The organism is Stenotrophomonas sp. SKA14 (assembly GCF_000158575.1).
In the GTDB taxonomy this organism is placed as follows: domain Bacteria; phylum Pseudomonadota; class Gammaproteobacteria; order Xanthomonadales; family Xanthomonadaceae; genus Stenotrophomonas; species Stenotrophomonas forensis.
Window position 1 is genome coordinate 52,907 of record NZ_DS999412.1, and the last position, 53,505, is coordinate 106,411.

General features: G+C 67.3%; 58 protein-coding genes and 1 tRNA gene (2 of these 59 only partly in view). 28 read left to right on the forward strand and 31 right to left on the reverse strand.

What is annotated here, in order from left to right; translation table 11 throughout:
* Positions 1 to 719, forward strand: partial view of an MFS transporter gene (locus SSKA14_RS00330; RefSeq protein ID WP_050413322.1) — the 3' portion only. The gene continues 523 nt to the left of window position 1, outside the view; 719 of the gene's 1,242 nt are visible here — the last part of the coding sequence; the start codon falls outside the window, past its left edge; the stop codon is at positions 717 to 719.
* Here the strand turns inward: SSKA14_RS00330 and SSKA14_RS00335 are convergent.
* Positions 716 to 1,414, reverse strand: a complete 699-nt coding sequence (locus SSKA14_RS00335; protein ID WP_008268222.1) for a TorF family putative porin — start codon at positions 1,412 to 1,414, stop codon at positions 716 to 718. The two genes, SSKA14_RS00330 and SSKA14_RS00335, sit on opposite strands and share 4 nt — an antisense overlap.
* 179 nt (positions 1,415 to 1,593) lie before the next feature.
* On the opposite strand from SSKA14_RS00335, the gene SSKA14_RS00340 reads away from it, so the two are divergent.
* Complete coding sequence (locus tag SSKA14_RS00340; protein ID WP_008267220.1) at positions 1,594 to 1,983, forward strand: DUF6165 family protein; 390 nt, start codon at positions 1,594 to 1,596, stop codon at positions 1,981 to 1,983.
* 6 nt (positions 1,984 to 1,989) lie between these two features.
* Here SSKA14_RS00340 and SSKA14_RS00345 read toward each other — a convergent pair whose 3' ends face one another.
* Both SSKA14_RS00345 and SSKA14_RS00350 read right to left on the reverse strand, forming a co-directional pair.
* On the reverse strand, positions 1,990 to 2,667 hold the full coding sequence (locus tag SSKA14_RS00345) for a response regulator transcription factor (RefSeq protein ID WP_040006605.1): 678 nt from the start codon (positions 2,665 to 2,667) through the stop codon (positions 1,990 to 1,992).
* A gap of 197 nt (positions 2,668 to 2,864) precedes the next feature.
* Positions 2,865 to 3,437, reverse strand: a complete 573-nt coding sequence (locus SSKA14_RS00350) for an Ax21 family protein (protein ID WP_008268412.1) — start codon at positions 3,435 to 3,437, stop codon at positions 2,865 to 2,867.
* A gap of 237 nt (positions 3,438 to 3,674) precedes the next feature.
* Here SSKA14_RS00350 and SSKA14_RS00355 point away from each other — a divergent pair, with 237 nt between their 5' ends.
* Together SSKA14_RS00355 and SSKA14_RS00360 are read left to right on the forward strand one after the other, a co-directional pair.
* Positions 3,675 to 6,050, forward strand: coding sequence for a prolyl oligopeptidase family serine peptidase (locus SSKA14_RS00355; protein ID WP_008266433.1), 2,376 nt, complete (start codon positions 3,675 to 3,677; stop codon positions 6,048 to 6,050).
* Positions 6,051 to 6,141: 91 nt separating this feature from the next.
* Complete coding sequence (locus tag SSKA14_RS00360) at positions 6,142 to 6,501, forward strand: DUF1428 domain-containing protein (protein WP_008267337.1); 360 nt, start codon at positions 6,142 to 6,144, stop codon at positions 6,499 to 6,501.
* Positions 6,502 to 6,516: 15 nt separating this feature from the next.
* On the opposite strand, the gene SSKA14_RS00365 is transcribed toward SSKA14_RS00360, so the two are convergent.
* Together SSKA14_RS00365 and SSKA14_RS00370 are read right to left on the reverse strand one after the other, a co-directional pair.
* A complete protein-coding gene (locus tag SSKA14_RS00365; protein WP_040006607.1) occupies positions 6,517 to 7,197 on the reverse strand; it encodes a hypothetical protein in 681 nt (226 codons plus the stop codon).
* Positions 7,198 to 7,304: 107 nt separating this feature from the next.
* Positions 7,305 to 8,192: a hypothetical protein gene (locus tag SSKA14_RS00370; protein WP_040006608.1), complete on the reverse strand. Its 888-nt coding sequence runs from the start codon at positions 8,190 to 8,192 to the stop codon at positions 7,305 to 7,307.
* 490 nt (positions 8,193 to 8,682) lie between these two features.
* Between SSKA14_RS00370 and SSKA14_RS00375 the strand changes: the two genes are divergently transcribed.
* The 9 genes from SSKA14_RS00375 to SSKA14_RS00415 all read left to right on the forward strand — a co-directional run bounded on the left by SSKA14_RS00375 (position 8,683) and on the right by SSKA14_RS00415 (position 16,583).
* On the forward strand, positions 8,683 to 10,116 hold the full coding sequence (locus SSKA14_RS00375; RefSeq protein ID WP_008265882.1) for a Do family serine endopeptidase: 1,434 nt from the start codon (positions 8,683 to 8,685) through the stop codon (positions 10,114 to 10,116).
* 101 nt (positions 10,117 to 10,217) lie between these two features.
* Positions 10,218 to 10,580 (forward strand): hypothetical protein, encoded by a 363-nt coding sequence (locus SSKA14_RS00380; RefSeq protein WP_008268406.1) that lies wholly within the window; start codon positions 10,218 to 10,220, stop codon positions 10,578 to 10,580.
* An 8-nt stretch (positions 10,581 to 10,588) separates the two neighbouring features.
* Positions 10,589 to 11,059 (forward strand): phage holin family protein, encoded by a 471-nt coding sequence (locus SSKA14_RS00385; protein ID WP_008267318.1) that lies wholly within the window; start codon positions 10,589 to 10,591, stop codon positions 11,057 to 11,059.
* Complete coding sequence (locus tag SSKA14_RS00390) at positions 11,056 to 11,511, forward strand: hypothetical protein (protein ID WP_008267243.1); 456 nt, start codon at positions 11,056 to 11,058, stop codon at positions 11,509 to 11,511. Before SSKA14_RS00385 ends, SSKA14_RS00390 begins: the two co-directional genes overlap by 4 nt.
* A 67-nt stretch (positions 11,512 to 11,578) precedes the next feature.
* Positions 11,579 to 12,688, forward strand: a complete 1,110-nt coding sequence (locus tag SSKA14_RS00395; protein WP_040006610.1) for an AI-2E family transporter — start codon at positions 11,579 to 11,581, stop codon at positions 12,686 to 12,688.
* Positions 12,689 to 12,719: 31 nt separating this feature from the next.
* Positions 12,720 to 13,439 (forward strand): HAD-IA family hydrolase, encoded by a 720-nt coding sequence (locus tag SSKA14_RS00400; RefSeq protein WP_008265546.1) that lies wholly within the window; start codon positions 12,720 to 12,722, stop codon positions 13,437 to 13,439.
* A 3-nt stretch (positions 13,440 to 13,442) separates the two neighbouring features.
* A complete protein-coding gene (locus SSKA14_RS00405) occupies positions 13,443 to 14,810 on the forward strand; it encodes a M17 family metallopeptidase (RefSeq protein ID WP_008266105.1) in 1,368 nt (455 codons plus the stop codon).
* 136 nt (positions 14,811 to 14,946) lie between these two features.
* Positions 14,947 to 16,050: a catalase family peroxidase gene (locus tag SSKA14_RS00410; RefSeq protein WP_008266857.1), complete on the forward strand. Its 1,104-nt coding sequence runs from the start codon at positions 14,947 to 14,949 to the stop codon at positions 16,048 to 16,050.
* Positions 16,047 to 16,583 (forward strand): cytochrome b, encoded by a 537-nt coding sequence (locus SSKA14_RS00415; protein ID WP_008266747.1) that lies wholly within the window; start codon positions 16,047 to 16,049, stop codon positions 16,581 to 16,583. Before SSKA14_RS00410 ends, SSKA14_RS00415 begins: the two co-directional genes overlap by 4 nt.
* A gap of 569 nt (positions 16,584 to 17,152) precedes the next feature.
* Here the strand turns inward: SSKA14_RS00415 and SSKA14_RS00420 are convergent.
* From SSKA14_RS00420 to SSKA14_RS00435, 4 genes are read right to left on the reverse strand one after another with little or no spacing between them, the layout of a single operon-like run.
* Positions 17,153 to 17,755 carry a response regulator gene (locus SSKA14_RS00420; RefSeq protein WP_008268231.1) on the reverse strand — a complete coding sequence of 201 codons (603 nt, stop codon included), beginning with the start codon at positions 17,753 to 17,755 and terminating at the stop codon, positions 17,153 to 17,155.
* On the reverse strand, positions 17,752 to 18,966 hold the full coding sequence (locus SSKA14_RS00425) for a sensor histidine kinase (RefSeq protein WP_008268060.1): 1,215 nt from the start codon (positions 18,964 to 18,966) through the stop codon (positions 17,752 to 17,754). Before SSKA14_RS00425 ends, SSKA14_RS00420 begins: the two co-directional genes overlap by 4 nt.
* Before the next feature lie 6 nt (positions 18,967 to 18,972).
* On the reverse strand, positions 18,973 to 19,749 hold the full coding sequence (locus tag SSKA14_RS00430) for an ABC transporter permease (RefSeq protein ID WP_008268351.1): 777 nt from the start codon (positions 19,747 to 19,749) through the stop codon (positions 18,973 to 18,975).
* Positions 19,746 to 20,642, reverse strand: coding sequence for an ABC transporter ATP-binding protein (locus SSKA14_RS00435; RefSeq protein WP_008268078.1), 897 nt, complete (start codon positions 20,640 to 20,642; stop codon positions 19,746 to 19,748). Before SSKA14_RS00435 ends, SSKA14_RS00430 begins: the two co-directional genes overlap by 4 nt.
* Before the next feature lie 202 nt (positions 20,643 to 20,844).
* On the opposite strand from SSKA14_RS00435, the gene SSKA14_RS00440 reads away from it, so the two are divergent.
* From SSKA14_RS00440 to SSKA14_RS00455, 4 genes are all read left to right on the forward strand, one after another.
* Positions 20,845 to 22,092, forward strand: coding sequence for an efflux RND transporter periplasmic adaptor subunit (locus SSKA14_RS00440; RefSeq protein WP_008267726.1), 1,248 nt, complete (start codon positions 20,845 to 20,847; stop codon positions 22,090 to 22,092).
* Positions 22,093 to 22,194: 102 nt separating this feature from the next.
* Positions 22,195 to 22,884, forward strand: coding sequence for an ABC transporter ATP-binding protein (locus SSKA14_RS00445; RefSeq protein ID WP_004153799.1), 690 nt, complete (start codon positions 22,195 to 22,197; stop codon positions 22,882 to 22,884).
* A gap of 14 nt (positions 22,885 to 22,898) precedes the next feature.
* The gene (locus SSKA14_RS00450) at positions 22,899 to 24,056 is read left to right on the forward strand and encodes an ABC transporter permease (protein WP_040006613.1); all 1,158 of its coding nucleotides are present in this window, start codon (positions 22,899 to 22,901) and stop codon (positions 24,054 to 24,056) included.
* A gap of 13 nt (positions 24,057 to 24,069) precedes the next feature.
* Complete coding sequence (locus SSKA14_RS00455; RefSeq protein WP_008265036.1) at positions 24,070 to 25,392, forward strand: ABC transporter permease; 1,323 nt, start codon at positions 24,070 to 24,072, stop codon at positions 25,390 to 25,392.
* 75 nt (positions 25,393 to 25,467) lie between these two features.
* On the opposite strand, the gene SSKA14_RS00460 is transcribed toward SSKA14_RS00455, so the two are convergent.
* Positions 25,468 to 25,767 (reverse strand): YrhB domain-containing protein, encoded by a 300-nt coding sequence (locus SSKA14_RS00460; RefSeq protein WP_008268499.1) that lies wholly within the window; start codon positions 25,765 to 25,767, stop codon positions 25,468 to 25,470.
* A 358-nt stretch (positions 25,768 to 26,125) separates the two neighbouring features.
* On the opposite strand from SSKA14_RS00460, the gene SSKA14_RS00465 reads away from it, so the two are divergent.
* Positions 26,126 to 28,951, forward strand: a complete 2,826-nt coding sequence (locus SSKA14_RS00465; RefSeq protein ID WP_040006614.1) for a TonB-dependent receptor — start codon at positions 26,126 to 26,128, stop codon at positions 28,949 to 28,951.
* A 121-nt stretch (positions 28,952 to 29,072) separates the two neighbouring features.
* Here SSKA14_RS00465 and rarD read toward each other — a convergent pair whose 3' ends face one another.
* Entirely contained in the window at positions 29,073 to 29,972 is a 900-nt protein-coding gene (rarD, locus tag SSKA14_RS00470; protein ID WP_004153791.1) for an EamA family transporter RarD, read from the reverse strand.
* Entirely contained in the window at positions 29,969 to 30,874 is a 906-nt protein-coding gene (yedA, locus tag SSKA14_RS00475; protein WP_040006616.1) for a drug/metabolite exporter YedA, read from the reverse strand. Before yedA ends, rarD begins: the two co-directional genes overlap by 4 nt.
* A gap of 223 nt (positions 30,875 to 31,097) precedes the next feature.
* Between yedA and SSKA14_RS00480 the strand changes: the two genes are divergently transcribed.
* Together SSKA14_RS00480 and SSKA14_RS00485 are read left to right on the forward strand one after the other, a co-directional pair.
* A complete protein-coding gene (locus tag SSKA14_RS00480) occupies positions 31,098 to 32,432 on the forward strand; it encodes an MFS transporter (RefSeq protein WP_008265793.1) in 1,335 nt (444 codons plus the stop codon).
* A gap of 67 nt (positions 32,433 to 32,499) precedes the next feature.
* A complete protein-coding gene (locus SSKA14_RS00485) occupies positions 32,500 to 32,799 on the forward strand; it encodes a hypothetical protein (protein WP_040009194.1) in 300 nt (99 codons plus the stop codon).
* A 74-nt stretch (positions 32,800 to 32,873) separates the two neighbouring features.
* Here SSKA14_RS00485 and SSKA14_RS00490 read toward each other — a convergent pair whose 3' ends face one another.
* The 4 genes from SSKA14_RS00490 to SSKA14_RS00505 form a co-directional block, all read right to left on the reverse strand.
* A complete protein-coding gene (locus SSKA14_RS00490; RefSeq protein ID WP_008267107.1) occupies positions 32,874 to 34,526 on the reverse strand; it encodes a M28 family metallopeptidase in 1,653 nt (550 codons plus the stop codon).
* Positions 34,527 to 34,631: 105 nt separating this feature from the next.
* Complete coding sequence (locus tag SSKA14_RS00495; protein ID WP_008266006.1) at positions 34,632 to 35,564, reverse strand: MBL fold metallo-hydrolase; 933 nt, start codon at positions 35,562 to 35,564, stop codon at positions 34,632 to 34,634.
* 156 nt (positions 35,565 to 35,720) lie between these two features.
* A complete protein-coding gene (locus tag SSKA14_RS00500; RefSeq protein WP_008268518.1) occupies positions 35,721 to 36,023 on the reverse strand; it encodes a hypothetical protein in 303 nt (100 codons plus the stop codon).
* 166 nt (positions 36,024 to 36,189) lie between these two features.
* Positions 36,190 to 37,482, reverse strand: a complete 1,293-nt coding sequence (locus SSKA14_RS00505) for a tryptophan--tRNA ligase (RefSeq protein WP_008265040.1) — start codon at positions 37,480 to 37,482, stop codon at positions 36,190 to 36,192.
* A gap of 108 nt (positions 37,483 to 37,590) precedes the next feature.
* On the opposite strand from SSKA14_RS00505, the gene SSKA14_RS00510 reads away from it, so the two are divergent.
* Positions 37,591 to 38,385, forward strand: a complete 795-nt coding sequence (locus SSKA14_RS00510; protein WP_008266389.1) for a hypothetical protein — start codon at positions 37,591 to 37,593, stop codon at positions 38,383 to 38,385.
* Between the two features lie 79 nt (positions 38,386 to 38,464).
* Here the strand turns inward: SSKA14_RS00510 and SSKA14_RS00515 are convergent, their stop codons facing one another.
* The 3 genes from SSKA14_RS00515 to rocF form a co-directional block, all read right to left on the reverse strand.
* Positions 38,465 to 38,686, reverse strand: a complete 222-nt coding sequence (locus SSKA14_RS00515) for a CsbD family protein (RefSeq protein ID WP_004137109.1) — start codon at positions 38,684 to 38,686, stop codon at positions 38,465 to 38,467.
* Between the two features lie 206 nt (positions 38,687 to 38,892).
* A complete protein-coding gene (locus SSKA14_RS00520; protein WP_008266021.1) occupies positions 38,893 to 39,030 on the reverse strand; it encodes an entericidin A/B family lipoprotein in 138 nt (45 codons plus the stop codon).
* Positions 39,031 to 39,192: 162 nt separating this feature from the next.
* Positions 39,193 to 40,113, reverse strand: coding sequence for an arginase (rocF, locus tag SSKA14_RS00525; RefSeq protein ID WP_008268266.1), 921 nt, complete (start codon positions 40,111 to 40,113; stop codon positions 39,193 to 39,195).
* A gap of 130 nt (positions 40,114 to 40,243) precedes the next feature.
* Here rocF and SSKA14_RS00530 point away from each other — a divergent pair, with 130 nt between their 5' ends.
* The gene (locus tag SSKA14_RS00530; protein WP_008266881.1) at positions 40,244 to 40,591 is read left to right on the forward strand and encodes a hypothetical protein; all 348 of its coding nucleotides are present in this window, start codon (positions 40,244 to 40,246) and stop codon (positions 40,589 to 40,591) included.
* A gap of 24 nt (positions 40,592 to 40,615) precedes the next feature.
* Here the strand turns inward: SSKA14_RS00530 and SSKA14_RS00535 are convergent, their stop codons facing one another.
* Entirely contained in the window at positions 40,616 to 41,386 is a 771-nt protein-coding gene (locus SSKA14_RS00535) for a DUF3011 domain-containing protein (protein ID WP_040006622.1), read from the reverse strand.
* A gap of 584 nt (positions 41,387 to 41,970) precedes the next feature.
* Here SSKA14_RS00535 and SSKA14_RS00540 point away from each other — a divergent pair.
* Positions 41,971 to 42,372, forward strand: a complete 402-nt coding sequence (locus tag SSKA14_RS00540) for a hypothetical protein (protein WP_008264783.1) — start codon at positions 41,971 to 41,973, stop codon at positions 42,370 to 42,372.
* Between the two features lie 169 nt (positions 42,373 to 42,541).
* On the opposite strand, the gene SSKA14_RS00545 is transcribed toward SSKA14_RS00540, so the two are convergent.
* Positions 42,542 to 42,844 carry an addiction module antidote protein gene (locus SSKA14_RS00545; RefSeq protein WP_004136950.1) on the reverse strand — a complete coding sequence of 101 codons (303 nt, stop codon included), beginning with the start codon at positions 42,842 to 42,844 and terminating at the stop codon, positions 42,542 to 42,544.
* 58 nt (positions 42,845 to 42,902) lie between these two features.
* A complete protein-coding gene (locus tag SSKA14_RS00550) occupies positions 42,903 to 43,190 on the reverse strand; it encodes a type II toxin-antitoxin system RelE/ParE family toxin (RefSeq protein WP_008264822.1) in 288 nt (95 codons plus the stop codon).
* A gap of 519 nt (positions 43,191 to 43,709) precedes the next feature.
* Between SSKA14_RS00550 and SSKA14_RS00555 the strand changes: the two genes are divergently transcribed.
* On the forward strand, positions 43,710 to 44,009 hold the full coding sequence (locus tag SSKA14_RS00555; protein ID WP_040006624.1) for a hypothetical protein: 300 nt from the start codon (positions 43,710 to 43,712) through the stop codon (positions 44,007 to 44,009).
* Between the two features lie 85 nt (positions 44,010 to 44,094).
* Positions 44,095 to 44,355, forward strand: coding sequence for a hypothetical protein (locus tag SSKA14_RS00560; protein ID WP_157635895.1), 261 nt, complete (start codon positions 44,095 to 44,097; stop codon positions 44,353 to 44,355).
* Positions 44,356 to 44,676: 321 nt separating this feature from the next.
* Here SSKA14_RS00560 and SSKA14_RS00565 read toward each other — a convergent pair.
* From SSKA14_RS00565 to birA, 4 genes are all read right to left on the reverse strand, one after another.
* Positions 44,677 to 44,752, reverse strand: a tRNA-Thr gene (locus SSKA14_RS00565).
* Positions 44,753 to 44,793: 41 nt separating this feature from the next.
* A complete protein-coding gene (locus SSKA14_RS00570) occupies positions 44,794 to 45,648 on the reverse strand; it encodes an SPOR domain-containing protein (RefSeq protein WP_008265944.1) in 855 nt (284 codons plus the stop codon).
* A 9-nt stretch (positions 45,649 to 45,657) separates the two neighbouring features.
* The gene (locus SSKA14_RS00575) at positions 45,658 to 46,389 is read right to left on the reverse strand and encodes a type III pantothenate kinase (RefSeq protein ID WP_008267847.1); all 732 of its coding nucleotides are present in this window, start codon (positions 46,387 to 46,389) and stop codon (positions 45,658 to 45,660) included.
* Positions 46,386 to 47,354: a bifunctional biotin--[acetyl-CoA-carboxylase] ligase/biotin operon repressor BirA gene (gene birA / locus SSKA14_RS00580; RefSeq protein WP_040006628.1), complete on the reverse strand. Its 969-nt coding sequence runs from the start codon at positions 47,352 to 47,354 to the stop codon at positions 46,386 to 46,388. Before birA ends, SSKA14_RS00575 begins: the two co-directional genes overlap by 4 nt.
* A gap of 144 nt (positions 47,355 to 47,498) precedes the next feature.
* On the opposite strand from birA, the gene SSKA14_RS00585 reads away from it, so the two are divergent.
* Both SSKA14_RS00585 and SSKA14_RS00590 read left to right on the forward strand, forming a co-directional pair.
* Positions 47,499 to 47,777 carry a hypothetical protein gene (locus SSKA14_RS00585; protein WP_008264959.1) on the forward strand — a complete coding sequence of 93 codons (279 nt, stop codon included), beginning with the start codon at positions 47,499 to 47,501 and terminating at the stop codon, positions 47,775 to 47,777.
* Positions 47,744 to 48,535: a M90 family metallopeptidase gene (locus SSKA14_RS00590; RefSeq protein ID WP_157635896.1), complete on the forward strand. Its 792-nt coding sequence runs from the start codon at positions 47,744 to 47,746 to the stop codon at positions 48,533 to 48,535. The genes SSKA14_RS00585 and SSKA14_RS00590 overlap by 34 nt, the downstream gene beginning before the upstream one ends.
* A gap of 85 nt (positions 48,536 to 48,620) precedes the next feature.
* Here the strand turns inward: SSKA14_RS00590 and SSKA14_RS00595 are convergent, their stop codons facing one another.
* From SSKA14_RS00595 to dusA, 4 genes are all read right to left on the reverse strand, one after another.
* Positions 48,621 to 50,045, reverse strand: a complete 1,425-nt coding sequence (locus tag SSKA14_RS00595) for a sensor histidine kinase (protein ID WP_008268038.1) — start codon at positions 50,043 to 50,045, stop codon at positions 48,621 to 48,623.
* 25 nt (positions 50,046 to 50,070) lie between these two features.
* Entirely contained in the window at positions 50,071 to 50,754 is a 684-nt protein-coding gene (locus SSKA14_RS00600; protein ID WP_004136763.1) for a response regulator transcription factor, read from the reverse strand.
* Positions 50,755 to 50,827: 73 nt separating this feature from the next.
* Positions 50,828 to 51,202, reverse strand: a complete 375-nt coding sequence (locus SSKA14_RS00605) for a hypothetical protein (protein WP_008265425.1) — start codon at positions 51,200 to 51,202, stop codon at positions 50,828 to 50,830.
* 213 nt (positions 51,203 to 51,415) lie between these two features.
* The gene (gene dusA / locus SSKA14_RS00610) at positions 51,416 to 52,447 is read right to left on the reverse strand and encodes a tRNA dihydrouridine(20/20a) synthase DusA (RefSeq protein WP_040006643.1); all 1,032 of its coding nucleotides are present in this window, start codon (positions 52,445 to 52,447) and stop codon (positions 51,416 to 51,418) included.
* Positions 52,448 to 52,644: 197 nt separating this feature from the next.
* Between dusA and SSKA14_RS00615 the strand changes: the two genes are divergently transcribed.
* A complete protein-coding gene (locus SSKA14_RS00615) occupies positions 52,645 to 52,953 on the forward strand; it encodes an addiction module antidote protein (RefSeq protein ID WP_008266004.1) in 309 nt (102 codons plus the stop codon).
* Positions 52,954 to 53,009: 56 nt separating this feature from the next.
* On the opposite strand, the gene SSKA14_RS00620 is transcribed toward SSKA14_RS00615, so the two are convergent.
* Positions 53,010 to 53,505, reverse strand: the final stretch of a protein-coding gene (locus tag SSKA14_RS00620; protein WP_008268424.1) for a SulP family inorganic anion transporter. The gene runs 959 nt beyond the window's last position; 496 of the gene's 1,455 nt are visible here — the last part of the coding sequence; its start codon lies off the right edge, out of view; it ends in the stop codon at positions 53,010 to 53,012.

The following is a 53,505-nucleotide window of genomic DNA, read 5'->3' on the forward strand; positions in this document are numbered from 1 at the left end:
GCCTGGGTGACTGGCGCCTGGTGTATGCGATTGCCGCCGGCACGCTGGTGCTGACCGCGCTGGCGCTGCAGCGCGGGCTGCCGCGTTTCCATCACAGCGCCGGCCTGGGCTACTTCGCGCTGCTGCGCTCGATCGGCATGCTGTTCGTACAGGAGCCAGTGCTGCGCCAGCGCACCCTGCTCGGTGCCTGCAGCTTCGCCATGTTCGCGATCTTCTGGACCCCGCTCGCCTTCCTGCTGGCACAACCGCCGTATGAGTACAGCGATGCCACCATCGGCCTGTTTGGACTGGTCGGTGCCGCCGGTACGCTGGCCGCGGGCCTGGCCGGGCGCATGTCCGACCGCGGGCAGACCGGCCGCGCCACCGCCATCGCACTGGTGCTGTTGCTGCTGTCATGGCTGCCGCTGGGGCTGTCTGCACACTCGCTGCTGGCACTGCTGGTCGGCGTGGTGGTGCTGGACCTGGCCGCGCAGCTGCTGCACGTCAGCAACCAGAACCTGATCTATGCATTGCAGCCTGCCGCACGCAACCGGCTCAATGCCGGCTACATGACCGGCTACTTCATCGGCGGTTCGCTGGGCTCGCTGCTGTCGGCGCAGGTCTACCAGCGCTTCGGCTGGACCGGCGTGTGCGTGGCCGGTGCTGCGGTGGCGGTGCTGGCCCTGCTGCTGTGGCTGCCCGGCGCGCTGCGCGCGCGCCAGGCTGCGGCGTCGAACTAGAAGCTGCCCTGCAACGCCAGCTCCCAGCGTCCACCGGCATTGCCCGGGAACAGGCGCTTGGCCGCGCTGTCGGTGTCGTGCACGGTGGCGCGCAGCTCCCAGGCGGGCGTCAACGTGGCAATCGCACTGAGCTGGCCATGCAGGTAATCCGGCCCCTGCGCGGAGGCCAGCCAGTACTGGCCTACCGCCGCTTCCAGGCGGACCCGCTCGTGCAGCGGCACCCGTACGCCCAGCTGGGCATAGGTACCGCGGTGCCCCCCAGCCAGCGCGTCGTTGGAGTGCGCGAGCTGCAGCCAGGCGCGCTGCTTCCAGGTCAGCGTGGTGTTGAGTTCGGTCCAGTCCAGCGCGCGACCGGTGCCCGGGTACACATAGCGGGTCAGGTTGGCATCCAGCGCCCAATCCGGCGCGAGCGTGCCGGACCAGCCCGCCACCAGGTCGAACTCGCTGCGCGCGCCATTGTCCGGCCTGAACGAAACGTTCGAGCCCCACACGCTGGCGTACCAGCCCGATGGGATGGCTGCTTTCGCACCCGCCTGCACCGCCGGGTCACCATCGCTCTGCGAGCTGCCACGCCACACGTAGTCGCTGGTCAACGCCGCGCTGCCACTGACCTTTACCTGGGCCTGCGCGCTGCCGATTCCGAGCAGCCCTGCCAGGGCGGCCACCACGGCCGCCATCATCCCCTTGCTGTTCACTGCACTGTTTTCCTCGTCGAAGGCGGTCGTGCCGCCGGGACGGCAGTGTCGAGGGCCGGGCCGTAACGGATCGAGGGTGTTGCCCGGCCCGCAGCGCAAATTCGGCGTAAATCCCGTGGATCAGCGGCGCTTCGATACGGGCGCGTTATCATGGTGGCCTGTTTCCAGGAACCAACCGCGTGGACGCCATCCTGACCCCGGTATCGATCGGCGAGCTGATCGACAAGATCACCATTCTCGAGATCAAGGCCGAGCGCATCGACGATGCCGCCAAGCTGGCGAATGTGCACACCGAGCTGGATGGCCTCCTGCCACTGCTGCAGCAGCAGCTGCAGGCACAGCCGGCGCTGGACGCGCTGAGGCAGCAGCTGAAGGTGATCAACGAGCGCATGTGGGATATCCAGGACCAGCTGCGCGACAAGGAAGCGGCCCAGGTGTTCGACGAGGCGTTCATCCAGCTGGCGCGCGGCGTCTATGGCACCAACGGCGAGCGCGTGCAGGTGAAGAACGAGATCAACCGCGTGGCCGGTTCGGCGCTGGTGGAAGAGAAGCAGTACCAGGGCGAGTAAGCCCCCTCATCCGCAATCGAGCAGGTGGCGGAAGCGGAACAGGTCGCCGTCGCCGCGGATGCCGAGCTTGCGGTAGGCCGAGGTCTTCTGCGAGCTGATCGTGCTGGCCGAGCGCCCCGATCGCAGCGCCATTTCGCTGGTGCTGACCCCTTTCAGCACCAGGCCAAGCACTTCGCGCTCGCGGCGGCTCAACGGCGCCAGCGCCGGCGCCGGCGCGCTGCGCGCCCGCGATGCGTTCAGTTCCGCACGCAGCTCCGGTGGCACGAAGCATCCTCCGCGGGCCACCACGTCGATCGCATGCAGCAACACATCCGGCGCGGTCGACTTGGACAGGAAGCCACGCGCGCCGGCACGCATGCTGCTGGTCACCGTGCTGGCGTTGCAGTGTGCCGACAACACCAGCACCGGCAGCGCCGGCCAGCGTTGCGACAGGCGGCGCAGCAGGGCCAATCCATCGCCCAGGTCGCCCATCGGCAGCGCATCGATCAGCAGCAGGTCCACACAGGTCGGGCTGCGCTCCAGCAGCTGCAGCAGATGCGCCTCGCTGGAAAGGCTCACCCGCACCTGCACGCCACTCTGCTGCCGCAACAGCACTTCCACGCCCAATCGCAGGACCGGATGCGGGTCCAGCAATGCCAGGCGTTGGGGCCGGTCAGGAAGCAGGGGCGGAAGTGCGGGGGGCATGGGGGCATGTCCAGCAACACGGGACATCCACGGTAGAACGGAGCCGGCAGCGGCGGAATCCAATTCCTTGCAATGCCCGGCCTGCGCGCCTCATCAGTCAGATGGCATTCCGTTTTGCGCCATCGCAAACGCAACAGGCCCGGCAGAAGCCGGGCCTGTCGAAGCGTTTCCAGCGCGCGATCGCGCCGGGGCAGCAATTACCAGCTGAAGCGCGGGCCGACGGTGTATTCCTTGTCGCCGTGACGGTTCATCTTCAGCTCGCCGTTCAGGCCCCAGTTCTGGTTCAGCTTGACCTGACCACCCAGGCGGCCGTACCACTGGCCATCCGGATTGACGCCGTGCTTCTTGGCGTAGTCTTCGTAGCCGACCAGGCCATAGACTTCGGCGTGGGCGCCGAAGGCAGTGCGGACACCGGCTTCAGCGCTGTAGCCGTTGAAGTCCAGACCGTGCTTCTGGTCGAGCTTCTGGTAGGCAACGCGGGCAACGAAGTCGGTCGACGGAGCGATTTCAACGTTGTAGCCGGCACCGATCTTCCACTGGTCCAGCTTGATGTTGGTGTGGTCGAATTCCTGGCGGCTGTACTCACCGAAGGCATGGAAGTTCGGCAGGAAGCCGTAGGAACCCTTCACGCCCCAACCGTCGGACTTGAACGCATCGTTGTCGGTCTTGGCGTAGTTGGCTTCGGCGTAGTTGTAGGACAGGTTCTCAGCGGCCGAAGCGGTGAACGGCAGGGCAGCGGCCAGGGCCAGAGCAATCAGCGAATTCTTCATGGGGGTACACCTTTACTTTCTTATGGTGTGCAGCAGCGCCAGGGCGCCATCGCATCGGGAATGTAAATTCTCCGTTATTCGCCACAACGCTCCCTGAAAACAGCGGTCTTCGCATTGCTGAATTTTTTGCCTTGATTCAGGCTCTCTCTGGCATACGCGCGCGCCGCGCGTGCATTTGTGATCCCTCGACGATTGCAACAGGAGGTTGCCTTGCGCCTGCCCGACCCGCTTCAGAGGATGGTTCGCGCGACCGTGCTGGCCAGCGCTGCGCTGTTTTCCCCCACGCCTGCACATGCGCTGCAGGCCAGCGACTACCAACGCGCCGAACGCGTGCACGACAGTCATCTGCGCGGTGCACTGCGCAACGCGTCGGTCCTGCCGAACTGGCTGCCCGACGGGCGCTTCTGGTACGAGCGCGAAGACGCGCAGGGCCGGCGCCAGGCCGTGCTGGTCGATCCGGCAACGGCCCGTCGCCAGATCCTGTTCGAGCCCACCGCGCTGGACACAGCGGTGGCCCCCTTCGCTGCCAGCGGGCCACGCCTGCGCCTGGCCAGCGTGCAGGCGGTGGACGCTGGCCTGCGCCTGCGTTTCAGCGGCGAGGTGCCGATCGATTGCCAGTGGCCACGCTGGCAATGCGCGCGCGCGCAGGATCTGATGCCGCCGGCCGACGCACTGCCTTCGCCCGTTGGCGATGCATGGCTGCAGGTGCGCGACCACGATCTATGGCTGCACTCGCCTGGAACCGTGGCACGCGCACTGACGGCCGGCGGTGAACCCGGCCATGGCTATGGCGTGCTGCCGGACTTCGCCCTGCGTGGCATTCCGCGCCGGCAGGGCCGGATGCCGATGCGGCCGTTCGCGGTCGGCTGGTCACCGGATGGCCGCTACGTGGCCGGCATCCGCTACGACGAGCGTGCCCTGCTGGACTATCCCTATCTGGAAAGCACGCCCGCCGACAGCGCGCGCCCGCACGTGCATGCGGTGAAGCTGGGCGTGCTGGGTGATGCGCAGCAGGTACGCGACAGCCTGTTCGTGGTGGATACCCGCAGCGGTCAACAGCACGACATCGCGCTGCCCGAGGGCTGGAACACGCTCAGCGAAGCCGGCGTGCTGGGCTGGGAGGGGGGCCGGTTGTACGCGGTGATCGCGCACTTCGGGACGCCACGGCGCCTGCGCCTGGTGGAGATCGAAGCCGACAGCGGTGCAGTGCGCACTGTACTGGAGGAAGCCAGCGACACCCGCCTGCAGCTCAACGTGTATTCGTACAACCGACCGGCCGTGGCGATCCTGCCCGGGCAGGACACCGCCGTGTGGTTCTCGCAGCGCGACGGCCGCGGCCACCTGTACCGGGTGCGGCTGTCCGACGGCAAAGTGCTGCGCCAGCTGACCCGTGGCCCCTGGGTGGTACGCGACCTGCTGGGCGTGGACGGCGCAGGCGGTTGGGCCTACTTCAGTGCCGGCGGCGTGGACGGTGGCGACCCTTATGTGCGTGGCCTGTACCGGGTATCGCTGCAGGGCGGGCCGATCCAGCGCCTGGCCGCCGATGGCAACGACCACCTGGCCGATGCCGGCACCGGCGCGCTGTTCGGCGGGCGCGCGCCGCAGGCGCTGTCGCCTGGCGCTGGCTATCTGGTGGATACCGTCTCCGGTCTCGACCAACCACCACGCACCGTGCTGCGGGCCAGCGATGACGGCCGTGAAGTGATGGTGCTGGAAACAGCCGATGACAGCGCGATCGTTGCGGCAGGCTGGCGCGCACCACGGCGCGAGCGGCTGCTGGCCGCCGATGGGCGCACGCCGATCTTCGCCACCGTCTACCTGCCCCGTGACTATCGCGATGATGGCAGCTTCCCGGTGATCGACGCGATGTACGGTGGATCCTTCATCAGCAACGCACCGGTCAGCTACGCCGAGGCGGTGTCTGCCTTGAACCCGGTGTCACGCGCCAGCCTGGCCGAACTCGGCTTCGTGGTGGTCAGCATCGATGCGCGCGGTACCGGCGGCCGCGACAAGGCATTCCATGACGTCAGCTTCCTGCGCGCCGCCGATGTGCAGCTGGATGACCATGTGGCGGCGCTGCGCCAGCTGGGCGAACGCTACCCGGGCATCGACCTGCAGCGGGTCGGCATCTATGGGCATTCGTTCGGTGGCTACAGCGCGGCGCGCGCCCTGCTGCGCTACCCGGCGTTCTACAAGGTGGGCGTGGCCTCGGCCGGCAGCCACAATTTCCAGGGCATGTATGGTGGCGCCCTGCACGGCATGGACCGGCTGTTCGGCGGCGTGCTGCCGGCTACGGCCATGGCCGATGGCGTGCCGGCGCCGTTTGCCGGACTCGACAATGCCGCGCTGGCCGGCAACCTGCGCGGGCATCTGCTGCTGGTCTATGGCGAACTGGACGAGAACGCGCCACCGGCACTGACCCTGCAGCTGGCCGCCGCCCTGAACAAGGCCCAGCGCGAGTATGACCTGCTGTACCTGGCCCGCCAGGACCATGAGTTGTTCCGCAACGACGCTACCTACACGCACCGCATGTGGGACTACTTCGTGCGCCACCTGGCCGGCCGGCAACCGCCGGATACGATGCTGGCGCCGCTGCCCGGTGGCCCGGGCTGAACAGGCATCGCCAGGGTGTCGATCCACGCCGCCCTGGTTCGTCGGGTACTTGAAGGCCGTGCATGCGGCACGGTCCATCCGGAGGCAGGCAATGAGCTACATCGATGGTTTCGTCATGGCGGTACCCACCGCCAACAAGGAGAAGTTCCTCGCCCACGCGCGCAGCGGCGACGTGGTGTTCATCGAATACGGTGCCCTGCGCGTGGTCGAGTGCTGGGGTGACGACGTGCCACGCGGCAAGACCACCGACTTCTTCGGCGCAGTGAAGGCCACGCCGGATGAGACGGTGGTGTTTTCCTGGATCGAATGGCCGGACAAGGCAACCCGCGACGCCGGCATGCAGAAGATGATGGAAGATCCGCGGCTGGATCCGGCGAAGAATCCGATGCCGTTCGACGGCGCGCGGATGATCTTCGGCGGCTTCGTGCCGATCTACGAACTTACGCCCTGAAGCGTGCGGGCGCGCTCAGCGCGCGTCCGTGTCATCGCTGGCAGCGGCATGGCCGGCGCCCAGTGCGGCGCCGGCACCCAGGCCCATGCCGGCCCCCATTCCGCCGCCACCGCCACCGCCGCCTCCACCGGAACGACCGCCCTTGGCCTCGCCGTCATTGCGGCCCTTGCCGCTGGCGCCGGGCCGGGTCGGCCCCTGCGGCGGAATCTGTAGGCCGGCCGGGATCGGCGCCAGGTCCAGCGCTTCGCGCACGAAGTCACGCAGCGAGATCACCAAGTCGTGGGTGTGCACCGGCCGCCCCTGTGCCAGTTCGTTGGCGGCGCGCGCGGCCAGGCGCACCTGTTCGTCGGTGCCCAGCAGCAGGATGTCCGACAGTGCCGCCTCGACCGCATCGCGGATGCGGCGGGCGCGGTCCGAACGCGGTTCGGCGATGCCTTCGGCATCTTCGCGCTGGCGCAGGTCGCGGCGATGGCTGGGGTCCACCCCCAGTTCGCCGGTGAACGAACCGCCCAGGGTCTTGTAGGCGGCCATCAGCGTGCGCAGCCGCTCATTGATCTGCCGGTTCTCGCGCTCGCGACGCTGCTGCAGGGTCTGCATCACCAGCAGGCGGATGCCCACGCCGAGCAGGGTGATCAGGACCAGGCCGGCCAAGGTGGACAGCACGCCCTGCCAGGAACTGAAGTCGATACCGCGCATGCTCGGCACTCCGGCGGGAAGAGCCTGCATCTTGCCCCAGGCCATGTCCCAGAAACGCGAAAGGCCCCACCACCCGGAGGGTGGCAGGGCCTTCGGTCACGGCGCGATTACTTGCGCTTGGCGACCTTGCGCACGGCCTTCTTGGCCGGAGCCTTCTTGGCGGCGACCTTCTTCAGCGGTGCAGCCTTCTTGGCGACCGTCTTGCGGGTGGCGGCAACTTTCTTGCCAACCGCCTTCTTGGCGACGGCGGTCTTCTTGCCGACGACCTTCTTGGCCGCAGCGGTCTTCTTGCCGACGGCCTTCTTGGCAACGGCCGCCTTCTTGCCGACAACCTTCTTGGCCGCAGCGGTCTTCTTGGTGGCGACCTTCTTGGTGGCGGCAACCTTCTTGCCGACAACCTTCTTCGCAGCCACGGCCTTCTTGCCGGCGACCTTCTTGGCGGCGACGGTCTTCTTGGCCACAGCCTTCTTGGCGGTGGCGACCTTCTTGCCGACCACCTTCTTGGCGGCCGCGGCCTTCTTGGCAACAGTCTTCTTGGCCACGGCAGCCTTCTTGGTGGCGGACTTCTTCACGGTGGCGACCTTCTTGCCGGCAGCCTTGGTGGTCTTCTTGGCAGCAGCGGCCTTCTTGGTCACCGCCTTGCCCGCAGCGGCCTTCTTCTTGGCCACTTCCTTCTTCAGGGCAGCGGCTTCGGCCTTGGCGTTCTTCTTGGCCGCTTCCAGCTTCTGCTTGGCCTTGGCAACGGTCTTGCCGACCGACTTGGCAGCCTTCTCGGCCTTCTTGGCAACGGTCTTCTCGACCTTGGCCACGGCCTTCTTGGCCTTGGCAACGCGGGTACCGGCAGCCTTGGTGGCGCGCTTGACGGTCTTCTTGACCGACTTCACGGCGTCTTCGGCGGCGTGGGCGATGGTCTCGCCAACATTGGTGGCGGCTTCTTTGACGTTCTCGACGGCGTCGGTCACGACCGACACACCATTACCATTACCGTTGCTCATGTTGCCCTCCTGGGGGCCTTTAGTATCAAAACGGGGCGATGCTATACCGACATTGACGATCGTGGAACGGGGCACACGCCGACAATCGCATCTGCTGCGACGGCAATGGTGTAGCCAGGCACGGTCGCCAGCACGACTGCTTTGCAGCAAACCCCTTTTTTTAAGGACTGCGCCACACGCGCCACACGCAGGATGGGCAGCACCGCAGTGGCCGGCACCGATGCGCTGATCCGCGCAGGTTGTGGCGCATTGCGGCACTCGGTTGCGCGGAACTGCGCAGGTATCCGTCTGTGTCCAGCTCGCGGTCGGCCACCTTCGGCAGTGCACGCATCGCTGCCATGACGGTCGCTTTGGCCTCGCCGCCGGCATTCGGATCCGCCTGCCGGGCACGCGGTTTTCATGGCGCATTTATCCAGATCGCGACACACTCATTCAGCTTGTTTTACCGTAGGGCCGAACCGCCCCCACCCACGCCTGCGAACCGACGCCCATGCGACCGCTCCCCACCCTGCTCACGCTCGCAATCGCCGCTGCCTTCGGTGGCTTCGTTGCCACCGGGCTCAATGCCCACCTGGACAACCGCGCCGATGCCGCACCGCTGCCGGCGGTGTTGCCGACCACCGCCGCATTGCCGGCCTCGGTCGCCGGACAGGCGGTGCCGTCGCTGGCGCCGATGCTGGAGAAGGCGATGCCGGCGGTGGTCAGCGTCAACACCAAGCAGGTGGTGCGCGTGCGCAACCCCTTCTTCAACGACCCGTTCTTCCGCCGCCTGTTCCCGGACATCCCGCAGGAACGCATCAATGAATCGCTGGGCTCGGGTGTGATCATCGACGCCAAGGAAGGCCTGGTGCTGACCAACCACCATGTCATCGACAATGCCGATGACGTGCAGGTGACGCTGGCCGACGGGCGCACGGTCAAGGCCGAATTCCTTGGTTCGGACCGCGATACCGACATCGCGCTGATCCGCATTCCGGCGCAGAACCTGACCGACATCAAGCTGGGCAACAGCGACCAGCTGCGGGTGGGCGACTTCGTGGTGGCCATCGGCAATCCGTTCGGCTTCAGCCAGACGGTCACCTCCGGCATCGTCTCGGCCGTGGGCCGCAGCGGCATCCGCGGCCTGGGCTACCAGAACTTCATCCAGACCGATGCGTCGATCAATCCGGGCAACTCCGGCGGCGCGCTGGTCGACCTGCAGGGCCAGCTGGTCGGCATCAATACCGCCAGCTTCAATCCGCAGGGCAGCATGGCCGGCAACATCGGCCTGGGCCTGGCGATTCCCTCCAACCTGGCGCGCAGCGTGGTCGACCAGCTGGTCAAGCATGGCGTGGTGGTGCGCGGCACGCTGGGCGTGGAGAGCCAGAACCTGACCGCGCAGATCGCGCAGGGCCTGGGCCTGGGCGAAAGCCGCGGCGCGCTGATCACCCGCGTGCTGGCCGGTTCGGCCGCCGCGACCGCTGGCCTGAAGCCAGGCGACGTGGTGGTGTCGGCCAATGGGCAGCGCGTGGACAGCGCCGAGGCGCTGCACAACGTGGAAGGCCTGGCCGCGGTCGGCAGCCCGCTGACGCTGGAGGTGCGCCGCGAAGGCAAGCCGTTGCAGATCAAGGCGACGCTGAAGGAGCAGGCACGTGCAGTGACCGGCGACAGCCTGGACCCGCGCCTGGGCGGCGCCACCTTCGTCGACCTGCCCGAATCGCTGCGCCAGTCGGGCGTTGGCGGCGTACTGGTCAGCGAGGTCAAGCGCGGCAGTCGCGCGGCCAGCAACGGCCTGCAGCAGGGCGACATCATCACCGACGCCACGGTGGGTGAATTCGCCGACCTGGCCAGCTGGCGTGCCAACTTCCAGCAGCGCCCGCCGACCCTGGTGCTGCGCGTGCTGCGCAACAACGGCCAGCAGCAGGGCCAGCTCGTGATGCGCTGATCGCCCCGCCGTAACACCCCCTATACCCCGGCAATGCTATTGCTGTCAGTCCAGGTCGGCACCGCCGACACCCGTTCCCCCATCGCAACAGGAGTGATTCGATGAGCCCCACCAATACCGAGAACCTGAAGGAACACCTGGGTGAAGCCGGTTCCCACCTGAAGCAGGCCGCCACGGCCGCCGGCGGTGCGATCAAGGGCGCAACCGGTGCTGCGACCGATGAACTGCGCATCGGCAAGGCCAACGTCAAGGCCGAACTGTCCGACAGCGCGCTGTCCGGCCTGGCCGCCGCCGAGTTCGGTGGTGCCGCCGCCAAGGAACAGGTCGATGCACTGATGGACAAGGGCAAGGATCTGATCGACAGCGCCGCTGAGCTGATCCGCGAACGTCCGCTGGCCTCGTTCGGCGTCGCCTTCGCCGCCGGCTGGATCATTGCCAAGCTGGCCCGCGGCAGCGACAAGTAAGCCGCAGCGTGAGCGAAGACAACGCGCAAGCGCCTGATCCGGCGGCCACCCCGCCGCTGGATGAGAGCATCCGCCAGGTCGGTGCAGCCGGCCGTGCCGCTGCCGATTCGGCCAAGCATTCGCTGCGCTCGCTGCGCCGGTTGGCCTCGGCCGACTTCGCGCTGGCACGCAGTGCGTTCGGCCGTGCGCTGGCCTGGGCCGGCGTGGCGATCGTGTTCGGTGCGTCGGCCTGGCTGCTGATGGCGGCCACCCTCATCGCCCTGCTGCAGAGCTGGGGCCTGAGCTGGCTGCAGGCCCTGTTGATCACCTCGCTGCTGAGCCTGGCCGTGACCGGCTATGCGATCTGGCGGGTGTCCTACTTCTTCCACCACACCGGCATGCATGCTACCCGGCGCCAGCTGTCGCGCCTGGGCCTGTTCGACGAGCCCAGCGAGGACGATCCTGATGCCGAGGTGCAGCTGCCGGAGGGCAAGCCATGAAGTTCGGTGCGCTGCAGCGGCGGGTGAAACGCTGCGAACAGGTGGTGACGGTGCGACTGGTCGAGACCCAGGACCACTGGTCCACGCTCAGCCAGGTCTGGCGCCAGGGCTGGTCGCCGCTGCGCATCGTGGTGGTCGGCCTGGCCGGCGGTTTCATCGCCGGCAAGCTGGAAGTGCCGGGCAAGGTCAACGGTGCGCGGTGGCTGCAGATGGTGGGCTCGGTCTCGAACCTGTTCGCCAGCGCGCAGGCCGCGTTCGCTACGGCCATGGCGGCGCAGGCCGCAGCCACCGCCGACGATGCCGCCGAAGAAGCCGACGATGCCAGCGAGCAGGCACAGGCGGCCGCATCGGCATCCGCCGCACGCCCGGCACCGGCAGCACAGCCGGCAGCGGAACCGGAACTGCGCGAGCCGCGTCCGGCCGAAGCGGCCACTGAACTGTCCGAACGTTGATGGATGGAATCCGCCGCGCCGATCGCGGCCGGCGGATAATGCGCTTCCCTTCCCGGTTGATGCGTCGATGAGCGAGCCCCTCCTGTCCCCGTCAGCGGCCGGCCCCGAACTACCCGAGGCACCGCTGCCGCCACCGTCGCGCCCGCGCGGCCCGATGTCGCTGGTGGTGCTGGCCACGCTGGCGGTGGGCTACACCCTGTGGGCCGCACAGGACATCATCCTGCCGGTGCTGCTGGCGATGTTCTTCGCGCTGGTCGGCAACCCGATCCTGCGCTTGCTGCAGAAGCTGTGGATTCCACGTGCGCTGGGCGCACTGCTGGTGCTCGGCGCCGGTCTCGGCGTGACCGGTGCGCTGGCGGTGCAGCTGATCGGCCCGGCGATGGAGTGGGCACAGGAGGCCCCGCAGCAGCTGCGCAAGGTCGCGCGCCAGGTGCAGGACCTGACCAAGCCGGTGCAGCAGGCCAACCAGGCCGCGGAGAACTTCGCGCGTGTCGCCGGCGGTGACAGCAACCGCAAGGTGCAGGTGATCCGCACCCAGCTCGACGACCCGTACCGCATGCTGACCCGTGCACCACGGCTGGCTGCCTCGGTGCTGGCGGTGGTGCTGCTGACCCTGTTCTTCATGATCTACGGGCAGAACCTGCAGCGCGCGGCGATCGCGCTGTTCCCGAACCGCCAGCAACAGCGCTTCACCAGCGACATCCTGCGTTCGATCGAGCGCGAGGTCTCGCGCTACGTGCTGACCATCAGCGTGATCAATACCCTGGTCGGGCTGGTGTTCGCCGGTGTCCTGATGCTGTTCGGCATCAGCCTGCAGGACGCACTGCTGTGGGGCACGGTGGCGGCGCTGCTGAATTTCGCGCCCTACGTGGGCCCACTGATCGGCGTGGCGCTGATGCTGCTGATGGGCTTCGTGGAATTCAGCGACCCGCTGCAGGCGCTGCTGCCGGCGGCGGCCTACCTGGCCCTGCATACCGTGGAGGGCCAGGTGGTGACCCCGATCGTGCTGGGGCGGCGCATGAAGCTGTCGCCACTGGTGCTGATCCTGGCACTGATGGTGTTCGGCTGGGCCTGGGGCATGATCGGGCTGCTGCTGGCAGTGCCGCTGCTGGTGTGCATCAAGCTGGTGCTGGCACGGCTGGACGGCATGCAGGGCTGGGCGCGCCTGCTGGAATGAAAGCCCGCGCGGGCAGGCGTAGAATGGCGGGGTGAATTTCCCCGTCCAAGCCATCACCCTCGACCTTGACGACACGCTGTGGCCGTTCGCTCCGATCGGCGCCCGCATCGACCTGGTCCTGCACGAGTGGATGCGTGAACACAGCCCCGCCACCGCCGCGATGTATCCGGTGGCAGCGATGCGCGAACTGCGCGAGCGCCTGTACCACGCCCATCCGCACCTCCATCACGACCTGAGCGCACTGCGCCGGCTGACCCTGCACGAAGCCCTGCACGGCAGCGGCGCCAGCCTCGACCTGCTGGAGCCAGCGTATGAAGTGTTCTACGCCGCGCGCAACCAGGTCGAGTGCTACCCCGATGCGATCGAGGCACTGGCGCGGATTGCCGCGCGGGTGCCGGTGGCGGCGCTGAGCAATGGCAACGCCGATCTGGAACGGATTGGCCTGGCCCATCATTTCGCCTTCCAGCTGGGCGCACGCGAACACGGCGCGGCCAAGCCCGAGGCAAGCATCTTCCACGCCGCCTGCGCCCGCCTGGGTGTGGCGCCGGCACAGGTGCTGCATGTCGGCGACCATGCCGAGATGGACGTGGCCGGGGCGATCGCCGCAGGCCTGCGCGGATGCTGGATCAACCGTGAAGCCGCCACCTGGACCCATCCGCAGCTGCAGCCGGACCTGCAGTTCGACACCCTCACCGGCCTGGCCGACTGGTTGGATGCCAACCTCGACGCTGCCGCACCCCGGAGTATCTGACGCATGAGCGAGATCACTGGTTTCACCACCGACGCCACCGCGGCGCTGCCGCTGTACGTGCTGGACCGCGAGCAGTTCGCGGCCTGGAAGGAGGGCCAGCCGGCCGCGACCCAGGCCTGGCTGGCATCGCAGGGCTTTACTGCCGGCGCCTTCAGCACCGCGCTGCTGCCCGGTGCCGACGGCCTGGCCGGTGCGGTGATCGGCGTCGGTGATCGCGCCGACGCCTACAGCTACTCGCACGCTCCGCACGCCCTGCCGGAAGGCAGCGTGTGGCAGCTGGCCAGCGAACTGCCGGCCGCCGAACAGGCGCTGATGCAGCTCGGCTGGGGCCTGGGCAGCTACCGCTTCGACCGCTACCGCAAGCGCCATCGTGCGCCGGCGCAGCTGGTGGCCGCCCCCACCGGCGAAGCGGCCGACCTGATCACCGCCAGCCTGCGCGTGCGTGACTGGGTCAACACCCCGACCGAGGACATGGGGCCGCAGCAGCTGGAAGACGCCGCACGTGCGCTGGCCGACGCGCATGGCGCCGAGGTCGAGGCGATCACCGGCGATGCGCTGCTGAAGCAGAACTTCCCGGCCATCCACGCCGTGGGCCGCGCCTCGCACCGCGCTCCGCGCCTGGTCGTGCTGCGCTGGGGCAAGGACACCGATCCGGCACTGGTGCTGGTCGGCAAGGGCGTGTGCTTCGACACCGGTGGCTTGGACATCAAGCCGGCCGACGGCATGCGCAACATGAAGAAGGACATGGGCGGCGCCGCGCACGCGCTGGCCCTGGCCGGCCTGGTGATGGCCCGTGGGCTGCCGGTGCGGCTGACCCTGCTGGTGCCGGCGGTGGAAAACGCGATCGGCCCGGATGCCTTCCGCCCGGGCGAAGTCATCGCCACGCGCAAGGGCCTGAGCGTGGAGATCGACAACACCGACGCCGAAGGCCGCGTGATCCTGTGCGACGCGCTGACCTTCGCCAGCGAGCAGAAACCCGACCTGGTGCTGGACTTCGCCACCCTCACCGGTGCTGCACGCATCGCGCTGGGCCCGGACCTGCCGGCGCTGTTCAGCAACGATGACAGCGTGGCCCAGCAGTGGCTGCAGGCCGGCGACGCGACCCGCGACCCGGTCTGGCGCATGCCGCTGTGGCGCCCCTACCTGCGCTACCTGACCAGTGGCATCGCCGACCTGGCCAACGCCGGTTCGCGCATGGCCGGCTCGGTCACCGCCGCGCTGTACCTGGAACGTTTCCTGGAAGACGGCCAGCGCTGGGCGCATCTGGACGTCTATGCCTGGAACGACGGCGAACGTCCGGGCCGTCCGGCCGGTGGCGAAGCGCTGGCGCTGCGCTCGGCGTGGGCGATGCTGAAGGCGCGCTACGGCTGATCCGGCAGGTGCCCACCCCAGGTGGGCACTGCTTCCCCGGCAAACTTGACGAAAATTTGAATACCGGGCCTGGAAGGGTTCTGCGAGGATGTGCGGGTCGACCACCCACACGCTCCGTGAAGGCAGGAACCCGACCATGTCGCTCTTCCGCTATACCCGCGCCGGCCAGGCGCCAGGCGCACCGCGCAGGCATTCACCGCTGCTCTGGATCGCCCTGATCGCGCTCATCCTGGGTGCCGTCGCACTGACCTTCGCCTGGCTGGCCGGCTGGATCGGCAACCGCCTGACCGCGCAGCGCTTCACCGACACCATCGAAGCCACCGGCCCGGCACATCCGGGCTTCCGCCGTGCGCACAGCAAGGGCGTCTGCGTGAGCGGCTGGTTCGAACCGAGCGCACAGGCGCCGACGCTGTCCAGCGCACGGGTGTTCTCGCAACCGCGCGTGCCGGTGATGGGGCGGCTGTCGATCGGCGGCGGCGATCCCTACGGCGCCGACAACACCGCACGCGTGCGCAGCCTGGCGGTGCAGATGGTCAGCGATGACGGGCAGGAGTGGCGGATGGCGATGAACAGCTTCCCGTTCTTCGCCGTTCCCGATGCCGAGGCGTTCTTCGAGCAGACCCGCGCCTCCATTCCCGACCCGGCCACCGGCAAGCCCGACCCGCAGAAGATGGCGGCCGTGCTGGCGAAGTACCCCAGTGCACAGGCCTTCCAGCAATGGGCCAAGACCGCGCCATGGACCAGCAGCTGGGCCGACACCACCTTCAACAGCGTCAACAGCTTCTGGTTCACCAACGCGCAGGGCCAGAAGCGCGCGGTGCGCTGGCGCTGGCAGCCGCAGGCGCCGGTGGTGGAAATGGACGCCGAAACGCGCAAGCAGGCCAGCGTCGATTTCCTCAGCCAGGAACTGCAGCAGCGCCTGGCCAGCGGTCCGGTGCGCTGGAACCTGGTCGTCAGCATCGCCGAACCCGGCGACGCCATCGATGACCCGTCGGTCGCGTGGCCCGAGTCGCGTGAACAGGTGGTGGCCGGCGTGCTCAGCCTGGATCGCATGCAGTCGCAGGAAGAAGGCGCCTGCGGACAGATCAACTTCGATCCGCTGATCCTGCCCAGCGGCGTGCGCGGCAGCGACGATCCGATCCTGGCCGCACGCTCGGCCGTGTACTCGCAGTCGTTCAACCGCCGCGAACGCGAGCGCGCCAGTGGCAACGTGGAGCAACCGAAGGAGGCCGCACGATGAGCACCGGCAATGGCCACTTCAACCTGCTGGCGCGGGTGCTGCACTGGTCCATGGCGCTGATGATCATCGCCATGCTGTTCATCGGCGTGACCATGGTCGCCTCGCTGCATCTGCGCCCCGTGCTGATCGACCTGCACCGTCCACTGGGCATCGCGATCCTGCTGCTGGTGCTGCTGCGCCTGTACAACCGGCTGCGCCATCGCCCCCCGCCGCTGCCGGCCGATCTGCCGGTGTGGCAGGTGATGGCGGCCAAGGCGTCGCATTGGATGCTGTACGCGCTGATGCTGTCGATGCCGCTGATCGGCTGGGCGATGCTGTCGGCCGGGGGTTACCCGATCGTGCTGTGGGGTGGCCTGCATCTGCCGCCGATCGTGCCGCACACCCCGGCGCTGTATGCCGCGCTGCGCAACGCGCACAGCCTGCTGGCCTACGTGTTGTTCGCTACGGTGCTGATGCATGTGGGGGCGGCGCTGTTCCACCTGTGGGTGCGGCGTGACGGGGTGTTCCAGGCGATGGCGCGCGGGAAGGATTGAGCGGGTTCGCCGGGAGTTCCCGGCGGATCGTTTCCGTGCCTGCGGGGAGGTGTCACTTTCTTTGCTCGTGCAAAGAAAGTAACCAAAGAAACACGCCGCCAGGTCGCGAGCCGGTGCTACGCACCGGTGCCCTGTGCTTCTCGGTGAATCAGGGGACGGCGCCGAACTCGCTGCGCTCAAACACCGGCGCCTCTTCGCCCCTGATTCCCCTGCGATGCTCGGCTCGCTATAAGGCGGACCCAACGTCAAAGGCCACAGCTGCACCCAGTAGATCCACGCCATGCGTGGTTGCCGTTGCCGTTGCCGTTGCCGTTGATCTTGACCTTCCAGTCCGCCTTCAAGCGAGCCGAGCACCGCAGGTCCGGCGAGGGCGAAGAGGTGCGGGTGTCTGAGCGCAGCGAGTTCCCGCACCGCCCCTCGACGGGCCGAGGAGCACAGGGCACCGGCGTGCGAAGCGCGCCGGCTCGCGGCCGGCGGCGTGTTTCTTTGGTTACTTTCTTTGCACGAGCAAAGAAAGTGACACCCCCCCGCGGTCGCGGAAATGACATCACCGGGATGGGCAGGGCGCCCTACAACCACCCCTTCTGCCGCGCCAGCCGATACGCCTCGATGCGATTGGCCACGCCCAGCTTGCCGATGCACTCGGACAGGTAATTGCGCACCGTGCCGTGCGACAACCCCAGCTGCTCGGCGATCTCGCTGGCCGTGCGGCCCTCGCCCGCCAGCCGCAGCACCCGGCGCTCGCGGTCGGTCAGCGGGTCGGCCTGCGACCACGCATCCAGCGCCAGCTGCGGATCGATCGCGCGGATGCCCTGGTTCACCTTGCGCAGCGCATCGGCCAGGTTCTCGGCCGGTGCGTCCTTCAACAGGTAGCCCAGCACGCCTGCTTCCAACGCGCGACGCAGGAAGCCGGCACGGGCGAAGGTGGTCACGATCACCACCTTGATCGGCAGCTCATGGCGGGCGATGCGCTGCGCCAGTTCCAGCCCGGACAGACCAGGCATCTCGATGTCGGTCACCAGGATGTCCGGCTTCAGCTGCTGCAGCATCCGCCATGCGGCTTCACCGTCGGCGGCGCTGCCCAGTACCTCGATATCAGGCTCCAGGCCCAGCAGCGCCGACAACGCACCCCGTACCATCGCCTGGTCTTCGGCCAGCAGGATGCGGATCATGCCGCACCGCCCGGTGCCAATGACGCCGGCGGCAACGGCGTGCTGGCGGCCACCAGCGGCACGCGCACGGTCAGCACCGTGCCATCTCCGCGCGGCGACTGCAGCGTCAACTGGCCACCCAGCGCCGCCGCCCGTTCGCGCATGCCACACAGTCCATTGCCCTCGGCCTGCACGCCACCGCGCCCGTCATCGCGTATCTGCATCGCCAACTGTCGTTCCTCAAGCATGAAATCCACCTGCACCCGGGTCGCCTGCGCATGGCGCACGATATTGGTTGCCGCTTCGCGCAGCACCAGCGCCAGTCCACGCTCCACGTCCACCGGCATCGGCGGCGGCGGCGTGTACTGCAGGTGCACCTGCTGGCATTCCAGCAGCAGGCGTGCCGAAGCCAGCTCGCCGGCCAGGTCACTGGCGCGGATGCCGGTCACCGCACTGCGGACCTGTGCCAGCGCTTCGCGGGCGATCGCCTCGGCCTCGCCGATCTCCTGCCGCGCGCGCGCGTCGCCACGGTCGTGCAGCTTGCGCGCCAGCTCCAGCTTCAACGTGATCAGCGACAGGGTGTGGCCGAGCAGGTCATGCAGGTCGCGGCCGATGCGCTCGCGCTCGGCGGTGGTCGCCAGCCGCCGTACTTCGTCCTGCGACAGCTGCAGGGCAACATCGCGCTGCTGGCTCAGGGCCTCCACGTTCACCACCAGCCCGACAATGAACGACACCGCCGGCATCCACACCATGGCCTGCCACGGATAGCCGAAGTACAGCGCGGTGCTGCAGAACAGCAGATTCAGCCCGGTCAGCTGCAGCAGGTACGCCCACCAGCTGCTGCGCCCGCTCATGCGGATCATCACGCAGCCGAACACGAAGTAGCTCAGCCCCGAGGGGTACCAGGGCAGCAGTACCAGCGCCAGCACGATCATGCCCAGCGCATAGCGCCACCCATGGTGCCGTGGCGCCAGCATCACCCTGGCGTAGAGCAGCAGGAACAGCGGATAGCTGACCAGGGTCAGCAGCAGCCAGCGCAGCGTGAAGCCATTGCCCAGCACCGGGGTGAGGAAGATCCATACCGACCACAGCAGGTGGATCGCGCCGCTCCAGGGCGACTTGCCACGTCGCAGCAGTTCGGCCACGGCCGAATCCGGCGCAGGGCGCAGCAGGGACGCAAGCCAGCTCGACGACACGGGAGGATCCAGGCGGGGACGAACGTTGCCGATCATGCCAGTTCAGCCGATCCGGCGCAGGCGGCGGCGTGCCAGCAGCAACGCCACCACGGTCACCGCCAGCAGCACCAGCAGATGGCCGCCGATGCTGCCCGCCGACGGCAGCCCGACCACCGGCAGCGCCAGCTGCGCCAGATGCCAGGTCGGCCACAGCGGTGCCATCGTCGAGAACAGCGCAGGCAGTGCCGACAGCGGCAGCCACAGCCCCGACAGCAGGGCCAGCGGCAGATAGACCAGGTTGACCATCGCCGGCGCCGCACTGGCGCTGACATGGCTGCCGATCAGCAGGCCGATCGCTCCCAGCGGCAGCGCGGCCAGGCCGGCCACCGCCAGCAGCTGCAGCATCTGCGCGGGTTGCAGGTGCACGCCCCCCAGCATGCGCGCCACGCCGATCAACAACGCGGCCACCAGCAGCGCGAACATCACTGCCATCGCCAGCCGTGCCAGCAGTGGTGCCGCCGCCGGCATCGGCAGCGCGCGCTTGAGGGTCAGCAGGCCGCCTTCGCGGTCCAGCGCGAGCTGCACGCCGAAGCCGAACAGGGCCGGCGCCATCGCGCCGAACACGCAGTAGGTGGCCAGCAGGTACAGCGGCGCATGACCCCGCCCCAGCAGCACGCCGAACAGCAGGTAGAACAACACCGGGAACAGCAGCGACGGCACCGCGAACGCGGGCGTGCGCCAGGCGCGGCGCAGCTCGGCCTGCAGTTCGGCGGCGTAGGGGCGCAGGGCGCGGCGCCATCCCGGGCGCGCGGCTGCAGGCGTACGGATCACGGTGTTCATGCGGCCTCCCGGGTCATGTCGAGGAAAGCGTCGGCCAGTGCCGCGCCCTGTACTTCCAGCTCGCACAGCTGCGCGTCGGCGGCCAGCAGCCGCGCCACCACCGGTTCGGCCGGGCTGGCCAGCAGCTGCAGGTGCTCGCCCTCGCGCTGCACCTGCTGTACACCGGGCCACTGCCGCAGCACATCGACGGCCAGCGCACTGCGGCAGCGGATGCGGCGCGGCCGGTCGGCCAGGCACAGTTCGGCCAACGGCGCGTCGGCCAGCACTCGGCCCTGCTCCAGCACCACCACCTGCTGCGCCAGCGCTTCGGCCTCCTCCAGGTAATGGGTGGTCAGCAGCACGCCGCAGCCCTCGGCCACGTGCTGCCGGATCGCCTGCCACATCACCTGCCGCGCCTGGATGTCCAGGCCGGTGGTCGGCTCGTCCAGGAACAGCAAGCGCGGGCGGCCGCAGATCGCGATGGCGAACTGCACGGCACGCTGCTGGCCACCGGACAGCTGGCCGTAACGGCGCCGCGCCAGCGCCTGCAGGCCGGCGCGCTGCAGCACCTCCGGCAAGGGCATGGGGTCGGGATAGCAGGCGCTGGCCTGCGCCACCAGCTCGTCCACCTGCAGCATCGGCGGCAGGCTGGTGCTCTGCAGCATCACGCCCAGGCCCAGTCGGCTGGCGCGTTGCTGCGGGTCGCCGCCGAGCAGCTCGACTTCGCCGGCATCGGCCCGGCGCAGGCCCAACAACACGCTGATCGCGGTACTCTTGCCAGCACCGTTGCGGCCCAGCAATGCCAGCACCTGGCCAGCGCGGACCTGCAGGTCGATGCCATGCAGGGCGGTATGGTCGCGATAGCGCACCTGCACCTGCTGCAGGCGGGCCAGCGACGGGGCGATCGGATCCATGGGCGGTACCGGTAGCGGGGACGTTGCCATCCTGTGCCTCCGTGGTCACGTTTCGCAGTTGCCGCCGTCAGTGTCATCGGATGACAGCTGTCACTGCCATCATCGCCGTACCTGCCTTCATGCTGTGCCGCACGCTCCCTCGCCGGAACCGCCGCCGTCCGCTCTTCCGGCCACACCCGCCCGAACGCCTGTGATGGAACGAATGAACGCTTCTGCCGAGCTGTTGAAGGAACTCCGTATCGACCGCAAATCGCCGCCGACTGCCTCCGGTGGCAGTGGCGGTGGCCGCCGCTGGCTGTGGATCGCGATCATCGTGGTGGTGTTGCTGATTGCCGCCGCCGTCGCCTTCCTGTTCGGCCGCACGCCGGCTGTGGAAGTCGAAACCGCGCCTGCCGTGGCCATCCAGCAGGGCAGCGCCAGCAGTTCGGTGCTCGACGCCAGTGGCTACGTGGTTGCCCGGCGCATGGCTACGGTGTCGGCCAAGATCACCGGCAAGGTGCGCGAGGTGATGATCGAGGAAGGCATGCGCGTGGAGCAGGGCCAGATCATGGCCACGCTGGATCCGATCGATGCCGACGCGCAGCGCAGCCTGTATGCCTCGCAGCTGCAGGCCGCGCGCAGCCAGGTGGCCGGGCTGGAGGCGCAGCAGAAGCAGGCCGCGGCCGAAGCCAGCCGCCTGCAGGCGCTGGTCGGCCAGCAGCTGGTGTCGCGCTCGCAGTACGACCAGGCCGTGGCCCAGCGTGACAGCCTGCGCGCCCAGCTCGACACCGCCCAGCGCAACGTCAAGGTCGCCCACGACCAGCTGGCCATCGCCGACCTCGGCGTGGACAACAACGTGGTGCGCGCGCCGTTCTCCGGCGTGGTTACCGCCAAGGCGGCGCAGCCCGGTGAAATCGTCTCTCCGTTGTCGGCCGGTGGTGGCTTCACCCGTACCGGCATCGGCACCATCGTCGACATGGACTCGCTGGAGATCGAGGTCGAGGTCGGCGAGGCCTTCATCGGCCGCGTGCAGCCGAAGATGCCGGTGGAGGCCACGCTCAACGCCTACCCGGAGTGGAAGATTCCGGGCGAGGTGATCGCCATCATTCCCACCGCCGACCGCGGCAAGGCCACGGTGAAGGTGCGCGTGGCACTGAAGGTTAAGGACCCGCGCATCGTGCCGGAGATGGGCGTGCGGGTCAGCTTCCTGGAGCAGGCACAGCCGCAGGCCGCCAGCAAGCCGCAGGGCGTGCGCGTACCGGCCGGCGCGGTGGTGCAGCGTGAAAGCAGCACGGTCGCCTTCGTGCTGGGCGATGACAGCCGCGTGCAGCAGCGCACGGTCGAGGCCGGCCAGGCGATGGGCAAGGACCGCCAGATCCTCAAGGGCGTCAGCGCGGGCGAGTCGGTGGTGGTCAATCCACCGGACACCCTGCGCGATGGCGCCAAGGTGCAACAGAAACAAGCGCAGTAACGGCCTGGCGCCCCCGCGCGCCGCCGGCAGCACCGCTCGACGCACGCCCGCGGCCACCGCGGGCGCAGTGCCCCGTTTCCCGCCTTCCGTGGAGAACCACCCATGTCGACCCTGGTTTCACTGCGCAACATCACCAAGACCTACCAGCGTGGCCCCGAGAAAGTGCAGGTACTGCACGGCATCGACCTGGACATCGCGCGCGGCGACTTCGTCGCGCTGATGGGCCCATCCGGTTCGGGCAAGACCACCCTGCTCAACCTGATCGGCGGCCTGGACAACCCCAGTGGCGGCGAGATCAGCATCGAAGGCGAGCGCATCGACCAGATGAGCGGCGGCCAGCTGTCGACCTGGCGCAGCCACCACGTCGGCTTCGTGTTCCAGTTCTACAACCTGATGCCGATGCTGACCGCGCAGAAGAACGTCGAGCTGCCGCTGCTGCTGACCCACCTCAGCGCCGCGCAGCGCAAGCGCAATGCGGAGATCGCGCTGACCCTGGTCGGCCTGGCCGACCGCCGCAGCCACCGCCCGAATGAACTGTCCGGCGGCCAGCAGCAGCGCGTGGCGATTGCCCGCGCGATCGTCTCCGACCCCACCTTCCTGATCTGCGACGAACCCACCGGCGACCTCGACCGCCAGTCCGCCGAAGAGATCCTGGGCCTGCTGCAGCAGCTCAACCGCGAGCACGGCAAGACCATCATCATGGTCACCCATGACCCGAAGGCCGCCGAGTACGCCACGCACACCGTGCACCTGGACAAGGGCGAGCTGGCCGACGCGCCGCTGGCCCACTGACGGAGGCCACCGCGATGAAATACTTTTCATTGGTGTGGGCGCAGCTGTTCCGCAGCCGCACACGTACCTTGCTGACCCTGCTCTCGGTAGTGGCCGCGTTCCTGTTGTTCGGCATGCTCGATTCGGTGCGCGTGGCCTTCAATTCCGGCGGCAGCGTGGAAGGGGCCAACCGGCTGGTGGTGGCCTCGCGGCTGTCGATCACCCAGTCGCTGCCGATCCGCCTGGAGACCCAGATCCGCCAGGTGGCCGGCGTGCGTGATGTGGCCTACGGCATGTGGTTCGGCGGCATCTACCAGGACCCGAAGAACTTCTTCCCGAACTTCTCGGTGTCGCCCAACTATTTCGACGTGTACCGCGAACTGCAGATCGACCCAACGCAGCTGGAAGACTGGAAGCAGACCCGCACCGGCGCCATCGTCGGCGAAACCCTGGCCAAGCAGTTCGGCTGGAAGATCGGTGACACCATCCCGCTGCAGGCCACGATCTTCCCGCGCGGCGGCAGCAACGACTGGCCGCTGGAACTGAAGGGCATCTACCGCTCCAAGGACCGCGCATTGGCCGCCAACGAAGAACGCCAGTTGATGATGAACTGGAAGTACTTCGATGAATCCAACGACTACATCAAGAACCAGGTGAGCTGGTACACGGTGACGCTGGACAATCCCGACCACTCTTCGCGGGTGGCGCAGGCCATCGATGCGATCTCGGCCAACTCCGACCACGAGACCAAGACCCAGACCGAATCGGCGTTCCAGCAGGCCTTCGTCAAGCAGTTCGCCGACATCGGCATGATCGTCACCTCGATCATGGGTGCGGTGTTCTTCACCCTGCTGCTGCTGACCGGCAACACCATGGCGCAGGCGGTGCGCGAGCGTGTGCCGGAACTGGCCACGCTGAAGACGCTTGGCTTCAGGGACAGCACCGTGCTGACCCTGGTAATGGTGGAGTCGGTGCTGCTGATCGGCCTTGGTGGCCTGATCGGCATGGGCCTGGCCGCACTGGTGCTGCCCGCGATCAGCCCGAAGAGCATGGGCATGCTGCCACCGCACGTGCCGACGCCGACCTGGCTGATGGGGCTGGGCCTGATCGTGGTGATCGGCATCATCGTCGGGCTGTTGCCGGCGCTGCGTGCCAAGCGCCTGAAGATCGTCGACGCACTGGCCGGCCGCTGAGGAGGACACCGACATGTTCAAGAGCAAACTCAAGAAGTGGCTGGGCAACGCGCTGACCGTGCTGCTGCTGGTGATCGGCCTGGTGCTGTGGATCAGCCTTCCGTGGATCGGCGTACTGGCCGTGGCGGTACTGGTGGCGCTGTGGCTGCTGCTCACCCGCGGCGGACGGCTGGCGCTGGCCGCCACCCGCATCGGTGTGGCCAGCCTGCCGCAGCGCTGGGGCGCCTCCTCGGTGATCGTGGTCGGCATCGCCGGCGTGGTCGGCGTGCTGGTGGCGATGCTGGCGATGGGCGAAGGGTTCCAGGCCACGCTCAACAACACCGGCGACGACACCACCGCCATCGTGCTGCGCGGCGGTTCGCAGGCCGAGACCAACTCGGTGATCACCCGCGAGCAGGTACCCACACTGTCTACCCTGCCTGGCATCAGCCGCGATGCGCAGGGCCGGCCACTGCTGTCGCCGGAGCTGTCGCAGGTGGTCAACCTGGTGTCGAAGGCCGATGGCACCGACGTCAACGCGCAGTTCCGAGGCGTCGGCCCGCAGGCGTGGGCCGTGCATGACAAGGTCAAGATCATCGAAGGGCGCCGGTTCGCCGCCGGCCTGCGCGAGATCGTGGTCGGCCAGGGCGCGCGCGGCCAGTTCCGCGATATGGATGTCGGCAAGACGCTGACGCTGGGCAACCAGACCTGGACCGTGGTCGGCGTGTTCGCCACCGGCGATGCGCATGATTCGGAACTGTGGACCGATGCCGATACGCTGGCCACCACCTATCAACGCAGTGCCTGGCAGTCGATCAGCGTGCGTACCGATGGCAAGGCCGGCTTCGAGCAGTTCAAGGCCGCCGTCGCCGCCGACCCGCGGCTGAAGCTGGACGTGGAAACCACCCGCGTCTACTACAGCAAGCAGGGCGGCGGGCTGACCAAGCTGATCGACATCCTCGGCAAGGTGATCGGCACGATCATGGCGGTGGGCGCTGTGTTCGGTGCACTCAACACCATGTATGCCGCCGTGGCCACGCGTGCCCGCGAGATCGCCACCATGCGTGCGATCGGGTTTCGCGGCCTGCCGGTGGTGACCGCGGTGATGCTGGAGACGATGCTGCTGGCGCTGCTCGGCGGGCTGCTCGGATGCGCGGTGGCGTGGCTGCTGTTCAATGGCTACAGCGTGTCCACCATCGGCAGCAATTTCAGCGCGGTGGTGTTCAAGTTCCATGTGTCGCCGGAACTGCTGTGGACGGGCCTGAAATGGGCATTGGGCATCGGCCTGGTCGGCGGCCTGTTCCCGGCGCTGCGCGCGGCACGATTGCCGATCACCACGGCACTGCGCGAAACCTGAGCATCACGCAGCGACGGAATGCGCATCGCGCAGAGGGACGGAGCGAAGGCTCCGTCCTTTTTTCGTTTGCCGAACTCAGAAATCTGCCGCTGCGGCATCAGACGGCAGGGCGCGCGAGGCCAGATGCTGGCGAAGGGCGTCCTCCGGCGGATACGCCGTGCCCAGCGCGTGCTGCTCGCCCGTATGCCGGTCGACGAAGATCGGTCCATTGCCGGCCAACGCATCCGAGATTTCGCCGGATTGCAGGTAGCGCAGCGACTGGAAGCAGAACAGCCAGCCTTCGACCACTTCAAGCTCATGCGTGATGGCAACCGGCTCTTCGTCGCTGGCAAGTACAGCCTCGACGCGACGGCGAGCTTCTTCGAGCTGGATCATTCCTTCATCTCCCACTTTCGACGACAACGCGAAGAGCATTTCATGCAGGTTGATGCATCGCAACGGATGCGCGCCTGCGTACAAGCGCGCGCTGCGGCGTGTTGTCGCAACCCCTCAAGCGTGCCGGGTTCGTGCCGCTATCGATGCCTCTGCCCATTGCAAACGCAGCGCACGTGACGTTGCGCACAGTGCATCTGTGGATTGTTGGTTGCGATTCATCTTCGCACGCATGCAGCAGCGCAGAGGCAAACAGTTACCGATGGAAACACTCTAGAATCCGGCCCCCCACGTTGGTTTGCAGCACCCCACGCGCCCACAGAACGGGCGCTTGTTTTTCCTGAAACACGAGATGTCACGGATGTCCCTGAAAACCACTCCGCTGCGCAACGCGATCGTGATCGCGCTGGCCGCCAGCTGCACCACCCCCGCCTTTGCGCAGAGCGCCGGCGATACCACCACCAACCTCGACCGCATCGAAATCACCGGCTCGCGCATCCGCCAGGCCAGTGTCGAAACCGCACAGCCGGTGATCGCGCTCAGCCGCGCCGAGATCGACAAGAAGGGCTACGTCAACGTCGCCGACATCCTGCAGGACATTCCTGCAGCGGGCGCGCCCAGCATGAGCCGCGCCTCGTCGCTGACCTCCTCGCGCGACTTCGGCGGCATGTACGTCAGCCTGCGCAACCTGGGCCCGGAACGCAGCCTGGTGCTGATCGACGGCCGCCGCATGGGCGTCAGTGCCGGCGGTTATTCCGACCTGGCCTCGATCCCGTCGGCGATTGTCGAGCGCGTTGAAGTGCTGACCGACGGTGCCTCCGCACTGTACGGCTCCGATGCCATCGCCGGCGTGGTCAACATCATCACCCGCAGGAACTTCGATGGCGGCCAGGCCAGTGCCTACGTCGGCCAGTACGGCGAAGGCGACGGCCAGAAGCGCTCCTACAGCGCCACCTTCGGCAAGACCTTCGACCGCGGCTGGTTCAGCGTCGGCGCCGAGCGCACCAAGGAAGACGAGGTGCTGGGCAAGGATCGCGAGTTCAGCCGTTACCCGAACGGCCCGCGCCACCCCAATGATGGCCTGAACGGCAACACGCCGTGGGGCTACGTCACCGTGGGTGGCAAGAACCTGACCGTGGGCCCGGGCGGCGACCCCAGCAAGGCGGGCAACTTCCACGCGCCGGACCCGGCCGACGGTGCCAACACCAAGTCGAACATGAGCCTGCAGACCGGCCTGGAGCGCACCTCGGTGTTCGCCAACGGCGGCTTCTCGATCACCGACGACCTGCGCATCGTCGCCGACGCGCTGTACAGCAAGCGCGAGTCGATCAAGCACCTGGCCGGTTACCCGTACTCGGTGAGCGCCGCGCAGGCACGCAGCGGCAGCCGCGCCGCGCTGTCCAAGGACAGCGCATTCAACCTGTGGGGCCAGGATGTGCTGTTCGCACACCGCACCGAGGAACTGCCGCGCGGCACCGAGAACAACCTGGAAACCAAGCGCGCCAGCATCGGCCTGGAAGGCAGCTTCGAAACCGGTTCGCGGTACTGGGACTGGAACGTCAGCTACATGTACAACCGCAATGAAGGCGAGCGCATCGGTACCGGCAGCATGTACCAGCCGCACGTCAACCTGGCCGTCGGCCCGTCCTTCATGGATGGCGATGTGGCCCGTTGCGGTACGCCGGGCGCGGTGATCGCCGGCTGCGTGCCGTGGAACCCGGCAGCGCCGATGGGCTACACCGGCCCGGGCTCGCTGAGCAACCAGGACGTGCAGGACTACCTGTTCACCCGCTTCGTCGACAAGATGCAGAGCACCACCAAGGTCGCCAGCGGCAACATCTCCGGCTCGCTGTTCACCCTGCCGGCCGGCGACATCCTGGCCGCGCTGGGCGTCGAACACCGCAGCGAGGAAGCCAGCTATACCCCGGATGCGAAGGTACAAAAGGGTGAGATCGCCGGTACCAGTGGCCAGCCGACCCGTGGCAACTACTCGCTCAACGAGGTCTACCTGGAGCTGCAGGTGCCGCTGCTGGCCGACCTGCCGTTCGCGCGTGAACTGTCGCTGGACGTGGCTGGTCGCTACTCGGATTACAACAACTTCGGTTCGACCACCAACAGCAAGTTCGGGCTGAAGTGGAAGCCGATCGACAGCCTGCTGGTGCGCGCCACCTACGGCACCGGCTTCCGTGCGCCCACCGTGGACGACCTGTACGGCGGCACCGTCAGCAGCCGTGACGCGTTCACCGATCCGTGCGATACCTCCTTCGGTACCGCCGCCACCAGCGCCGCCGTCGCCGCCCGCTGCCAGGCGCTGAAGGTGCCGGCCAACTTCCGCCAGCTCAACAGCGATGGCAGCGTGGCCACCAAGCCCGGCCAGCAGGCCACCACCGATTTCAGCTCCGGTTCCAACCCGGAACTGAAGCCGGAAACCGCCAAGACCTGGACCGTCGGCCTGGTGTACAGCCCGGACTTCGTGCCAGGCCTGGACGTCAGCCTGGACTGGTGGAAGATCCGCATCAACAACGCCATCGTCGGCGAGTCGGCCACCAACCTGTTGGAACAGTGCTACGTGCAGGGTTCGGACGCCGCCTGCGGCCGCTTCACCCGCGGCAGCAACGGCCAGGTCAACAGCCTGGACCGCTCGCTGGTCAACGCCGGTTTCCGCGAGACCGCCGGCTATGACATCAACCTGCGCTACCGCCTGCCGGACACCACGTTCGGCAAGTTCGCCGTCAACTGGAACACCACCTACACCGACTACCTGGAGCAGCGCAACGACAACGCCGTCACCACTCCGGTGGAACAGCGTACCGGCTGGGGCGGCGACTTCCGCGTGCGCTCCACCTTCAACCTGGATTGGCAGTACGGCGACTTCGGCATCGGCTGGACCGCACGCTACTACTCCAGCATGAAGGAGAAGTGCTCGTACATGGACGAGTGCAACCTGCCGGACTTCAACTCGCCGTACACCAGCACCTCGCCGACCAACAAGGTGGGCTCCAACACCTTCCACGACCTGCAGGTGCGTTACAGCCTGCCGTGGGATGGCACCGTGTCGCTGGGCGTGAACAACGTGTTCAACCACCAGGGTCCGACCATGTACAGCCAGCCGAACAGCAGCTTCACCTACTACGGTGGCTTCGACATCGGCCGCTTCATGTACATGAAGTACCAGCAGCGCTTCTAAGCCTGCAACCGCGTTCCCGCCACCGCCATCTCTCTCTCCTGGCGGTGGATGGAAGCAGAACGGCGCCCTTCGGGGCGCCGTTCTTTTTTCCTGCATCGTGTTCGCCGGGCCTGGCCCGGCGTTATCGTTTCGCAGCGCGCATCGTGCGGATGTTGTCACCGACAAACAGCACCAGGCCGGCCCAGATCGCCGCAAAGCCGATCGCCTTGCCGGTATCGAATCCTTCGTGGAAGAAGAACACGCCCAGCAGCAGCTGCAGGCTCGGCGCGATGTACTGCAGGATGCCGACCAGTGACAGCGGGATGCGCTTCACGCCGTAGGCAAAGCCGATCAGCGGTACCGCAGTGACCGCGCCGCCGAAGATCAGCAGCAGGTCGTTGCGCCAGCCCCAGCCATGGAAGAAGGCACCGCCGTGGCCGTTCTCGGCCCAGATCGCGAACGCCAGCGCCGGCAGGAACAGGTACAGGCTCTCCACGCCCAGGCCGGCCACCGGATCGACCGAGACCAGCTTGCGCAGCAGCCCGTACAGGCCGAACGAACAGGCCAGGCCCAGCGCGATCCACGGCGGCGTGCCGGCATCGATGGTCAGCCAGGCCACGCCCACTGCTGCCATCGCCACCGCCACCCACTGCAGGCGGCGCAGGCGTTCCTTCAGCACCAGCACGCCCAGCAGCACGTTCACCAGCGGATTGATGAAGTAGCCCAGGCTGGTCTCGATCACATGCCCGGCATTGACCGCCCAGATGTACAGGCCCCAGTTGAAGGCAATGGTCAGGCTCGATACCAGCAGGATCGGCAGCGCGCGTGGCTGCGCCGCAATCTTCTTCCACCAGCCCAGGCGCGAGCTGATCAGCAGCCAGCCCAGCACCATCACCGTGCTCCAGATGATGCGGTGGGCAATGATCTGGAACGACGGCACTTCATTGAGCAGGTGCCAGTACACCGGCACCAGCCCCCAGATCACGAAGGTGGACGCGGTGACCAGCAGGCCCCGGCGTTGTTCTTTCTCGTCCATGCTCATTGCTTTCGCGTCCTTGCCATCGTCAACACCACCACGCCCAGAAGAATCACCGCCATGGCCAGCAGGTCACGCCAGCCGAACCGTTCACCGTTGAGCAGCGCGCCCAGCAGCACCGCGATCACCGGATTGACGTACGCGTAGCTGCCGGCCAGCGCCGGGCGCACGTTCTGCAGCAGCCATACGTAGGCGGTGAACGCAACGATGGAACCGAACACGCACAGGTAAGCCATCGCCAGCAGGCCGCTGGTGTCGGGCAGCGTGGTCGGGCGCTCGCCCACCGCCAGGCCGATCAGCACCAGCAGCACACCACCGCAGATCATCTGCCCGGCCGCGGTCATGAACGGGCCCGGCAGGTCCAGGCCGCGCGCCCACACCGAACCGAACGCCCAGCCGACCGGTGCGATCAGCAGCAGCACCAGCCCGGTTGGCGATGCGGTCAGGCTGCTGCCGGCATTGAGCCAGACCACGCCCAGGAAGCCGATGGCGATACCCAGCCACTCGCCGCGGCTGGCGTGCTGGCCGCGCAGCGCCGAGAACAGCGCCATCCACAGCGGCACCGAGGCCACGGCCGTGGCGGCCAGGCCCGAGGACACCTCGCGCTCGGCCAGCACCACCATGCCGTTGCCCAGCACCAGCATGGTCACGCCCATGATGACCAGGTTGCGCCACTGCCGCAGGGTCGGGTTGGGCAGCTTCCAGAACAGGCGCAGCGCCAGGTACATCACCCCGCCGGCAATGATGAAGCGGCTGCCGGAGACCATCGTCAGCGGCAACGCGCCGCCGTGCAGGGCCTTGGCGATGCCCAGGTAGGTCGAGCCCCAGACCACATAGACCAGCAGCAGTGCCAGCGCGACAAGGCCACCCCGGGGGGCAGCCGCAGACGGAGAGGGGGGAGCCGACATGACGCACCAGGAATCCGGGGGAAGGCGGATTCTAGGACGTTTTGAGTATGGTCCGTGCGCCCGTACGGTGGCACGCTGTCATCCATCCATGCACCCTGCTCTGGTCTGCTACCCCGTGTTGACGGTCGATGCAGTACCAAGAGGGCTGCCCGGCCGCGCCGCCCCAAGGCCGGGCGCCGTTTTCCCTGCGCACGGACGCGCCGCATCGAGGATTTCCACCCAGATGAGCACCACGTCCCAACCTGCTGTTCCCGCGAACGACCGCGCCGCCCTGCGGCGGTCGATCTCCAACACCCTCAAAGGCTCCGCCGGCAACCTGGTGGAGTGGTACGACGTCTACGTGTACTCGGTGTTCGCCGTGTACTTCGAATCGCAGTTCTTCTCGCCGGACGACAAGAACTCCACCATGTACGTCTGGGCGATCTTCGCGGCGACCTTCCTGATGCGCCCGATCGGCGCCTGGTTCTTCGGCCGCTTCGCCGACCGCCATGGCCGCCGCCTGGCGTTGACCGTCTCGGTCACCCTGATGGCCGTCTGTTCCTTCCTCATCGCCATCACGCCCACGGCGGCCAGCATCGGCATCTGGGCGGCGGTCATCCTGCTGTTCGCGCGCCTGCTGCAGGGCTTCGCTACCGGCGGTGAGTACGGTGCCAGTGCCACCTACATGTCCGAGGCCGCGATTCCCGGCCGCCGCGGCTTCCTGTCCTCGTTCCACTACGTCACCCTGGTCGGTGGCCATGTGCTGGCCCAGCTGACCCTGCTGCTGATGCTGACCTTCTGGGGCAAGCCGGAAATCTCCGAGTGGGGCTGGCGCATCGCCTTCGGCATCGGCGGTATCGCCGCGGTGGTGGTGTTCTGGCTGCGCCGGGGCATGGACGAGTCGCTGTCGGAGTCGTCCATCGAGGCCGCGCGCGAAGGCAAGGCACAGAAGTCCGGCTCGATGTACGAGCTGTTCGTGCACCAGTGGCGGCCGCTGCTGCTGTGCTTCCTGATCACCGCCGGTGGCACCGTGGCCTTCTACACCTACTCGGTGAACGGCCCGAAGATGATCCAGAGCGCCTTCGCCGGCAACGACCCGATGACCGGCACCCTGATCAACCTGGGGGTGCTGACGTTCCTGATGGTGCTGCAGCCGGTCGGTGGCTGGCTGTCAGACATCATCGGCCGCAAGACCCTGCTGGTGTTCTTCGGCGTCGGCGGCGTGCTGTACAGCTGGTACCTGATCACCCAGCTGCCGCACCAGCATGACGCCACCCTGGCCTTCCTGACCCTGGCCATGGCGTTCGTCATCCTCACCGGCTACACCTCGATCAACGCGGTGGTGAAGGCCGAACTGTTCCCCACCCACGTGCGTGCACTGGGCGTGGGCCTGGGCTATGCACTGGCCAACTCGCTGTTCGGCGGCACCGCCCCGCTGCTGTACCAGGGCGCACTGAAGACCGGCCACGTCGACTGGTTCGCCATCTATGTCACCGCGACGATCGCGGTATCGTTGGTGGTCTATGTGTTCTTCCTCACCAACAAGGGCCCGAACTGGCTCGACGGCACCCGCAAGTAAGCGCGTTGCCTTCATCGCGGCCACCGGTGCAATGCCGGTGGCCGCTGCGTCTGCCGCGTCGCCACTGATGTGGATCGCGGCGGCGCTGGCGGCCGCTACGGCACTGGCCTGGCTGCTGCACCGCCCTGGCGCGCAGGCATCGTGGCCGCGCATCGGCTTCGGGATTGCCCTGCTGGTGTTCTGTGCCGCGCTGGCGCTGCAGCTGGCGGTGGACCTGGGCAGCGGCCACAGCTCGCTGCAGCTGCGCCTGCATCGCGGCATCAACGCCGGGTCGCCGGTTGGCCTGCGTACGATGGTGGCGTGTTATCTGGCCGCGCTCGCCGTCAGTGGCTGGGGCGCATGGAAGCTGCTGCGCCAGCGACGGTAGTGCCGGCCGCTGGCCGGCAACCACGCCGTCTTTCCGAAGGTTCATGAGGTTGCCGGCCAGCGGCCGGCACGACCTCAGCGGCGGGCGGCTTCGCTCTTGTCGCGCGCGCCGCGGAACTCCGATTCCTTTTCCCAGGTCGGCCAACGGCGGCTGTTGGCCAGCTCCGCGCCCAGGTCGTAGACCAGCAGGGTATCGGCGGCGTGGCCGCTCGGGTCCCAGCTCGGGGTCCAGGCATCGCAGGCCTGGTGGTAGCAGTCGGCGAAGTACTTCTCGCGCAGCGCGCGGCCGGCTTCCACGCCACCGTCCAGCTTGTCCAGGCCCGGGCCGATGGTGATCGCCGGCACGCCCAGGCGGGCGAAGGCGAAGTGGTCGGCGCGGTAGAAGAAGCCCGCCTCCAGGTTCGGGTCCGGGCTGTAGCTGCGGCCGCGGGCCTTGGCCACGCGTTCCAGGTCGCCTTCCAGCGACACCCGGCCCTTGCCCCACGACGCGATGTCGCGGGTCGGGCCGTCCGGGCTGAACATCTCGATGTTCAGCACCGCGGCGGTCTTGTCCAGCGGCGCCAGCGGATGCGCGGCGTAGTAGCTGGCACCCAGCAGGCCCTTCTCTTCGGCGGTCAGCGCCACGAAGTACAGCGTGCGCTGCGGCTGCGGGCCGGCGGCGAACACGCGGCCCAGCTCCAGCACGGTGGCCACGCCGGTGGCGTTGTCGATCGCACCACGACGGATGCGGTCGCCCTTGGCGTCGGGCTGGCCGATGCCGAAGGCATCCCAATGCGCCGAGAAGATCACCGCCTCGTCGCCGTGCTCGCCGCCGGGCAGCTTGGCCACCACGTTGCGGGTCACCACCTGCTCGCGCTTGAGCGCGAGATCCACGCTCAGCTTGGCGTTGTCCAGCGCCACCGGGCGGAAGTCGGCGCGCATCGCCTTGCGCTTCTCGGCATCGAAGTCGAGACCGGCGTCAGCGAAGATCGCCTCGGCCAGCCCGCGCTGCATCCAGCCACGCAGCGGCGTGTGCTGGGCCATCGCCTCGGCCTGGCCGCGCTCGATGTCGAACAGCGGCGAGGTGCCCGAGCTCTTCACCGTGGCCCAGCCGTAGGCGGCCGGTGCGGTCTCGTGCACGATCAGCACGCCTTCGGCGCCACGGCGTGCGGCTTCCTCGAACTTGTAGGTCCAGCGGCCGTAGTAGGTCACCGCCTTGCCATCGAACGCGCCCGGCGCATCGGCCTCGAAATCGGCATCGTTGATCAGCACCACGGCGATCTTGCCGTGCAGGTCCACGTCCTTGTAGTCGTTCCAGTGGCGTTCCGGCGCGTCGATGCCGTAGCCGACAAACACCAGCGGCGCATCCTTGATCTGCACGCGCTTGCGCGGCTGCAGGCTCTGCAGGGTCACGTCCTCGCCGTTCACCAGTGCACGCGTGCCACCCTTCAGCGACAGGCTGGCCTTGGCAGCGCCGTCCAGCTGCGCACGCACCAGCGGCACCGGCTGTACCCAGCTGCCGTCCACGCCGCCCGGCTGCAGGCCGTAACTGCGGAACTGCTCGATCAGGTACTGCACCGTGCGCTCTTCGCCTTCGGTGGCCGGCGCGCGGCCCTCGAATTCATCCGATGCCAGCACGCGCACATGGCGCGACAGTGCCTGCGGATCGATGCCGCCGCCGGGCAGGTCATTGGCCGCCTGGGCCAGGCCACCCACGAACAGGCAGGACGACAGCAGCAACACGCGCATCGGATTCACGGCAATACCACGGCAGGCTTGGAAGTCACCAGAGTGTAACGTGGTCATGACGTCGCGGTGCAGCGTCGGCTCGCCTCATCCACGCATGGCGTGGATCTACCTGCGGACGCGGTCCAGCCAGCAGGCCAGGCCCTGTGCGTTGAGTTCGATGTCCATCGCCAGCACCGCAGTCACGGCAGCCTCATCCAGCGCGCAACCATGCTGCTGCGCGCGTTCCAGGTACAGCGCCTGCAGCGCGGCCAGCAGGCAGCGATGGCGGTCGGGCCGGCCATCGCACTGGCGGCCGATGGTGGCCATCGCATCGATCTGTTCGAACAGATCGTCGGCCAGCTTCTGCACCTGCTGCACGCGCCCATAGTGGGTCAGGTACATCGCCTGCGGCGCGTAGTCGAGCATGCGCCGGATCGAGGCCTTCATCGCCTCCGGATCGAACTGCACCGGCGACGAGGTGGGGAAGATGAAAGCGCCCTGCGCGCTGTCCAACTCGCGGTAGGAGATGCCGAACGTATCGCCGGTGAACCAGCTGCGGCTGCGCGCGTCCCACACGCAGTAGTGGTGCAGCGCATGGCCCGGCGTGTGCAACAGCACCAGCTCGCGGCCGGCCAGATCGATGCGGTGCCCGTCTTCGGCCACCACCACGCGGGTCTCCGGAATCGCCTCGATGCGACCGTAGCTGCGCGCGATTTCCTCGGCACCGTACACCGCCGTGGCACCGGCAATCAGCCGGGTCGGGTCGATCATGTGTGGCGCACCGCGCGGGTGCAGGACCGCCCTGGCGTTCGGCAGCTGCTGCATCAGCAGGCCGGCGCCCCCGGCGTGGTCAAGATGCACATGGGTCAGCAGCAGCCAGTCCACCGCCTCCACGCCCAGGCCGGCGTCCGCCAGAGCCTGCAGCATCGACGGCACCGACAGGCCGGTGCCGCAGTCGACGAACGCGGCGCGGCCGTTTTCAACGATCAGATAGGCCGCATCGAAATCCGGACGCTGGAAGCCGGTATCGATGGTGTGGATGCTGGGGTCGGCGGTCATCGGCACGCACCTGGCAGGAACGGGAACAGAGTCCCATGGTAGGCGCGCAGGCGGCCCGGGTTCGATGCGGCTTTGGTCGGGTAGTGCCGGCCGCTGGCCGGCAACCTCGGGGTAGCCTGGTGAATGCAGTTGCCGGCCAGCGGCCGGCACTACCGATCAGCCGCAGCGCAATGCGAACCGCGGCCGCAGCAACAGGGCCATTACCAGCACCGCGAGGAATGCACCGTAGGCGTACAACACCGCCAGCACCTGTGGCCAGATCGGGCCGGCGCCGGGCTGTGCCATGCCAATGCGATAGCCCCACAGCATCGACAGGATGCTCAGCGCGAAGGCCAGCAGCAGGGTGATGCCATCGAACAGACGCCGCCGCGGGGTGCGCGGCTGGCGCGGGAACAGCCAGTACAGGCTGCCCAGCAGCAGGAACCAGGGCAGGAACAGCAGCAGCGACAACCAGGCCATTGCAGACTCCATGTCATCGCGCCGGAGGCGCGCGGACATCATGCCATGCGCGATGTGCCACGGTAGTGCCGGCCGCTGGCCGGCATTGCCTATGCAAACGCCGTGGTAGTGCCGGCCGCTGGCCGGCGTGCCCTATGCAGTTGCCGGCCAGCGGCCGGCACTACCCTTATTCTTCGCGCAGCACGGCCAGGGCAGCCAGCACCGCATCCACCTCGGCTTCCAGCTTGAACAGCTCGCTCTGCAGCTGGTCGCCCTGCTCGGCCTGCTTGATCACCGCGATCAGCTGGCCCGCATCGCGCGGCGAATCGAAGCCTTCGCTCTGGATCAGCAGCGTGCCGTCACCGGCGGTCAGCTTGAAGTAGAAACGGCCGTCCTTCTCGCGGTACTGCTTGAACAGCGGCGGTGCCACGCGGGCCACGCCGGCATCTTCGCTGGCGATGTCGCCGGCGCTGGACAGATCGCGCAAGCCCACCGCATGGCGCAGCTCGTCCAGCAGCGGGGCTGCCAGCTGCTCGCGCAGCTGCTGGCCACGACGCTTGAGCAGCGCTTCGATCTTTTCCGGCTCGGCCATCAGCGCGTTGTAGCGCTCGCGCAGCGGCGAAAGCTCACTGTCGATGCGCTCGAACAGCTGCTGCTTGGCATCGCCCCAGCTGATGCCGGCCGCGAACGCCTTGGCGAATTCGGCGGTCTGCTCCGGGGTGGCAAACGCCTGGTACATCTGGAACAGCGCCGAGCCCTCGGTGTCCTTCGGCTCGCCCGGTGCGCGCGAGTCGGTCAGGATCGAGAACACCAGCTTCTTCAGCTCCTCGCGCGGCACGAACAGCGGAATGGTGTTGTGGTAGCTCTTGCTCATCTTGCGGCCATCGAGGCCGGCCAGCGTTGCCACCTGCTCGTCGATCACCACGTCCGGCAGCGGGAAGTACTCCTTGCCGTACACGTGGTTGAAGCGCTGGGCGAAGTCGCGCGCCATTTCGATGTGCTGGATCTGGTCGCGGCCCACCGGCACCTGGTTGGCCTTGAAGATCAGGATGTCGGCGGCCATCAGCACCGGGTACATGAACAGGCCGGCGCTGACGCCTGCATCCTCGTCCACGCCTTCCTCGCGGTTCTTGTCCACCGCCGCCTTGTAGGCGTGTGCGCGGTTGAGGATGCCCTTGCTGGCGATGGCGGTCAGGAACCACATCAGCTCGGTGGTCTCGCGGATGTCGCTCTGGCGGTAGAACCACACGTGTTCCGGGTCCAGGCCGCAGGCCAGCCAGCTGGCCGCGATCTCCAGGGTCGCGCGCTGGGTGCGCTGCGGGTCCTGCGACTTGATCAGGCTGTGCAGGTCGGCCAGGAAGAAGAAGCTCTCGATCCCCGGGGCGCGGCTGGCGGCGATTGCCGGACGGATGGCGCCAACGTAGTTGCCCAGGTGGGGCGTGCCGGAGGGGGTGATGCCGGTAAGGACTCGGGTCGTCATGACTGCGTGGGGTAACCTTCGATGAACGGGGCCAGTTTACCTTGCACGCCACCAACCCCGTCAGGGCCCGCGGCGCGTTCATTCACGCAACCCCGCTGGAGACGCCCGATGAAACGCCTGCTGCCCCTGCTGCTGATCCTGCCCCTGGCCGGCTTCCGCCCGGCCCCGCCCCCGCCGCCGGCCTACCAGGGCGGCCCGGTACGCATGGCCCTGGTTGACCGCGACCGCGGCACCGAACTGCGCAGCTACCCCGCCGAAGGCCAGCGCTGGGTGGCCGGCGAGCGTGGCCATCGCTACGCCGTGCGCCTGTACAACGACAGTCCGCGCCGGGTGCTGGTGGTGCTGTCGGTGGACGGCATCAACGCCATTTCCGGCGAAGATGCCGATCTCTCGCAGACCGGCTACGTGCTCAACCCCGGCCAGCGCGCCGACATCACCGGCTGGCGCAAGAGCCAGGATGAAGTGGCGCAGTTCGTGTTCAGCAGCCCCAGCGGCAGTTATGCCAGCCGCACCGGCCGCCCGGACAACATCGGCGTGGTGGGCGTGGCCGTGTTCGAGGAAGCGCGTCGCTGGCGCCCCGAGCCGATCCTGCGCCGCAGCCTGCCCGCACCGGCCCCGGCGGCCGAAGCCGCCGCCGATGCCAGCGCCAGCCGCATCGAGGGTTATGCCAGCAAGTCGCAGGCGCCTGCACTGGGCACCGGCCACGGCGCACGCGAACAGTCGTCGGTGCGCGATACCGACTTCGAACGCGCCAGCCGCAGCCCGGCGCAGGTGCTGCAGCTGCGCTACGACAGCGCGCGCAACCTGCGTGCACGCGGCATCCTGGTGGACACGCCGTCGCGCCTGCCGCGCGAACCGCAGGCCTTCCCCAACCGCTACGTGCCGGACCCGCCGGCGCGGTGAGCGCAGACAACACAACGCCCGCAACCTCACGGTGCGGGCGTCGTGCTGTGGGGGAAACGTGTGGGGGAAACCGTGGTGCTTACTTGTAGTCCGGATAGTCCTTGCTCACGCTGTCCTGGAACTCACGGACTTCCTTCTCAGCGCGGTCCTTGGCCCAGCCATAACGTTCCTGCAGGCGACCCGCCAGGTATTCGGCATTGCCCTCGGCCACATCGAAATCGTCGTTGGTCAGATCGCCCCACTTGGCCTGGGCCTTGCCCTTCAGCTGCGACCACTTGCCGGAAATGATGTCTTTGTTCATTGCTGGGAGTCCTTGGTTGCAACGGCGTTCTTACCGTGGCTCCAGCTTCGCGCAGCGGCTGTTGAATGCCGGTCAACCCACAATGAAATGCACGCTCACCTGCTTGAATGGTTCACTACGATTGCACAGCCCTGCAGCAGAAATGCACGCACAAAAAAAGGCCGGGAAAACCCCGGCCTTTTTTCTCTTTCCGTTCCGCGCAGGGCTCAACGGCCCTTCGCGGTGTCCTCGACCTTCTCGCCCGCCTTCTGCACGTCCTTGCCGGCACCGGCAATGGTGTTGCAACCGGCCAGCAGGGCCACCGAGAACATCGACAACAGCATCAGGGCAACTACGCGCTTCATGGGCTTCTCCTTGGGTTTGCCGCTACACCGCTCAATTCGCGGATGGGATTCTTTCGCTCGGCGGGAGAAGGCCAATGCCCACTACCGCCGCGTGAAGTGCAATCTGGCGGCAGACGCGTGGAGCGCGTGTGAACGGATCACAGATCCGTTCAGGCCAAAGGCTCAATCGCGCATCAGCGTGGACTTGCCGAACAGGCTTTCGACCAGGTCCACGGCCAGTTCGGCGGTGGCATTCTGCTTGTCCAACAAGGGGTTAAGCTCGACGATGTCCAGCGAGCCCATGCGCCCCGTGTCGGCGATCATCTCCATCACCAACTGCGCCTCGCGATAGTTCACCCCACCCGGCACGGTGGTGCCCACGCCCGGCGCGATGCTCGGGTCGAGGAAGTCCACATCGAAGCTGACATGCAGGTGGGTGTTCTCGTCGATGCCAGCCAGCGCCGCTTCCACGGTGCGCTTCATGCCGTTCTCGTCGATGTAGCGCATGTCGTAGACATCGACCTTGTGGGTCTTGATCAGGCGCTTCTCTTCCGGGTCCACCGAGCGGATGCCGATCTGGTGCATCTGCGCCGGGGTGATCGCGGGCGACGTGCCGCCCAGCTGGGTCAGCGCATCCGGGCCGAGGCCGCACAGGCAGGCCACCGGCATGCCGTGGATGTTGCCCGACGGGGTGACATCGCTGGTGTTGAAATCCGAATGCGCATCCAGCCACAGCACGCGCAGGGTCTTGCCCTGCTCGCGGCACCAGCGCGCCACGGCGGTGATCGAACCGATGCCCAGGCAGTGGTCGCCGCCGAGCATGATCGGCATGCGGCCGGCCTGCAGTTCGGCATAGCTGGCTTCCATCAAGGCGTGGTTCCACGCCACCACCTCATCCAGGTGGCGGTAGCCTTCCACCGGCGCGGTCCACGGGTTGCGCGGGCCGTCCAGGTTGCCCAGGTCGCGCACGTCCACGCCGCGCGCCTCCAGCGCTTCCGGCAGGCCCGCCACGCGCAGCGCTTCCGGCCCCAGCCGGGCACCGCGATGGCCCGCACCCACGTCGGTGGGAACGCCAATCAGGGATACGGAGATGGGATGGGCCATGGGTGCCTCCTGCGGGGGAAAAAGAAGCACAGTCTAGCCAGAGCTGTGTGACACCACTCGCGGCGGTGCAGCAGTGAATTGGCATGGCATGATGGCGCGCGGACCCGCCCCCGCTTCATGGAAGATTGCGATGTCGCCCTTCATCAACACTGCCTGGCCCCGCTTTTTCATGGTGGCGCTGCCCATCGCCATTTTTGCGGTTCTGTTGAGCAACTCCATCGATGCATCGCCGAACGGCTGGCTGATGCAGGCGACGCTGCTGCTGACGCCCTTCTCGCTTCTGCTGTTCCTCGGGTTGGGTTGGCAGCGCCTGCGCAAGGCGCACGCTGAATACCCGATCCTGAAAAGCGAACTGCACCGCATGCTGGCGGCGTTGATCGGCAACGTGAAGGTGGCCGCGCTGTGGTTCGGCCTGACCGTCGTCGGCATGTTCGCCCTGATGCTGGCGTGGGTGCTGCTGCGGAAGAGCGGCGGCTGACAGCATGGCCCCGAACCCGCGGATTCAACTGCCGCGTCGGCGAACCGGCGTCACGCTCTGCACCTGGCCGTTGTTGCGCATCATGCACAGGAAGCGGCCATCGGGGTAATCGATGATCAGTTCCTGGTAGTCACTGCCTACCGGCATCTGGGTCACCAGCGCACCCTGCGCGCCCTTGCGTGCATTGCAGGCGCCCAGTGCGGTATCGCCCGCCGGCGCGAGGGTAGCCACCGAGGACACATTGCGGAACACCGCGCGGCACCCACCATTGACCCACACCGAATGCCGCGCCAAGCCCCAATTCTTGCCTTCCTCGCAGCGGGTGCGGCTGAGCTGGCGCACGATTTCCACGTTGCCGCGGGTGTTCAAGTCGCATGACACCTGTTGCTGGCCGGTGGATTCGCAGGTGACTTCGCGCGGCAGCGCGGCATCCCCGGCGGCAGCGTCGCGAGGACCTGCGCCGTCTGCGGCGGACGCGGGCGTGCCTGTGGTGCTGACCTGGCAGATGCCATTGGCACCGCCTCGGCCGGTGTAGCTGACCTGCGGCGTGCCGTCATCGTTGCTGCTGATTGACAGGGTGATGTCGCTTTTGGCGTCGCGGGCTTCGAAATAGCGGTCGTTGAAGCGCTTCAGCGTCGCCTCGCGGCCCTGCACGTAGACCGGCCCGCCCTCATCGGCGTGCACATCGATGCCGCCCGGGCAACTGGCGTTGAAGAACGGCACGGCGGCCATGGCCGGGGCTGCGAAGGCGGTGGACAACAGTGCGGCGGTGAGCGGCAGAGCGTGGCGGCGCATATGCAGTTCCCAAAGGGTGTGTGCCCGCAGTATGCGGCCGGGTGCCCGGCGCGGGGCGTGAGGAGAATGATGCGCCGCGCGGCGGGTTTTGGCGTTCGCATTTGGTATGGTGGTTATGGCGCCTTGCCCGCGCTGTTAAGCCAGCTTTACTTCGCGGGCGTTTCAAGGCCTCGAAACAGTGCTGATTGCGGTCAAACTCCAGCGAATGACTGCGCTGCGCGATATGTCGTTTTCGGCATTGCAGCGGCTGAAACAAGCCAATCGCGATAATTCATTTTTCCTTTCAGATCACCCGATGCCATCGGAACAAACGACTGGTAGGCGGTGATTTGCCGTGTGCATGATGAATCGCCCCCTGCAAAGGTGGCCGGGACTTCCAAGCCCGTTTAATCGAAGCTGTATACGCTTGCCAGCCGGCGCCGTCTTCCCAAGAGCGGCGTCGGCTGGCAATCCGTTCGCCGATCGACGGCGGGCGGTGCGTGGGGGCCCCGTGCCCACCGGCTCGTCGATTACCGGTCTTGGAAGCCACGCATCGCCTGCCACCCTCTTCGGGTGGCACCTCTGTTCCTGCCGAGGATGCCCGCATGTCCAAGACCCTCTATCCGTACCTGACCGCCACGCTGGGCGACGCCGCCCAGCATCTGCCGCTCGAGCTGGCGCAGCCCCTGGAAGCCGCCTTCGCCGCTGCGAACGATGCGCCCACGCCCATCAACCTTCCCGTGTGCCTGCGGCAGATCCAGGCCGGCGATGCCGCCGACGGACAGCCGTGGCAGGGGCCGGCCAGCACGCCCGGCCAAGCGGTGGACGCCGCGCGCAGGGATCGCGCCGCCGCCGGTCTGGTGTCGGTGCTGGAGCTGTACCACGCCGCCGAGCGCGTTCGCGTGGATGGGGAAGAGAAAGACGATATCGGCGATGGCACGCGCGAGGGGCTGATGCTGGCGTGCCGGGGGTTGGCGGAGTACGTGGCGTTGCAGGTACGTAGCTGAGGCTGCGTTGGCAGTGTCAGCGGCGTTGATCGAAGGATCTGCCCACGTCATGCATTGAGCTGACTCACCGGCTTGGGACGAAGAAGCCGCCGAAAGGCGGTTTTTTCATGTTCGTTCCACCGCCTTCGCCAGCGGCGTCGTGCCGACGCATCAAGATCGGCGCGTGTGCCTATGCTGCGCTGGCATGCAGGCGTACACCCAAGGCACGGGTCACTTTGAGGATGGTCGCGAAATCAGGGCTGCGCTCGCCCGACAGTGCGCGATACAGGCTCTCCCGCGACAGGCCCGCCGCACGCGCAACCTTGCTCATGCCCTGAGCGCGCGCGATGTCACCGAGCGCCTTGGCAATGAACGCAGAATCGCCATCGCTTTCTTCGATGCAGGCATCGAGATAGGCCGCCATCTCCTCCGGTGTACGAAGGTGCTCGGCCACGTCAAATGCTTTGAGTTCGACTTTCTTCTTGATGGCCATGATGGGACAGCTCCAGTACTTCGGTAGTGAGTCGTTTCACCTGCAGCCCGTTCGACGCTTACAGGGCACGCGCAATCTCTTTGGCCTTCTCGATATCGCGTTGCTGTGAACCCTTGTCGCCGCCAGCCAGCAGAATCACCCACTGCCTGCCGCGCTGGGTGTAGTACACGCGGTAACCCGGTCCCACAGCGATGCGCAGTTCGGAAACTCCATCGGCCAGATAGCGGTGATCGCCCAGATGGCCTTCGCTGAGCCGACCGATGCGGGCCAGGATGCGAGCGCGCCCGGTTACGTCCTTGAGAGCGTCAATCCATGTCGCGAACTGACGGGTACGCTGGATCTTCATGGAGGACTGTAGCCTACCGGCTACACATTCTCAACCCAGCGGAACGCGCTCTGGGAAATGCACAGCCATGGATCACGCGCCGAATGGCAGATCAGCAACGAAAGAAGGAAGAAGACGCGACAGGGAGCAATGCTCGACCAACGACCGTGCCGCGGCTGTGCGGGCACAACGACAGTTGCTTGATGGTGCCGCTTATCCGAATCGAACGGATGACCTACTGTTTACAAGTTATTTCGACTGAGCAATGAAAACAACAACATAGGCAATCCTCTTTTACCGACGCCCTCCCGTGAAACCATTGCGACACCGTGGCGGACGGGCTAGTTTTACCGCACCAATGACCCGACGGCGTCTTGGAACAACCGCGAATTGGAAGCGCCAATGAGGTAGGAACGGTCGTACTCTGGCTCAAGGAGCAGCACCGCTTGGCCGTTTCGGTCGATAACAGTCGCAGCCTATAGCCGGTGCGGGTCCCGCATGCGTTGCGTGGCATAGTCTCCCTTGCTTAGGAAATCCTGTATGAGGCCATACAACATAGCTGTTTCTGCCCTCGAGGCATTTTACTCAACTGAGATTGGCGACTGGCCTGGGATGATTGAATTGTTTCAGGAACAGCTTGAGCAGACCCAGGCATACAGAGAAGCATTAGGGCGGGAGCTTCACGAGAGCCTCCGCGATCCAGAGTTCTCTTGGCGATCGGCTCTATGGAATGAGGATTCTCATGTCGAGGATTTTGACACCGAGCAAGATGCTCACAGTTTTATCGAGAAGAATGTACTGCCTTTGGTCGAGCGCGCGCTCACAAAGCCGCGGACCTAGGAAGCCGACTCGATAGAGTGGTACCAAGGCACACATGGATTGAGACTCACGTATGCGCCAAGCGGGCGACTCGGATGGGAAACTGATGGAACTTCTATTGTGTGTCGAGGATCGCTTCGCGCTCGACGGGCGGGGGCTGGTTCTGGCTCCCGATGTGCCGCTGCCACCTGGCGAGCATCCCCCCGCTCTTGCCGTCATCGTGGAGCGTCCGGACGGCACCCGTTTGCTTGCTGAGGCGGAACTTCGTCTGGACCACTTTCGACCTGGCGGCTACAAACTGATCGTCTGTCTCCCCGCGCTCAAGAAGGCCGACGTACCTGTAGGCAGCAGAGTCTGGAAGGCGTGATGAGGCCCACGTTTGGCCGTGTGGGGAATCAGATAGCGGATTGGAAAGGCCTCTGGAGGGAGAGGCGCGAGCCCGCTCCAGTCCGATACCAATCGCAGACTGAGATCGGGTACGCATCCGGGGATAGCGCTGCCCACTAGGTGCGGGTGACAAACAGTTCGCCTTCCAGTCACGGCAGGCGCCAAAAGCCTTGCCGCAGTTAGCGTTCGGCGTTTCGTGGGACATGAACTGTTGAATTATTTTTACCGGTATTTTTACCGGGAAATCCGCTTCTGGGCGGCATCAATTCGCCCGCAAACCATTCAACTTCAATGAGTTGAATGGTGCCGCTTATCCGAATCGAACGGATGACCTACTGTTTACAAGACAGTTGCTCTACCAACTGAGCTAAAGCGGCAAGGTTGGATCACCGACGGCAGCGCCGCGGTCCGGGGGATTCTAGCGCAACCGCGTGCATTCCAGCGACCGGCTCTGGGCCGCGCCGCTGCGCTGCTGGGCCTGGGCCGGCTGCGTGCCCGCCGCCAGCTGGCCTTCCAACCACCACTGGCCGGCGTCGCCGCTGGCCACCAGCCGCGGCTGGAAGCCGGCGGCCTGCACCGCCGCCACGCGGCGCTCGGCGCCCTCGCGGTTGCGGTACTGGCCCAGTGCCACGGCGTTGATGTCCTCGCCCTGGCTGATGATGTAGTAGTCGCTCAGGCCGGCCGCGACGATGCGCTTGACCGTGGCCTGCGCTTCTTCCCGGTTGGCGGCGGCCGGCAGCAGCACGCGGTAGCGGGCACTGCCGCTGGCGGCGGGCTGTTCGCGCAGGCGCACCTGGCTGATGGCATTGCCGGCCTTGCCCTGTGCGGCGGTCGCGGCGGCGCGGTCGGCAAATGGGCCCAGTGCGACACAGCGCGGCGGCTCGGGGGCGGCTGGCGGCGTCGCGGGCTTCTCCGCAACCGGTGCGGGCGCGGGTTTGACGGCTGCAGCAACGGCCACGGGTGCAGGTGCAGGCGCCGCCTCGGCCACCTGTGGCTTGGCCACCTCGGGCTTGGCCGGCACCGCAGGCGCAGGCGTCGCTGCCACGGCGGTCTTCTCGGCCGGTTCGCGCTCCATCAGCGGTGCGGTTGGTGCGGCAGCGGTGGCTTCGGCAGCGGCCGTCGCATCAGCCCCATCCGGCACCCAACGCAGTTCGGCCACGCCGGCCGGTTGCGGCGGCGGCGCAGGCGCTTGCGGCGCATCGCGCAGCAGCCACCAGCAGGCGACGCCAAGATTGAGGATGGCCAGTACGACGATCAGGGCACGGGTCAGCATGCGCGGATACTAGCCTGCGGGCTGGTGCACCGCCCAGCGGGCGAGGCCATCCAGCACCAGCGACGGGTGGTAGTCGGCGCCGGGCAGCAGCGGCATCAACGCCGGTGCGCCACCCCCGTGCACCAGCAGCGACGGTGCCACGCCCAGCAGTGCGTGCGCCTGCTGTGCGCTGCGTTCGATCAGCGCCACGGCCGCGCCATCGCAGCCGGAGGCAAGCGCGTCGGCGGTGTCGTTGGCGAATTCGCTGTAGTCGCCACCGGTGGCCGGCAGCTGCACCGCACGCGCGTGCAGTGCTTCGCGCATGGTGGTGGGCGATGCGGAGATACGGCCGCCATGGTGCTGGCCCTCGGCGTCGAGCAGGTCAATCGTCAACGCAGTACCCACGCCAACCACCAGCACCGGGCGCTGCGCCTTGGCGGCCGCCAGCAGGGCCAGGAAACGATCAACACCGAACTTTTCCGGCTTGGCGTAGGCGATGCGCACGCCGGCACATTCGGCGCTGGTGCGCACCACGTGCACGTGTTCGAAGCGGCGCTGCAGCTGGTCCAGCATGGCGCTGGTCAGCGACGGTGCGGCCACGCTGGCCACGAACGCGGTGGTGCCGCTGGGCAGGCTGTGCGGTGGCTGCCCGGCCATGCCTTCGGCGCCATGCGCCCAGGCCTGCACTTCGCCGGCACGGTCACCCTGCAACGGCGCGAACTTGAAGCGCGAGTTGCCGAGGTCGAACAACCAATCGCTCATGCCGCCCTCACGCTGACTTCGCCGGCGTGCAGCAGGCGTTCCTGGCCATCGATGCGCACGCGCAGCGCGCCATCATCGGCCAAGCCCAGTGCGGTGCCGTGTTGCCACTGCCCTTCCAGCTCCACGCGTACTTCGCGGCCGGCCAGCATGTCGAAGGCGGCGTAGCGCGGCAGGAACGGCGCGAGGCCTTCGCGATCGAATTCCTCCAGCGCCGGCAGCAGGCGTGTCAGCACGGCCGCAACCACCACGTTGCGGTCCACCGGCTTGCCGGCCAGTGTGTCCAGGTCCACCCACGGCTGGGTGATCTGTTCGGCGAACGCGGGCGGCATGTGCGTGTTGATGCCGATGCCGATCACCGCGCGCGCCGGGCCGGCGTATTCGCCACCGCCTTCGGCGAGCAGCCCGACCAGCTTGCGCTTGCCATCGACGATCAGGTCGTTCGGCCATTTCAGCTGCGCCTGGGTGAAACCGAGGTCATGCAGCGCCTCGGCCACGGCGATGCCGGCCACCAAGCTCAGCCCGGCCAGGCGGCCGAGGCCACCGGAGTACAGGCGCAGCACCGACAGGTAGATATGCGCGGCCAGCGGCGAGGCCCAGGTACGGCCACGGCGGCCACGGCCACCGGTCTGGCGCTCGGCCAGCAGGACGCTCACCCCGCGCTGGGGCGCGCTGCAACGCAGCAATTCGGCGTTGGTGGAGTCCACCGTCCAGGCCACCTGCAGGTCGTGCAGCAGCGGCAGAACCGCAGTAGGCAGGCCGGCGCGGATCGCATCCGGGTCCAGCAGGTCGACCGGGCGGGTCAGGCCATAGCCCTCGCCAGCACGGCCTTCCACGCCCACACCGGCAGCCCTAAGTCCTTGAATACGCTTCCAAATGGCCGCCCGGGTCTGGCCCAGCTCACGGGCCAGGGCGTCGCCGGACAGGCGACCGGCAGCGAGTTTGGCCAGCAATTGGCGATCGTCCACGGCAGCTTCCACGAAGTCAGGAAGGAATTATGCGGGAAAGCCGCCAGCGACGCCCGCCACGCTGGGTTCTGCGGGGGCTTCCAACGGGGCGCCGGGTTCGGGCTAGAATCGGGAACTCACCTTCCCTTAACGTGGATGTCGTCAATGCGCCGTTATGCCCATTGCCTGATCCTGCTGATGATGCCCTTCGCGGCGTCTGCAACGGCAGCGCTGGACGACAGCCGTGGGGCCTGCGTGTCCTCCAACGGGGATGCCGCTTCGCAGCGTGCACCGGCCGCCAGCGCCGCGGCCGCCACGACCAAGCCGGCACCAGTTCGCCCGGCGGCCAACACCAGCACCGGTGGCGGCGGCAGTGATGACGACGTGCTGCAGCGCATCCGCGCACCGAAGTGGCACAGCTACCTGCCGGGAATGTTCCGCTGATCAAGTCGTTGCTGCAGTGGCTGCGGCCTGCGCCGCGGCCGATTGACGATGTGCTTTGGGATGACGCCTGCCGCCGCGCGGCCTGGTTGCACGGCCTGGACGACGCGCGTCGCGCGCGCCTGCGCGTGCTGGCCGCGCGCTTCCTGCACGAGAAGACCATTACCCCCATCGGCGAGCTGCAGCTGCAGCCCGGCGATGGCGTGCTGCTGGCTGCGCTGTGCTGCCTGCCGCTGCTGGAGTTCGGCGAGGTGGGGCTGGAAGGCTGGTCGCAGCTGATCGTCTACCCCGATGCGTTCCGCGTGCACCGCAGCCACATGGATGCGGCCGGCGTGCTGCACGAATGGGATGACGAGCTGATTGGCGAGTCGTGGGACAGCGGTCCGTTGATCCTGTCCTGGGCCGACGTGCAGGCCGATCTGGCGGCGCCGCACGAGGGTTACTGCGTGGCGGTGCACGAGATGGTGCACAAGCTGGATGCGCTGGATGGCGCGATGGATGGCACGCCGCCGCTGCCACGGCCATGGCAGCGCGAGTGGGCCGGCATTTTCCAGCGTGCCTACGATGCGTTCTGTGCGCAGGTGGATGCAGGCGAGGAAACGCTGATCGATCCGTATGCGGCCGAGGCGCCGGAAGAGTTCTTCGCGGTGGCCAGCGAGTACCACTTCTCGGCACCGGATCTGCTGCAGCAGGCGTTGCCGGAAGTGGCCGCGCAGCTGCGGCGGTTCTATGGCGAGCCGCCGGCGTTCGAACAACGGTAGTGCCGGCCGCTGGCCGGCAACCTGGGACTGCCACCGAAGATCATGAGGTTGCCGGCCAGCGGCCGGCACTACCGATTGCAGAGGTTTACGGCCCCGGCGGCAGGCGCACTTCGAAGCGGGCGCCGCCGAGTTCACTGGAACGGCCGACGGCCAGTTCGCCGCGGTAGTCCTTGATCAGGTCCTGCACGATCGACAGGCCGATGCCATGGCCCTGTACGCGCTCGTCGCCGCGCACGCCACGCTGCAGCACCTTGCCGATGTCGTCCGGGGCGATGCCCGGGCCATCGTCGTCCACCGCCAGCAGCAGGCCGGCGCGGCGCGCGTTCGGGGCCGGCAGCGGCTGCGCGGTCAGCAGCACGCGGCGATTGGCCCACTTGAACGCGTTTTCCAGCAGGTTGCCGAGCAGTTCCTGCAGATCGCCGGGTTCACCATGGAAGCGCGCGGCCGGGTCGATGTCGAATTCGCACAGCACGCCCTTCGACGCGTAGACCTTTTCCAGGCCGCGCACGATTTCCTCGGCGTTGGATTCGATCGGCAGGGGCGCGGAGAACAGCTTGTGGCCCGACGACGCCGCGCGCGCCAGCTGGTACGAGACCAGGTTGTTCATGCGCTGCAGCTGCACGTCCAGTTCCTCGCGCAGCGCGCCATCACCGGCACCACTGTCCATCTGCGTGCGCAGCACCGCGATCGGCGTCTTCAGGCTGTGCGCCAGGTCGGCCAGGGTGTTGCGCTGGCGCTCCAGGTTCTCGCGCTCACTCTCGATGAAGGCGTTGATGCTGTCGGTCAGCGGCTCCAGCTCGCGCGGGTGGCGCTCGCTCATGCGCGCGGTCTCGCCGCGCTGCACCTTGGTCAGCTCGGTAATGACCCGCCGCAGCGGGCGCAGGCTCCACTGCAGGATGACGGTCTGCAGCAGCAGCAGGATCAGGCCGATGCCACCCAGGTAGAACCAGACCCGGCTGCGGAACACGCGCAGCTGCGCGCCCAGCGCGCGCGAGTCTTCCATCACGTAGATGGTGTACGGGAATTCGGTGGCGGGATCGGCGTCGGCATCCCACACCAGGCCCAGGCCATAGCGGTACACCGAGCCCTGGCTGCCATCGATCTGGATCATCGGCAGCGGGCCTTCGAACACTTCCTGGCGCGGCGCCAGCAGGCCACCGCCCACGGTGGGCAGCATCGGGCCTTCGGCGGACATCGAATTGCCCTTGCCGTGCGGCATCACCACCTGCAGGTACAGGCCGCTGCCTGGAACGTCGAAGCGCGAATCCGGCGGCTGCTCGCGGATGTACAGCGAGCGATCGCGGGTGAAGTCGATGCCGGCCGCGTAGGCGGTGGCGTAGTTCTTCAGGCGCTCACGCAGGTTCGCCTTCGCCGTATCGGCGAAGGCGGCGTCGAGCGCGTAACCGGCCAGCGCCAGGAACGCGACCAGGCCCACGGACGCGGCGAACATCTGGCGCGCCTGCAGTGAGCGCGGCCGCCAGCGTCGGAAGAACCACAGACGGCCGGACATCGTGTTATCGCCAGGGTGAGCCGGCTCAGCCCTCGTTGCGCGGGATCGCGAAACGGTAGCCGCGACCGCGCACGGTCTCGATCGGCTTCAGTTCGCCATCCGGGTCCAGCTTCTTGCGCAGGCGGCCGATGAACACTTCCAGCACGTTCGAGTCGCGGTCGAAGTCCTGCTGGTAGATGTGCTCGGTGAGGTCGGCCTTGGAGACCAGTTCACCGGCATGCATCATCAGGTACTCCAGCACCTTGTACTCGTAGCTGGTCAGGTCGACATTGCTGCCGGCCACGCTGACGGTCTGGGCGGCCAGATCCAGGGCGACCGGGCCGCATTCCAGGGTCGGCTTGCTCCAGCCGGCGGCGCGGCGCAGCAGCGCGTTGACGCGGGCCAGCAGCTCTTCGACGTGGAACGGCTTGACCAGGTAATCGTCGGCGCCCTGCTTCAGGCCCTCGACCTTGTCCTGCCAGCTCGAACGCGCGGTCAGGATCAGCACCGGGAACTTCTTGCCTTCGTCACGCAGGGCCTTGATCAGCTCCATGCCCGACATCTTGGGCAGGCCGAGGTCGATGATGCCGACATCGAACGGGACTTCGCGCCCCATGTAGAGGCCTTCCTCGCCGTCCTGCGCAGCATCGACGGCAAAGCCTTCGCGCTTGAGCCGGGCTGCCAGGGTCTCACGCAGCGGGGCTTCGTCTTCGACCAGAAGGATACGCATGAACTCTCCCTAGTGTCCTGGGTGTGGCCCGGAGGCCTGTGGGGTACGGGTTGATAGCGACAACTATCCCTGTTCAGGGGTTATCGCCGCGTAGTGATGACATATCCGACCGCGGCGTGCGCGGCTGTGAACGCGACGGGGCGGGATCGTCCATGTAGCGGACCCGGCCCCGGTCGTCCATGTATTTCACCCGGTTGATGTCACGTCCATCGAACGGCACACGCTCGGCGCCAAGGATGTGGCCACCGGTGGTGCGCTGCACGCGGCGCACGGCATCGGACAGCGAACGCTCGTCGCCACGGTTGCCGCGCTCGCCCCGATCCATCATCTCCGCCCGTCCCTGGTCGCCGCGCGGCGGCTGTTGCGCCAGCGCCGAAGACAACGGCGCAGCCGCCAGCAGCACGCAGGTGGCCAGGGCAATGCGGCGGTGGAAGGGAGCGGAAGACATCGATGCGATCCTAGCCGAGCTCGGCGATTCGTTCAAAAGTCGTAAATCCGGGTGCCGGGTTCGGGACCCGGCGCTTTACAAATCCTTTGCAAATTCTTGGTTTGGGGCAGTGAATCCGGTCTGAACTTTTCCGGTGCCACCGCCGCGTTGTTCAGCTAAGTGAACATTCGGGACGAATCGCCGCCCCTTGTCAAGTCAGGAATGTGACCTCGGTCACGCTGCGACGCGACCCGCATCGCGTTCGGTGACCGCCAGCGCCTGCTCGACCAGGCTCCAGTCGGCGCCCGGGCGGTGTGCGCCCTCGCTCAGCACCTGGCGGAATGCGCGGCCACCGGGCTGGCCATGGAACAGGCCGAGCAGGTGGCGGGTGATGTGCTTCAACGCCAGGCCTTCGCCCAGGCGCGCTTCCACATAGGGGCGCAGCGCGCGCAGCAGGTCGCCACGGGCCTGCAGCGGGGCGCCGGTGTGCAGCGTCTCCAGCTGATGCAGCAGATAGGGGTCGTGGTAGGCCGCGCGGCCCAGCATCACGCCGTCGACGTGCGCGGCCTGCGCCTGCACCGCCTCGAGGCTGGCCAGGCCACCGTTGAGCACCACCGGCAGCGCCGGGCGCTCCTGCTTCAGGCGGTAGGCCCAGTCGTACTTCAGCGGCGGAACCTCGCGGTTCTCCTTCGGCGACAGGCCCTTCAGCCATGCGTTGCGGGCGTGCACCACCACCATCGCCGCACCGGCGGCGACCTGGCGGTCGACGAACGCGGCGAACACGTCGTAGTCGTTGTCTTCGTCCACGCCCAGGCGGCATTTCACCGTGACCGGGATATCCACCGCATCGACCATCGCCGCCACGCACTCGGCCACCAGTACCGGCTCGCGCATCAGGCAGGCGCCGAAACGCCCGGCCTGCACGCGGTCGGACGGGCAGCCGCAGTTGAGGTTGACCTCGTCGTAGCCCCACTCGGCGGCGATGCGCGCGGCCTGCGCCAGCAGCGCCGGGTCACTGCCACCCAGCTGCAGCGCCAGCGGCTGTTCGCTGCGGTCGAAGCCGAGCAGGCGCTCGCGATCACCGTGGATGACCGCGTTGGCGTGCACCATCTCCGTGTACAGGCGCGCGCCCGGCGCCAGCACGCGATGGAACACGCGGCAATGGCGGTCCGTCCAGTCCATCATCGGGGCAACGGACAGGCGCAGGGAATCGGCGTAACGGGCGGTGGCGGACGTCATCGGGGTGTTGATCGTGGAGACTGGCATTGCCAGTGAGATCAATAGTTTACACCGGGTGGCTGAATGGCGGCGGGGAGCGCTACGCAGACACGCCAGGCTTTGACGCAGTTGCCAATTGAACGATGTATCCTTGTGGATACGATTCATGGCGACCCTCCAGGCAAGAGAGACGTTCGCGCGCTGGCTGTGCGTTACGCACGAAGCGCCATTCCCAGGACTCGCCAATGAGCAAACTGAAGACAGTCCCCTTCGCCCCCGCCGACTACCTCGATGAAGACATCGCAATAGCCAGCTATCTGAGCGAGGCGCTGGCAGCGGGTGACCCGGATCACTTCCAGGAGGCACTCGGAACAGTGGCGCGCGCCCGTGGCATGAGCGGTGTTGCCGAGGTCTCCGGTCTTGGACGCGAAAGCCTGTACAAGGCGCTGCGCCCCGGAGCACACCCACGCTTTGACACGGTGCAGCGAGTTTTGTCAGCGCTCGGGGTGCATCTCATCGTGCAAGCCGACAAGCAACCCGCAGGCACCGCCTGATCGCTGCCGCTGCGCTCGCCGGGCATGGCCCGGCGCTACCCGCATCCCCTAGGCGATCAATGCCCGCTACGCGCGCCGCCCACCTGCGCGATCAACGTCTGGCTGGCCGCATTGAGCCCCACCACCGTTACCTTGGCGCCATGCGCGGCCAGTTTTTCCTGAGCGCGTTCCAGCGCGGCCACGGCGGTCAGGTCCCACAGATGGGCGTCGCGCAAATCGATCTGCACCCTCGGTGCCACGTGCTGGTAGTCGAATGCCGCGCCCAGCTGCCCCGCCGATGCAAAGAACACCTGGCCGCGTACGCGGTAGACCTGCGTGTCCCCGGCGTCTTCGCGCTGCACGTCCAGCATGCGACCGACCTTGCGGGCAAAGAACAGCGCCGACAGCAGCACGCCGCTGAGCACGCCCTTGGCCAGGTCGTGGGTGGCCACGGTGACCACCACGGTCAGCAGCATGACAGCGGAGGAACTGCGCGGATGCGTGCGCAGGTCGCGCAGCGAGCGCCAGCTGAAGGTGCCGATGCTGACCATGATCATCACCGCCACCAGCGCC

Bases quoted from the DNA above. Each gene is read 5' to 3' on its own strand.
- SSKA14_RS00345 (WP_040006605.1), bottom strand. From the start codon at position 2,667: ATGCCCCCCGCACTTCCGCCCCTGCTTCCTGACCGGCCCCAACGCCTG.
- SSKA14_RS00350 (WP_008268412.1), bottom strand. From the start codon at position 3,437: ATGAAGAATTCGCTGATTGCTCTGGCCCTGGCCGCTGCCCTGCCGTTC.
- SSKA14_RS00355 (WP_008266433.1), top strand. From the start codon at position 3,675: ATGGTTCGCGCGACCGTGCTGGCCAGCGCTGCGCTGTTTTCCCCCACG.
- SSKA14_RS00360 (WP_008267337.1), top strand. From the start codon at position 6,142: ATGAGCTACATCGATGGTTTCGTCATGGCGGTACCCACCGCCAACAAG.
- SSKA14_RS00365 (WP_040006607.1), bottom strand. From the start codon at position 7,197: ATGCGCGGTATCGACTTCAGTTCCTGGCAGGGCGTGCTGTCCACCTTG.
- SSKA14_RS00370 (WP_040006608.1), bottom strand. From the start codon at position 8,192: ATGAGCAACGGTAATGGTAATGGTGTGTCGGTCGTGACCGACGCCGTC.
- SSKA14_RS00375 (WP_008265882.1), top strand. From the start codon at position 8,683: ATGCGACCGCTCCCCACCCTGCTCACGCTCGCAATCGCCGCTGCCTTC.
- SSKA14_RS00380 (WP_008268406.1), top strand. From the start codon at position 10,218: ATGAGCCCCACCAATACCGAGAACCTGAAGGAACACCTGGGTGAAGCC.
- SSKA14_RS00390 (WP_008267243.1), top strand. From the start codon at position 11,056: ATGAAGTTCGGTGCGCTGCAGCGGCGGGTGAAACGCTGCGAACAGGTG.
- SSKA14_RS00395 (WP_040006610.1), top strand. From the start codon at position 11,579: ATGAGCGAGCCCCTCCTGTCCCCGTCAGCGGCCGGCCCCGAACTACCC.
- SSKA14_RS00405 (WP_008266105.1), top strand. From the start codon at position 13,443: ATGAGCGAGATCACTGGTTTCACCACCGACGCCACCGCGGCGCTGCCG.
- SSKA14_RS00410 (WP_008266857.1), top strand. From the start codon at position 14,947: ATGTCGCTCTTCCGCTATACCCGCGCCGGCCAGGCGCCAGGCGCACCG.
- SSKA14_RS00415 (WP_008266747.1), top strand. From the start codon at position 16,047: ATGAGCACCGGCAATGGCCACTTCAACCTGCTGGCGCGGGTGCTGCAC.
- SSKA14_RS00420 (WP_008268231.1), bottom strand. From the start codon at position 17,755: ATGATCCGCATCCTGCTGGCCGAAGACCAGGCGATGGTACGGGGTGCG.
- SSKA14_RS00425 (WP_008268060.1), bottom strand. From the start codon at position 18,966: ATGATCGGCAACGTTCGTCCCCGCCTGGATCCTCCCGTGTCGTCGAGC.
- SSKA14_RS00430 (WP_008268351.1), bottom strand. From the start codon at position 19,749: ATGAACACCGTGATCCGTACGCCTGCAGCCGCGCGCCCGGGATGGCGC.
- SSKA14_RS00435 (WP_008268078.1), bottom strand. From the start codon at position 20,642: ATGGATCCGATCGCCCCGTCGCTGGCCCGCCTGCAGCAGGTGCAGGTG.
- SSKA14_RS00440 (WP_008267726.1), top strand. From the start codon at position 20,845: ATGAACGCTTCTGCCGAGCTGTTGAAGGAACTCCGTATCGACCGCAAA.
- SSKA14_RS00445 (WP_004153799.1), top strand. From the start codon at position 22,195: ATGTCGACCCTGGTTTCACTGCGCAACATCACCAAGACCTACCAGCGT.
- SSKA14_RS00450 (WP_040006613.1), top strand. From the start codon at position 22,899: ATGAAATACTTTTCATTGGTGTGGGCGCAGCTGTTCCGCAGCCGCACA.
- SSKA14_RS00455 (WP_008265036.1), top strand. From the start codon at position 24,070: ATGTTCAAGAGCAAACTCAAGAAGTGGCTGGGCAACGCGCTGACCGTG.
- SSKA14_RS00460 (WP_008268499.1), bottom strand. From the start codon at position 25,767: ATGATCCAGCTCGAAGAAGCTCGCCGTCGCGTCGAGGCTGTACTTGCC.
- SSKA14_RS00465 (WP_040006614.1), top strand. From the start codon at position 26,126: ATGTCCCTGAAAACCACTCCGCTGCGCAACGCGATCGTGATCGCGCTG.
- rarD (WP_004153791.1), bottom strand. From the start codon at position 29,972: ATGAGCATGGACGAGAAAGAACAACGCCGGGGCCTGCTGGTCACCGCG.
- yedA (WP_040006616.1), bottom strand. From the start codon at position 30,874: ATGTCGGCTCCCCCCTCTCCGTCTGCGGCTGCCCCCCGGGGTGGCCTT.
- SSKA14_RS00480 (WP_008265793.1), top strand. From the start codon at position 31,098: ATGAGCACCACGTCCCAACCTGCTGTTCCCGCGAACGACCGCGCCGCC.
- SSKA14_RS00485 (WP_040009194.1), top strand. From the start codon at position 32,500: ATGTGGATCGCGGCGGCGCTGGCGGCCGCTACGGCACTGGCCTGGCTG.
- SSKA14_RS00490 (WP_008267107.1), bottom strand. From the start codon at position 34,526: ATGCGCGTGTTGCTGCTGTCGTCCTGCCTGTTCGTGGGTGGCCTGGCC.
- SSKA14_RS00495 (WP_008266006.1), bottom strand. From the start codon at position 35,564: ATGACCGCCGACCCCAGCATCCACACCATCGATACCGGCTTCCAGCGT.
- SSKA14_RS00500 (WP_008268518.1), bottom strand. From the start codon at position 36,023: ATGGCCTGGTTGTCGCTGCTGCTGTTCCTGCCCTGGTTCCTGCTGCTG.
- SSKA14_RS00505 (WP_008265040.1), bottom strand. From the start codon at position 37,482: ATGACGACCCGAGTCCTTACCGGCATCACCCCCTCCGGCACGCCCCAC.
- SSKA14_RS00510 (WP_008266389.1), top strand. From the start codon at position 37,591: ATGAAACGCCTGCTGCCCCTGCTGCTGATCCTGCCCCTGGCCGGCTTC.
- SSKA14_RS00515 (WP_004137109.1), bottom strand. From the start codon at position 38,686: ATGAACAAAGACATCATTTCCGGCAAGTGGTCGCAGCTGAAGGGCAAG.
- SSKA14_RS00520 (WP_008266021.1), bottom strand. From the start codon at position 39,030: ATGAAGCGCGTAGTTGCCCTGATGCTGTTGTCGATGTTCTCGGTGGCC.
- rocF (WP_008268266.1), bottom strand. From the start codon at position 40,113: ATGGCCCATCCCATCTCCGTATCCCTGATTGGCGTTCCCACCGACGTG.
- SSKA14_RS00530 (WP_008266881.1), top strand. From the start codon at position 40,244: ATGTCGCCCTTCATCAACACTGCCTGGCCCCGCTTTTTCATGGTGGCG.
- SSKA14_RS00535 (WP_040006622.1), bottom strand. From the start codon at position 41,386: ATGCGCCGCCACGCTCTGCCGCTCACCGCCGCACTGTTGTCCACCGCC.
- SSKA14_RS00540 (WP_008264783.1), top strand. From the start codon at position 41,971: ATGTCCAAGACCCTCTATCCGTACCTGACCGCCACGCTGGGCGACGCC.
- SSKA14_RS00545 (WP_004136950.1), bottom strand. From the start codon at position 42,844: ATGGCCATCAAGAAGAAAGTCGAACTCAAAGCATTTGACGTGGCCGAG.
- SSKA14_RS00550 (WP_008264822.1), bottom strand. From the start codon at position 43,190: ATGAAGATCCAGCGTACCCGTCAGTTCGCGACATGGATTGACGCTCTC.
- SSKA14_RS00555 (WP_040006624.1), top strand. From the start codon at position 43,710: ATGAGGCCATACAACATAGCTGTTTCTGCCCTCGAGGCATTTTACTCA.
- SSKA14_RS00560 (WP_157635895.1), top strand. From the start codon at position 44,095: ATGGAACTTCTATTGTGTGTCGAGGATCGCTTCGCGCTCGACGGGCGG.
- SSKA14_RS00570 (WP_008265944.1), bottom strand. From the start codon at position 45,648: ATGCTGACCCGTGCCCTGATCGTCGTACTGGCCATCCTCAATCTTGGC.
- SSKA14_RS00575 (WP_008267847.1), bottom strand. From the start codon at position 46,389: ATGAGCGATTGGTTGTTCGACCTCGGCAACTCGCGCTTCAAGTTCGCG.
- SSKA14_RS00585 (WP_008264959.1), top strand. From the start codon at position 47,499: ATGCGCCGTTATGCCCATTGCCTGATCCTGCTGATGATGCCCTTCGCG.
- SSKA14_RS00595 (WP_008268038.1), bottom strand. From the start codon at position 50,045: ATGTCCGGCCGTCTGTGGTTCTTCCGACGCTGGCGGCCGCGCTCACTG.
- SSKA14_RS00600 (WP_004136763.1), bottom strand. From the start codon at position 50,754: ATGCGTATCCTTCTGGTCGAAGACGAAGCCCCGCTGCGTGAGACCCTG.
- SSKA14_RS00605 (WP_008265425.1), bottom strand. From the start codon at position 51,202: ATGTCTTCCGCTCCCTTCCACCGCCGCATTGCCCTGGCCACCTGCGTG.
- dusA (WP_040006643.1), bottom strand. From the start codon at position 52,447: ATGCCAGTCTCCACGATCAACACCCCGATGACGTCCGCCACCGCCCGT.
- SSKA14_RS00615 (WP_008266004.1), top strand. From the start codon at position 52,645: ATGAGCAAACTGAAGACAGTCCCCTTCGCCCCCGCCGACTACCTCGAT.